44 protein-coding genes are annotated in these 57,671 nt (G+C 55.2%); 26 read left to right on the top strand and 18 right to left on the bottom strand.

Annotated elements, in window-relative coordinates:
* Positions 1-202 precede the first annotated feature (202 nt).
* From BI292_RS17215 to BI292_RS17165, 11 genes are all read left to right on the top strand, one after another.
* The gene (locus BI292_RS17215; RefSeq protein WP_101208584.1) at positions 203-1,618 is read left to right on the top strand and encodes a site-specific integrase; all 1,416 of its coding nucleotides are present in this window, start codon (positions 203-205) and stop codon (positions 1,616-1,618) included.
* Entirely contained in the window at positions 1,611-4,853 is a 3,243-nt protein-coding gene (locus BI292_RS17210) for a hypothetical protein (RefSeq protein ID WP_101208583.1), read from the top strand. The genes BI292_RS17215 and BI292_RS17210 overlap by 8 nt, the downstream gene beginning before the upstream one ends.
* Positions 4,850-5,518, top strand: a complete 669-nt coding sequence (locus BI292_RS17205; RefSeq protein WP_101208582.1) for a hypothetical protein — start codon at positions 4,850-4,852, stop codon at positions 5,516-5,518. Before BI292_RS17210 ends, BI292_RS17205 begins: the two co-directional genes overlap by 4 nt.
* Positions 5,505-5,978, top strand: a complete 474-nt coding sequence (locus BI292_RS17200) for a hypothetical protein (protein WP_101208581.1) — start codon at positions 5,505-5,507, stop codon at positions 5,976-5,978. Before BI292_RS17205 ends, BI292_RS17200 begins: the two co-directional genes overlap by 14 nt.
* Complete coding sequence (locus BI292_RS17195) at positions 5,975-8,140, top strand: AAA family ATPase (protein ID WP_101208580.1); 2,166 nt, start codon at positions 5,975-5,977, stop codon at positions 8,138-8,140. The genes BI292_RS17200 and BI292_RS17195 overlap by 4 nt, the downstream gene beginning before the upstream one ends.
* 885 nt (positions 8,141-9,025) lie before the next feature.
* Positions 9,026-11,437, top strand: a complete 2,412-nt coding sequence (locus BI292_RS17190; protein ID WP_101208579.1) for a type I restriction-modification system subunit M — start codon at positions 9,026-9,028, stop codon at positions 11,435-11,437.
* Positions 11,434-12,696 carry a restriction endonuclease subunit S gene (locus BI292_RS17185; RefSeq protein ID WP_101208578.1) on the top strand — a complete coding sequence of 421 codons (1,263 nt, stop codon included), beginning with the start codon at positions 11,434-11,436 and terminating at the stop codon, positions 12,694-12,696. The genes BI292_RS17190 and BI292_RS17185 overlap by 4 nt, the downstream gene beginning before the upstream one ends.
* A gap of 39 nt (positions 12,697-12,735) precedes the next feature.
* Positions 12,736-13,335: a transcriptional regulator gene (locus BI292_RS17180; RefSeq protein ID WP_157831274.1), complete on the top strand. Its 600-nt coding sequence runs from the start codon at positions 12,736-12,738 to the stop codon at positions 13,333-13,335.
* Between the two features lie 6 nt (positions 13,336-13,341).
* Positions 13,342-14,364, top strand: a complete 1,023-nt coding sequence (locus BI292_RS17175) for a HAMP domain-containing sensor histidine kinase (protein WP_101208576.1) — start codon at positions 13,342-13,344, stop codon at positions 14,362-14,364.
* A 133-nt stretch (positions 14,365-14,497) separates the two neighbouring features.
* Positions 14,498-17,608, top strand: coding sequence for a type I restriction endonuclease subunit R (locus tag BI292_RS17170; RefSeq protein ID WP_101208575.1), 3,111 nt, complete (start codon positions 14,498-14,500; stop codon positions 17,606-17,608).
* Positions 17,598-18,326, top strand: coding sequence for a M48 family metallopeptidase (locus BI292_RS17165; RefSeq protein WP_101208574.1), 729 nt, complete (start codon positions 17,598-17,600; stop codon positions 18,324-18,326). The genes BI292_RS17170 and BI292_RS17165 overlap by 11 nt, the downstream gene beginning before the upstream one ends.
* A gap of 107 nt (positions 18,327-18,433) precedes the next feature.
* Here BI292_RS17165 and BI292_RS17160 read toward each other — a convergent pair whose 3' ends face one another.
* The 8 genes from BI292_RS17160 to BI292_RS17120 form a co-directional block, all read right to left on the bottom strand.
* Complete coding sequence (locus BI292_RS17160) at positions 18,434-19,597, bottom strand: reverse transcriptase family protein (RefSeq protein ID WP_101208573.1); 1,164 nt, start codon at positions 19,595-19,597, stop codon at positions 18,434-18,436.
* Positions 19,598-19,760: 163 nt separating this feature from the next.
* Positions 19,761-21,020 (bottom strand): hypothetical protein, encoded by a 1,260-nt coding sequence (locus BI292_RS17155; RefSeq protein WP_101208572.1) that lies wholly within the window; start codon positions 21,018-21,020, stop codon positions 19,761-19,763.
* A gap of 249 nt (positions 21,021-21,269) precedes the next feature.
* The gene (locus BI292_RS17150) at positions 21,270-21,527 is read right to left on the bottom strand and encodes a hypothetical protein (RefSeq protein WP_157831273.1); all 258 of its coding nucleotides are present in this window, start codon (positions 21,525-21,527) and stop codon (positions 21,270-21,272) included.
* A gap of 1,023 nt (positions 21,528-22,550) precedes the next feature.
* A complete protein-coding gene (locus BI292_RS17145; RefSeq protein WP_101208570.1) occupies positions 22,551-22,739 on the bottom strand; it encodes a type II toxin-antitoxin system Phd/YefM family antitoxin in 189 nt (62 codons plus the stop codon).
* Between the two features lie 46 nt (positions 22,740-22,785).
* The gene (locus BI292_RS17140) at positions 22,786-23,154 is read right to left on the bottom strand and encodes a hypothetical protein (protein WP_101208569.1); all 369 of its coding nucleotides are present in this window, start codon (positions 23,152-23,154) and stop codon (positions 22,786-22,788) included.
* Between the two features lie 443 nt (positions 23,155-23,597).
* Entirely contained in the window at positions 23,598-24,002 is a 405-nt protein-coding gene (locus BI292_RS17130) for a hypothetical protein (protein WP_101208568.1), read from the bottom strand.
* A 67-nt stretch (positions 24,003-24,069) separates the two neighbouring features.
* Positions 24,070-24,798, bottom strand: coding sequence for a metallophosphoesterase family protein (locus tag BI292_RS17125; RefSeq protein WP_101208567.1), 729 nt, complete (start codon positions 24,796-24,798; stop codon positions 24,070-24,072).
* A 17-nt stretch (positions 24,799-24,815) separates the two neighbouring features.
* Positions 24,816-25,367, bottom strand: coding sequence for a hypothetical protein (locus BI292_RS17120; protein WP_157831272.1), 552 nt, complete (start codon positions 25,365-25,367; stop codon positions 24,816-24,818).
* A gap of 269 nt (positions 25,368-25,636) precedes the next feature.
* Here BI292_RS17120 and BI292_RS17115 point away from each other — a divergent pair, with 269 nt between their 5' ends.
* Positions 25,637-26,101, top strand: a complete 465-nt coding sequence (locus BI292_RS17115; protein ID WP_101208565.1) for a helix-turn-helix domain-containing protein — start codon at positions 25,637-25,639, stop codon at positions 26,099-26,101.
* Positions 26,102-26,503: 402 nt separating this feature from the next.
* Here the strand turns inward: BI292_RS17115 and BI292_RS17110 are convergent, their stop codons facing one another.
* Positions 26,504-28,933 carry an AAA family ATPase gene (locus BI292_RS17110; RefSeq protein ID WP_101208604.1) on the bottom strand — a complete coding sequence of 810 codons (2,430 nt, stop codon included), beginning with the start codon at positions 28,931-28,933 and terminating at the stop codon, positions 26,504-26,506.
* Between the two features lie 888 nt (positions 28,934-29,821).
* Here BI292_RS17110 and BI292_RS17105 point away from each other — a divergent pair.
* The 3 genes from BI292_RS17105 to BI292_RS17095 all read left to right on the top strand — a co-directional run bounded on the left by BI292_RS17105 (position 29,822) and on the right by BI292_RS17095 (position 32,426).
* Positions 29,822-30,565, top strand: a complete 744-nt coding sequence (locus BI292_RS17105; protein ID WP_101208564.1) for a HipA family kinase — start codon at positions 29,822-29,824, stop codon at positions 30,563-30,565.
* A complete protein-coding gene (locus tag BI292_RS17100) occupies positions 30,562-31,371 on the top strand; it encodes a DUF3037 domain-containing protein (protein ID WP_101208563.1) in 810 nt (269 codons plus the stop codon). Before BI292_RS17105 ends, BI292_RS17100 begins: the two co-directional genes overlap by 4 nt.
* Positions 31,372-31,757: 386 nt before the next feature.
* Entirely contained in the window at positions 31,758-32,426 is a 669-nt protein-coding gene (locus tag BI292_RS17095) for a hypothetical protein (protein WP_101208562.1), read from the top strand.
* Between the two features lie 68 nt (positions 32,427-32,494).
* On the opposite strand, the gene BI292_RS17090 is transcribed toward BI292_RS17095, so the two are convergent.
* The gene (locus BI292_RS17090; RefSeq protein ID WP_101208561.1) at positions 32,495-34,891 is read right to left on the bottom strand and encodes a glucose/quinate/shikimate family membrane-bound PQQ-dependent dehydrogenase; all 2,397 of its coding nucleotides are present in this window, start codon (positions 34,889-34,891) and stop codon (positions 32,495-32,497) included.
* 183 nt (positions 34,892-35,074) lie between these two features.
* Here BI292_RS17090 and BI292_RS17085 point away from each other — a divergent pair, with 183 nt between their 5' ends.
* The 10 genes from BI292_RS17085 to BI292_RS17040 all read left to right on the top strand — a co-directional run bounded on the left by BI292_RS17085 (position 35,075) and on the right by BI292_RS17040 (position 46,155).
* On the top strand, positions 35,075-35,536 hold the full coding sequence (locus BI292_RS17085) for an Lrp/AsnC family transcriptional regulator (protein WP_008067391.1): 462 nt from the start codon (positions 35,075-35,077) through the stop codon (positions 35,534-35,536).
* A gap of 352 nt (positions 35,537-35,888) precedes the next feature.
* A complete protein-coding gene (locus BI292_RS17080; protein WP_092277231.1) occupies positions 35,889-37,571 on the top strand; it encodes an NAD(P)/FAD-dependent oxidoreductase in 1,683 nt (560 codons plus the stop codon).
* Positions 37,572-37,583: 12 nt separating this feature from the next.
* The gene (locus BI292_RS17075) at positions 37,584-38,378 is read left to right on the top strand and encodes a carbon-nitrogen hydrolase family protein (RefSeq protein ID WP_101208560.1); all 795 of its coding nucleotides are present in this window, start codon (positions 37,584-37,586) and stop codon (positions 38,376-38,378) included.
* A 48-nt stretch (positions 38,379-38,426) separates the two neighbouring features.
* A complete protein-coding gene (gene pqqF, locus BI292_RS17070) occupies positions 38,427-40,847 on the top strand; it encodes a pyrroloquinoline quinone biosynthesis protein PqqF (protein WP_101208559.1) in 2,421 nt (806 codons plus the stop codon).
* A 157-nt stretch (positions 40,848-41,004) separates the two neighbouring features.
* Entirely contained in the window at positions 41,005-41,079 is a 75-nt protein-coding gene (gene pqqA, locus BI292_RS17065; protein WP_009045898.1) for a pyrroloquinoline quinone precursor peptide PqqA, read from the top strand.
* 72 nt (positions 41,080-41,151) lie between these two features.
* On the top strand, positions 41,152-42,063 hold the full coding sequence (gene pqqB, locus BI292_RS17060) for a pyrroloquinoline quinone biosynthesis protein PqqB (protein WP_101208558.1): 912 nt from the start codon (positions 41,152-41,154) through the stop codon (positions 42,061-42,063).
* 128 nt (positions 42,064-42,191) lie between these two features.
* Entirely contained in the window at positions 42,192-42,944 is a 753-nt protein-coding gene (pqqC, locus tag BI292_RS17055; protein ID WP_092277219.1) for a pyrroloquinoline-quinone synthase PqqC, read from the top strand.
* Positions 42,941-43,216: a pyrroloquinoline quinone biosynthesis peptide chaperone PqqD gene (pqqD, locus tag BI292_RS17050; protein ID WP_092277216.1), complete on the top strand. Its 276-nt coding sequence runs from the start codon at positions 42,941-42,943 to the stop codon at positions 43,214-43,216. The genes pqqC and pqqD overlap by 4 nt, the downstream gene beginning before the upstream one ends.
* A gap of 4 nt (positions 43,217-43,220) precedes the next feature.
* Complete coding sequence (gene pqqE, locus BI292_RS17045; RefSeq protein ID WP_178076594.1) at positions 43,221-44,363, top strand: pyrroloquinoline quinone biosynthesis protein PqqE; 1,143 nt, start codon at positions 43,221-43,223, stop codon at positions 44,361-44,363.
* A complete protein-coding gene (locus BI292_RS17040; protein WP_101208556.1) occupies positions 44,329-46,155 on the top strand; it encodes a S9 family peptidase in 1,827 nt (608 codons plus the stop codon). The genes pqqE and BI292_RS17040 overlap by 35 nt, the downstream gene beginning before the upstream one ends.
* Before the next feature lie 107 nt (positions 46,156-46,262).
* Here the strand turns inward: BI292_RS17040 and BI292_RS17035 are convergent, their stop codons facing one another.
* Both BI292_RS17035 and BI292_RS17030 read right to left on the bottom strand, forming a co-directional pair.
* Positions 46,263-46,421 carry a YqaE/Pmp3 family membrane protein gene (locus BI292_RS17035; RefSeq protein ID WP_007904205.1) on the bottom strand — a complete coding sequence of 53 codons (159 nt, stop codon included), beginning with the start codon at positions 46,419-46,421 and terminating at the stop codon, positions 46,263-46,265.
* A gap of 206 nt (positions 46,422-46,627) precedes the next feature.
* Positions 46,628-47,920 carry an aspartate aminotransferase family protein gene (locus tag BI292_RS17030; protein ID WP_101208555.1) on the bottom strand — a complete coding sequence of 431 codons (1,293 nt, stop codon included), beginning with the start codon at positions 47,918-47,920 and terminating at the stop codon, positions 46,628-46,630.
* Between the two features lie 181 nt (positions 47,921-48,101).
* Between BI292_RS17030 and BI292_RS17025 the strand changes: the two genes are divergently transcribed.
* A complete protein-coding gene (locus BI292_RS17025) occupies positions 48,102-49,022 on the top strand; it encodes a LysR family transcriptional regulator (RefSeq protein ID WP_101208554.1) in 921 nt (306 codons plus the stop codon).
* A gap of 239 nt (positions 49,023-49,261) precedes the next feature.
* On the opposite strand, the gene BI292_RS17020 is transcribed toward BI292_RS17025, so the two are convergent.
* The 6 genes from BI292_RS17020 to bioD form a co-directional block, all read right to left on the bottom strand.
* Complete coding sequence (locus BI292_RS17020) at positions 49,262-51,040, bottom strand: acyl-CoA dehydrogenase C-terminal domain-containing protein (protein ID WP_101208553.1); 1,779 nt, start codon at positions 51,038-51,040, stop codon at positions 49,262-49,264.
* Between the two features lie 256 nt (positions 51,041-51,296).
* Complete coding sequence (locus BI292_RS17015) at positions 51,297-53,093, bottom strand: acyl-CoA dehydrogenase C-terminal domain-containing protein (RefSeq protein ID WP_101208552.1); 1,797 nt, start codon at positions 53,091-53,093, stop codon at positions 51,297-51,299.
* Positions 53,094-53,183: 90 nt separating this feature from the next.
* Positions 53,184-54,470, bottom strand: a complete 1,287-nt coding sequence (locus BI292_RS17010) for a GGDEF domain-containing protein (protein WP_092277191.1) — start codon at positions 54,468-54,470, stop codon at positions 53,184-53,186.
* 231 nt (positions 54,471-54,701) lie between these two features.
* A complete protein-coding gene (locus BI292_RS17005; protein ID WP_101208551.1) occupies positions 54,702-56,507 on the bottom strand; it encodes a phenylacyl-CoA dehydrogenase in 1,806 nt (601 codons plus the stop codon).
* 278 nt (positions 56,508-56,785) lie between these two features.
* Complete coding sequence (locus BI292_RS17000; protein WP_101208550.1) at positions 56,786-57,082, bottom strand: pyrroloquinoline quinone biosynthesis protein PqqE; 297 nt, start codon at positions 57,080-57,082, stop codon at positions 56,786-56,788.
* Between the two features lie 108 nt (positions 57,083-57,190).
* Positions 57,191-57,671, bottom strand: a 481-nt coding sequence (gene bioD / locus BI292_RS16995) for a dethiobiotin synthase (protein WP_101208549.1), incomplete at its 5' end; no start/stop codon positions are given.

Genomic DNA, 57,671 nt, shown 5'->3' with positions numbered 1-57,671 from the left:
TCTGGCCAGTGAACATCGCTTGCCAAAAGCACTGGCCTTACCCTCCAATCCCTTAACTCATATCGACGAATCGACTGGCTAGCCCCGCCTGATGGCAGGAAGGAGCAACCCCGAAAGAAATGGTGTATGAAATTTTTTGTTGACACTGCAGCCTCCCACACTCAATGCTGAAAAAAGGTGTGGTATTTGGAATACGGTGCGAATGAAAAATTTCATCCTGGTTGAAGCCCCTCTGACGAGCGAAGCGAGCTACCTCCTGCTCCACCTCAACCCGGACTTGCCCGACGAGGCACGTGAGTTCAAACCTTTCTCCCATTATACGATCTGGCTGACACGTCAGGGCTATGCCCCCAATACGGCAAAGGTCTACGCGGAACACGTTGGTCGATTCGTTGACTATGTGTACGAGGCGTCACAGACCCAATTCCCTGCGGATGCCGAGGTCACCATTGAGACGATCATTTACAGCTACCAGGCGTTCCTTCTATTCGGAAAGGGTGCTGCCAACCCGATAGCCAGCAGATTGGCCGACAGCCTTGCTAAGGAAAGACTCACTGGTCATAACTCACTCTCCCAGACCATCGAATCGTCAATACGCTGGTTCCTTCAGGTCGCAGAGTCTAAAAATCGAATCGCGCCCGACCAGTTGTTCAGCGCATTTTATACAAACCACACTGAGTATCGAAGCCAATACGAGATATCTGCACAGAAGGCCAATTCTTGGCTAGCCGGAGTTATCCGTGATTCACTCAACGCCATTTTGCCTAAGCGGAAGCGGGAGACTCTGTTTCCCCAAGCAAAGCGCAGGGACAGGAAAAACGATAAGCAGCCGTTCAAAATCATCGCCTTCCCTATCGAACGATCTGTCGATTTGGTTAGACAGCCCAAGCCGAAAAAGGCAAAGACCTTCTATCGAGACATGACACTCTACGCCCTGCTCGCGGCAACAGGTGCTCGATCAAGCGAGGCCTTGCAGATCCGGATGTGCGATATCGATGATGACGAATTCGCAGTGTTCCTCCGAGACCCTTTTGCTAGGAAGACGCCTGGAATCACCGAGGAAGAGCACAAACTTCTCTCATGGAAAGGTCGCGACACGGAGCTGACATACATGATCGAACCCTTCGCGGGAATATTCTGGGAGTACCTTGAGAAGTATCTGACCCTCGAATACAACTCCAGCGTTGACCATGACTTTGTCTTTCAAAACTCTGACGGCAGGCCCTTCTTCGCAAGTGACAGGAGCAGTCGTGACAAAACTTTCAAGAAATACGCCAAGAAAACAGGCTTACTGGACATCACTGGTATCAGCCCACACTCGCTAAGGCATATGTACGGTACCTACACTCTCAACTACATGCCAGTTCCAGGCCAAGCTACTCCCGGCTTTCCAATCACTTACGTGAAGATCCTCATGGGCCATTCCAGCGTCACATCGACGATGAAATACGCTAAGCATGACACGGATATTATCGGCGCTTACTTGCAACACGCAAACCAGTATGTATCGCAACGCGGCGAAGATTCTCTCAGGACAATCCGCGAAGAGTTTCACTCTCGACAGCTTGAGATACTGCGGGAAGAAGCCACCAGAATTGAAGGAACGAAGCATGATTAATCTCACTAAGGATATCATTATCATCCAGTCTGGAGAGGACTTGGAGAGATCGATCAAAGATGCGATTACACAGGCCAAGGAATGCGTATGCAAGGAACTGTTCAACACAAACTATATACCCCCAAGTAAAATCACAAGCGGGTCTCGCAACAAGTACTACAACGCCTCAGTAGTGAGAATGTTTGATGACCATCTCAATATTTCGAACGCTCCCATCTACGATGAGAGCTGGGTACGTAGACTACATACTTGTTCAAAAAAAACACCGAATATCGAAATCGCAAAGGCGGTCGTTCCTAAAACCACTCACGACTGGCTCAATAAATCCTCACTAGAGCGCCTCAACAGGGACAGCCTCTTGATTCTGCATTTTCTTTGGCAGGCGAAGGCAGTACTACTGCCAGCGGATTTAAAAAAGCCAATTGCGGGAAATACAGCAGCCAATACAAACAATTTCGAGTTGGCAGCAGCGATGTACACCGAAGTAATGGCCCTGGTAAGCCTTCCATTTGTACCCCATGTCTCTTACCAAGGCATCCCGGACATTACTACCGTGATGAAATTGAGCGCAGTCAAAAACTTTGAATGGTATGCCTGGCGGATGATCCGATGCACAGACTGGCATCGAATTGAAGACATAAATCCTGATGAAATAGCTTCCTTTGTGACGCATCTTACCTTAGCGCGAAGAGGCGAATTTGATTGGTTTGCCTATCCGATAGCTCCTGCAGCCTTTTGGACATATGTTCAGAAGCTGTACCCGGAACGCTACCAGCGCCGAGCAGTAACAGATCCAATAACAACTGGTACGTCCGGTAATAGAGCAAGCCTTGCGCTTGGTGGTGCAGGTCGTTCGGACGATCATACTCTGAGAGTCGAAACGTGGCATAAATATCAAACAAAATTCGTCGAACTTCAGAAATCACGAGGGATGAAGACCTACGACTCTTACACCAAAGGCTTCGCCGTTCTGAATACATATCTGTTTTATGAATTTCCTGCCTCGACAGGCAAACTCCCCCCCCACCCGAAGGAACTCACTCGCAACCACATCGAGGGCGATGGATACAAAGGATTTTTGGATTATTTGCGTAAAGGAAGGTCGAACTCCACTATCCAAGGCCTACTGTATAAAATTGATGCCTTGTTCAATTATCTAGTTACGCACTCAAACATTGACGCAGAGCTAAATGGCTTTGTGAACCCTATATCCGATATCGACTTTCCCGTGGTCAAGCGACGCTCTGGCTCCAATAAACCAGCGTTTAGATCAGAGCACTTCCCTCACCTACTGCAGTATACTTATGCAATTGAGTCGTTTTCCACCCACATTGCATCCAGAGTACATGAAGAGCAGATAAAATTATATTCTCCAGAATATCAAGCGGACATAGAAACCAAGGACTGGAACGAGGCGCACAAAGTAGTACAAACCGACAAATTTGGGTACGTGCCGATTGTCTTCTACCGCAACCCTCTATTCGACGCCTCTCAGCCAAAATCGGACAACAATCGCCCCATGAGGTACGAGGCTCTGCACCTCATCCCTAGATCTATAGTTCCTATAGTTGAACGCGCTGTAGAGAATAACGGCAAGTGGGTTTTCTACCCTCAACTAAATTATATTCGGCATAATATCATTGCTCTGGAAACAGGTGTTCGAAGTATCCATATTCGCTGGTTAGATAAGCGCACTTATGATCAGAATATTGACCGCTCCAGGCCACTACCTCCTCTTTGTAAGCTGCATATCAACACCGACAAGGTCAACGGCCCATGGGACGCTACGGTTTCCAAAACTGTGATTGAGGTTTTAGATCGCCAGAAATCGATGCTCAACTGGTTTGACGACCCTTCGCTGGACACGGACGTTTGGTACGACGGCCATGAAGATAGCCCATTCGGAAAAATTGTGTCGGTATTTTCGAAAGGCGAAACTCCAGGGGTATTGAACACTGCCTCTTATTCAAAGTACTTCAGGAAACTAATATATTCATTTGACCTATTTTGTCGATTCCAATTAGGAATAAACTCTACTAACCCAATGCCAGCAGAGTTATCAGATCTTCAATCAATTGAGGATCCAAACGACTTTTTGGCAGCGGTAAAGCTGGAGGCTGACGCCTGCAAGCTGATTGAGCACACTCCACATTCATGCCGCGTCTCAGTCGTATCTGAATATATAAGGGTTTTGCCACCCCACATTATCGGCGCACACATTACGGGACAAGCTACTGAGGCACACGTTATGTATTATGCCAAAGTCGACCCAGCTTACCTTAGGACGGTGGCTGAATATCAAAAGATGAGCGTGGAGCATGGCTGGAATTTTGACCGTCCGGCAATGTCCTGCATCAAGGCTGAAAGCATTACATCCAAACTTCAGCAGGCACTTCGCCAAAACAAAGAGAATGCCTTAGTTGATTTCGGTGCGATTTCCTTTGACCGAGAGACCAAGGATGAAGTGCTGTCGGGGATCAAAGCTACCAAACAACGTCCTATCGACTCACTCGCTTTTATGCCGACACATATTTGCCCATTCGGCAATCAGTGTCCGGCTGACGTGATCAGGGATTTAGGAGCCGTACCGGGGTCGAGGATGCCCTGTGGAGGCTGCTACTACTCGACAAAAACAGTCGATCACCTGCCTAGGATCCATGGCCACATCCGAGCGTTCACTGACGAGTGCAGCGAACTAGAGACCTACATCGCCGAAGCCAAAAGGAATGGGGCCTCGCCAGAAAGCCTCGTTCAGAAAGCTAATCATCGTAAGTTTTTGGCTTCAGAGATTATCTCGTGGAGTGTCACCGCTCACTGCCTTGAGCAAATGCACAGCGAGATTAAAACGCGTGAGAGCTTCTTGGTAGAGAAGCCTGAAATCGTCTCAGAACATCTGGAACGTCTGGAGCTGAAAGAGCACTCGCTTTCCAACCTGATTGCCCGAACTGCGGAAGCCAAGTCACATGCAGAATATTTCACGCCACAATTGAATCAGCAGATCAAGGTTGCGAGGAACAAGCTCCTGGCGTTCACCGGAGACTTCAACCGCATGCTGGAGGAAGCCCCGACTGGTTTCACGTTGATCGATGAATTCAGGGGCCTGATTCGATCTACCTGTGAAGTCCTTGGCCTCTCTCTGCATGACTTGAGCGATGCAATGAACAAGCCCATGGCCCTAGATCGCCCTAATTCGATCCTGAATCTAATTTCGACCCCTGGGAGCGTCCCGGCATGAGCAAAGGGGCCAGACCTGGCCAGAACCGCTTTGCAGGCTCTCAAAAGCGGAATCGCGACTATAGGATCACTCGAATCAAAGACGAGGTCATCCCAAAGTTGAAAGCCTTCGCTGGGAAAACATCGTTCGATGGAGTCACTCCTTATTCGAGATTTTGTGCCGAACTTTACAACGATGGCCTTCCTGTAAACGAAAAGAAGATTGGCTATAGAACCCTCGTACAGAGTACCGACTACTGGGCGCTGATCGGGCCAATCTACTACAAGCACTGGGACTCGGATGGCAACATGGAGTCCAAAAAAGACAAGCTTGTTGGGAAGCTGGCCGTTCAGAGAGCAGACCAACTGCAAGCTGAAACAGATAGGTTGAAGAAGGAGAATGAAGCACTTCGCTCAGCCCTCCGTAGTCATGGTGCCTCGCCAGTAACACTGCCGGACACAAAACATAGCGATCAAGGCTTCATGGCAAAGTTTGATAAAACCTGCCGCGCACTCAAACTGGTGCTTGATGCAAGCGATGGCATGTTCAGCGTTGACCTGCACGCTGTAAAAATCAGTTGTGCATTTCACGACCTCGAGCCGGAAGAGGGACTTGCCCCAAAAGAGCTTGTCGAACCCTTCATCGAGTGGATGAAAGCTAAGGAAGGCGCGCATGGGAACGGCTGACCACAAGCGCTCGCCATTCGAGCGTTACAGGAGCTATGTTGTAAAGCTGGAGCAAGCTGGCAAAAAATTTCCAGTCAATCAATTCGGCGATGTGAACCTCAGCAAAATCGCTGATGAATGTGGTAACCGCCGGCAGTGGTTTTCTGAGAGCGCCAAGAAGGTCTTTTGCCCTCAGGGCCAGACTCTGGAACAGGTCATCGCGAAGGACATTCGCCGCTTGGGCAGTGAGTTCGTTGCGGCCAAAGACCCTGAGTCTGAGCTCGTCGACATGGCGGATTCGAAAAGTCGCGAAGCGAACCGGTTGCGAGCAATGCTGGAGCAAAAGTCGAAGGAGAACGAGCTACTCCGTGAGCAAGTTGAACGCCTCTCTGCCGAGCTGCGTTTGCTTCGGGCATCTACTGAAGAAATCAGCAGCCAGCAAGAGCTGATGATCGACTCCGGGCGGTCTTTCATCCTATGAGCAATCTGTCGAGCGTGATCCAGGTGAGCTCGGTAAAGCCGGGCAGTTTTGGCGGAGCGGTCTTCTCCGGGCGCATCATTGGTCAGAACAAGATCTACACCTGCAAGGCCAGCTACAAAATAATCACCCGAGTCCCTCAGCCTGGCGAATGCTGGCAGCTCAAAGGCTCAATCACAGGCCATGATCAATTCAGAGATTTCGTGTTGATCGAAAGCTGCCACATCGTAAACCTCCCCATCGCTGCCTATGTGGAGCGGCTGCTGGTAAAGCATCCTGCATTCCGTGGACTGTCTTTTGGGAAAGCAAAGGTCTCGAAGCTGATCAGGGAATTTGGTGAAGAAAACCTTGCCCAGGCTCTCACTGCCGGCAGGGTCAGTCACTTGGCAGAGGTGATAAATCCTGATCTTGCTCAAAAGGTCGTAGATGCCTGGATGACACTGCAAAATGAGATCTCAACGATTGAATTTCTCATGGAGCACGATTTCGACCCTGGCCTCGCCAAAAGCATTCTCAAGGTGTGCCAGACGGATACGGTAGAACGCTTAAAGCGTAATCCGTACAGCCTGGTGGCATTTCAAGGCGTCCACCCGGACATGTGGAAAATCATAGAGGCTGCGGCATCTAAGCTCGGCATACCTCGCGATGATCCACGCACATTGGCCGGCATTGTCGAGAACCTCCTGTACGTGCGCTTGTATCAGGGCCATACCGCATGCCGGATTGAAGACCTGAAAGCAGCTCTGGCGCAGAAGCTTCCTTCTGCCAAGCTGGTCGATCTGGCCGTCAATTGCGCCCTTGAAAGGCGTGCGGTGTGCGTCAAGAAGCTTCAAGGGATGACGCTGATCCAGCCGCTAGGAGCGGCCCTTGTCGAAAGTAAACTTGAGCAGCGAGTAGCAAGTTTGCTGTCAGCTCAGGGCTCTCTGCTCCACGGCTCCTCGCAGGAATTGGAGCAAGCGATTGAGGACTACTGCTCTCACAGTGAACACTCGTCTGGATACTCACTTACCCGAGATCAAAAGGGCGCAGTGCTGATGGCTCTTACCAACCGAATCAGTACGCTCACGGGATTCGGTGGCACGGGCAAGACAACAGTACTGAAGGCCATTGTTGACGTTGCCTCTCAATACCGCCCTGTGCATGTCTTGGCACTGAGCGGGAAAGCCAAGGAGCGCGCAAAGGAGGCGATTGGTCGAGATACCTACACCATCCACAGTTTCTTGATCAAAACCAGCACTGAGAGCTCAGGGCTTAACATTGGTGGCGATCCCCTGGTGATCATCGATGAGTCCAGCATGGTCGACATCGCCTTGATGCTAAAACTGCTGAATGCCTTTGCAAAGAAAGAGCTATCCCTCCTGCTCGTTGGAGATACTGGACAGCTATCCCCGGTAGGTTACGGAATCTTCTTCCATGCGCTGGCCAAGTCAAAGGCGATACCGTCGACCCACCTGACCAAGGTTCACAGGACTATCGGCGACAGTGACCTTCAGAAAACCGCCATGCATATTAGATCTGGGCATTTGGGCACCCTGTCAGTCTGGAATGGCGAGCGTGACGGGGTTTATCTCATTCCCTGCACAAACACCCAGGACTTGCTGGCCCACCTGGTAAAGATCAAGCAGATCATCCCTGACGCTCAGATTCTGACACCGCACATGTCTGAGCGCATGGCGGATTCTGGGCACAAGATCAACAAGTACCTGCAGACCTCCCTTCAACAGACAGATGACCTGCAGGGCATATGGATGGGGAAATACTGGTTACGAGTCAACGACCCCGTTATCGTCACCCAGAACAGCTACGACCATAACTTGTTCAACGGGAACACCGGCATCATGTCCAACGTCGTCTCCATCGATGGCGAGATCGCCGGTGTTTTTACGTTCAACGGAGTCGAGGTAACGCTATCCAGGATGGATTTGTTCATGATTGGAATGAAGCTAGCCTACGCGATTTCAATCCATAAGGCGCAAGGCAGTGAGTACCAGACATCCATCATTTGCTCTCTGAGCCAAAGCGAGTTTGTGGAACGCAGCATGCTGTACACCGGCGTCTCACGATCAAAGCGACTGGCCTTGATCCTAAGTACCCAAGAAATTGTGCAGCAGGGTGTAGCCCGGCCAAACCGAAGCGACACCCTCTGTGTCGGCTTCTCGGTTTGATTACAAAGATCGCTCGTTAGCCCGACCATTTTTTGAATTGTCAAAAAAAATCACGGAGTGTCTGCCTGTGCGAAGCGCAGGTAGAAACCGTTATTTTTATTGAAAACACTTCATCGAGCGAAGCGATCAGCCTCGGCCACTGGAAGCGGTTAGGCTCTGCCTGACCGCTTCCAGAGCCCCTCGGGCGGTGTAGAGCGGGGTCTGGGGCAGCGCCCCAGGGTGTTGATTGATCTTCAAGTGATCATGGGCACGAACAAATACGAGTGTGTTGGCGCCGCTCGCGGTTAGCGGTCTTTGGCCACGGCCAGTTCATGCAGGTCGTACGCTGGCTCAACATCGAACCGCAGGATCGGATCGACTCAGCTGCAATGTGTTCATTTCGAGCCTTCGACATTGCGAACCCTATTGCAAACTGCGGTTTTCTTGATGTTCATCACAATGGGAAGCGATGGCTATCCAAATCAAGTACGCCATGCATTGCCGTTGAAAAAACCTAGCTAGCAATAGACGCTGAGGGGCCCCCAATAAAGAGTCCAAGCACAACCCAACGCGATCACTATGATTGTTGCGCCAGACCTCCGACATCACGACAATGCCTGCTATTAGCATGCTAGCAGGAGGCCGCATGGAGCAGCCGCATCAAATAGGACATTGGCTACCTGGATCACGGGTTTCCGGCGACGGCATGAAGCACGCAAAGCCTTGCTCTATACCGCACGCACCGATGAGCCAGAACTGTATTCAACCCGCAGGCTTTCCAAAATAGTGCATTCTCATCAATCGACAGGCCGCCTTTACAGGCCATTCGCTCAACCGATCCGGTGTAACACCTAATCGACAGAGCCACCTCATTCCACCCCATTAATTCAGGCAGTTACGCACCTCATGGCCATCAAGAAATCGGAGCTTTATTCTTCCCTATGGAAATCCTGCGACGAGTTGCGTGGTGGTATGGATGCTTCACAGTACAAGGATTATGTCCTGGTGCTGTTGTTCGTTAAGTACGTGTCCGACAAGTACGCCGGCAATTACAGCGCGATGCTAGAGGTGCCGGTCGGCGGTGGCTTTGCCGACATGGTCGCGCTCAAAGGCGACAAGGAGATCGGAGACAAACTCAACATCATCATTCGCACCCTTGCCGAGGCCAACGGCCTGACCGGCGTGATCGATGTGGCCGACTTCAACGATGCCGAGAAACTTGGCAAAGGCAAGGAGATGGTGGATCGACTCTCCAACCTGGTTAGCATTTTCGATTCGCCCGGACTCAATTTCAAAGGCAACCGCGCTCAGGGTGATGACATCCTCGGCGATGCATACGAATACCTGATGCGCCACTTCGCCACCGAGTCGGGCAAGAGCAAGGGGCAGTTCTACACCCCGGCAGAAGTCTCGCGGATTTTGGCCAAGGTCATCGGTATTAATGGCGCCTCCGACAGCACTCAGACCATTTATGATCCGGCCTGTGGTTCTGGCTCGCTGTTACTGAAAGCTCACGATGAAGCCAAGCACGCCACCAACCTCGACCTGAGCATCTACGGTCAGGAAATGGACAACGCCACCAGCGCCTTGGCCAAGATGAACATGATCTTGCACAGCTGCGAGACGGCCACGATCTGGAAGGACAACAGCCTCTCTGCGCCTTACTTCACCGAGGCTCACGGCCCGTTCAAAGGTAAGCTCAAGCGTTTTGACTTTGTCGTCGCCAACCCGCCGTTCTCGACCAAGGCCTGGAGCAACGGTTTCAATCCAGCTGAGGATGAGTTTGAGCGCTTCGGCTTTGGTATCCCGCCAGAGAAGAATGGTGACTACGCCTTCTTGCTGCACATCCTTACCTCGCTCAAGCACTCCGGCAAAGGCGCGGTGATTCTGCCTCACGGCGTGCTGTTCCGGGGCGGTGCCGAGGGCGCTATTCGCCAGCGCATCCTCCAACAAGGCTTTATCAAGGGAATCATCGGTCTACCGGCCAACCTTTTTTACGGCACCGGCATCCCGGCATGCATCATCGTGCTGGATAAAGAACACGCCCACAGCCGCAAAGGCATCTTTATGCTCGATGCCAGTAAAGGATTTCTTAAAGACGGCAACAAAAACCGCCTGCGCGAGCAAGACATTCATAAGATCGTCGACACCTTTACCCAGCAGCACGAAGTGGCCAAATACGCCCGTCTGGTGCCGCTGGCCGAGATCGCGGCCAACGACTACAACCTCAACATCCCGCGCTATATCGACGCCAGCGCCGCCGAAGACCTGCAAGACATTGCCGCCCATCTGCAAGGTGGCATTCCCAACCGAGACATTGATGCGTTGGCCGCCTATTGGCAAGTTATCCCGGCGGTACGCGCTAGCTTGTTTGCCTCTGAACGGCCCGGCTACAGTCAGCTGCAAGTGGCTATTGGCGAGATCAAGCCGGCCATCTTTGCTCACCCAGAATTCACCGCCTTCAATCAAACCATTACAGAATTGTTCGAAGGCTGGAAAACCCGCAATCGTCCGCATCTGCACGCCATCTCAATTGGCGACAAACCCAAGGCTTTGATCGACAGCCTAGCCGAAGATTTGCTCGCCAGCTTCGCCCAAGCCCCGTTGCTGGATGCCTACGACGTATACCAGCACCTACTCGATTACTGGGCCACAGCCATGCAGGACGATCTCTATCAGCTAGTCAGTGATGGTTGGCAGGCGCTGATTGTTGATGGTGCCAACCAAGGCCAGCCGAACATCGATTTGCTGCCGCCAGAGCTGCTGATCAAGCGCTATTTCGCAACTGACGCCGCAGTAATCGAACAGCTGGAAGCCGCCCGAGACGCCTTTAGCCGCCAGTTAGAAGAGCTAGACGAAGAGCAAGGAGGCGAGGACGGCCTGTTAGCCGAGGGTAAAACCGACAGAGGCAAACTCAGCGCCAAAAGCGTGAAAGACCGCATCAAGGCGATCAAAAACGACCTAGATGCTGCCGATGAACGCGCAGCCCTGGAATATTACCTCGCCGTACTTGAGCAAGAGGTCGCCGCAGGTAAAAAGGTCAAAGATGCGCAAAAGGCTCTCGATGTAAAAGTTGCCAAGCAATATACCCAAATCAGCGAAGCAGATATCAAAGCATTGGTGATTGAAGACAAGTGGCTGGCGACCTTGGCTTTGGACGTACAGACGGAACTGGATCGTGTCTCCCAAGCCTTAACCTCGCGCATTCGCCAACTGGCCGAGCGCTATGCCACGCCTTTACCGAAATTGACCATCGAAGTCGAGGTGCTGGCAGCCAAGGTGACCGCGCATCTGGCCAAAATGGGGTTTGCGCTATGAGTGCGCAGCTAAGGCCAGGATACAAACTGACGGACATTGGTGTTTTTCCGATCAAGTGGAGTGTTAAAAAGCTTGGCGAAATAACAACACTTATGACTAATGGATTTGTAGGTACAGCAACCAGCGCTTACGTTAAGGGTGATGATGGAATCCTTTACGTGCAAGGGTTCAATGTTGAACCGAACTCATTTAATTTTCGGGGAATCAAACGGGTCTCAGCTACGTTTCATGCTCAGAATCAAAAGTCATGCTTGCGTACTGGCGATTTACTGACAATCCAAACAGGCGACATTGGAACAACAACACTTGTACCTCCCTCTTTAGCTGGTGCGAATTGCCATGCCCTAGTCATATCTAGACTTGACTTAAGGCGTTCATCACCAGAGTTTTATTGTCAGTATTTTAACTCTGACGAGGGTCGTGCTGCTTTCAAAGTGATCGAAACCGGCACAACAATGAAACACCTGAATGTCGGTGACATGGTGCGTCTTTTGGTGCCGTCCCCCCCGTTAGATGAGCAACAAGCAATAGCTGCTGCCTTATTTGACATGGACGCTCTGATCAGTGGTCTAGATCAACTGATCGCCAAAAAGTGCGACATCAAAAAAGCCGCCATGCAACAACTCCTCACCGGCCAACAACGCCTGCCGGGGTTTAGTGGGGAGTGGGAGGTGAAGCGGCTAGGGGAGATTGGCGTATTTCTCAAAGGTTCTGGAGTGAGGCGAGACCAATCTCTGAGCGGTGATCTTCCATGTATTCGCTATGGTGAAATTTACACGGAACATAACGACTACATTCGCGAGTTTAAGTCTTTTATTTCCGTCCAGGTTTCGCGAGACGCCACGCGTATTGAATGTGGAGATATTATGTTCGCGGGCTCAGGGGAAACCAAAAAGGATATAGGAAAGTGCGTCTCATTTATTGACAATATAGAAGCTTATGCCGGTGGTGATATTGTAATTTTGAGGCCGAAAAATGTGAGCTCGTTGTTTCTTGGCTACGTCCTGAATGCCCCTAGAGTAAGCCATCAAAAGGCGAGCCGTGGACAAGGTGACGCAGTGGTACACATCAGTGCAAATGCGCTTGCGACCATTGAAGTTCTGATGCCAAATAAAGCAGAGCAATCAGCTATTGCAAATATCCTCGCCGACATGGACAACGAACTTGCTAGTCTCGAAACGCACAGGAACAAAATTAGCAAACTCAAACTGGGCGCAATGCAGCAGCTGCTATCGGGAAAAATACGGCTGTTATATTGAAGACAACAAAATCTAAGCAAACCAACAATGGAGATGATGATGGATTGGCTAACAAAAAATGTGGAGTGGTTATTTAGCGGTGTTGGCCTTGCAATTTGTCTTGCTGCGTGGAGATTTTTTTCTGGGCGTGAGCCAGTAAATCAAGTTATACCCAACATAAGCATTACGAATCAAAACAACTCAAACGAGTCAAGTAGCAAGCCTTTGTCCGCGCCCACACAGGACTCAAGAGCAATGAAAAAAACCATTGATGAATACAAGAACGAAACAAGAATTTTATTTATTGATGACGATATAAAATTCAAGGTTGCAAAAATTCTCGCAAATAGTGGCTGGGTGCATACTAAGCTAATTAAAGACGCCAGGTCTTTGGATGACAAAGACTTGGTCGATGCTGCAATTCTATTTATTGACGTTCAGGGCGTTGGACTCGCGCTTGGTTTTAATGACGAAGGCCTTGGGCTAGCCGAAGCGATAAAAGACAAATACCCAAACAAAAAAGTTATAATTTATTCGACTGAAACCCAGGGTGATCGTTTCCATAAAGCCCTCAGGAAAGCTGATTCGTTTCTGTCGAAAAATGCTGACCCGTATGAGTTCCAAAAAATAGTAGAAGAATTCACAGTAGGCGAAGAATAGTCCGCCATGAAAATAAGATATAGAATCTTAAATGCATCTGGAAATATTATTTTCTGCAATTTGAGCGCTAATGAAATAGCTAGTATCGACTCCATCGAAACCACCTCTATGCGTATAGCCACCGCTAGAGCCGGGGTGATTTCAAATACGCACGGAAAGGTATATGGCTTTTCTGAAGACAAAGACTATGTTGCCAGCTCTCAAAAATTCAAATCTGCTTTAAATGCAATTAATGACTGCGCACCAAGTGTGGCGAGTATTTTTGAAGAAGCACGAGAAGCCGCAAATAAAAATACTCGCCGCCTACTGCATAACTTAACAAATCTTAACGCCCACAACATACAGGAAATATATTCGCTCCTTCCTCAGGAGATGCTAGCTAATCGCACCAGTGGCCAGGTTAGTCTCGTGGAAGAATTAATCAAAAAAGATATGCGCGACTCGGCTCTAGCCTTTCTTAGAATAGCGAAAAACAACGCAGCAATGAAAACTGAATTTTCAGTTTTTAATAAATTATATGATAAAAATCCAAAGCTGCAAAAGAAGTCACACAATGTCCATAAAGTATTGATGAATGTATTTTATATATTTTTTTCTGACTTTACAGACAAGGATGTCAAAGTCACAGTTGAATGTGAAGGCATAAAAACAGCCTACTTTGACTACGAATCCATACACGTTGCTCTTTTTCAAGTTATAGAAAACTCAGTAAAATACATAAAGCCAAGAAGCGATCTTCTTGTAAAAATAATTGAAGCAGATCAGTTTATCTGTATAAGATTTCAAATGAACAGTCTGCAAATACAAGACAGTGAATTAGGACGCATATTTGAAGAGGGATTTTCAGGGGGGTTGTCGGAGAAAACAGGCAAGTCGGGTAGCGGAATCGGACTTAGCATAGCCAAAGATATTCTTGTACTGAATGCTGCAAGCATTGAAGTTGAAGTCAAGCATGATAGCCTGAGCGAACTTTTTGGAATACCATACCAGCTCAATATATTTACAATAAAGCTTCCTCGTAAAAGTTGAGGCGATTCAAAAGAGAGATAGATCTTTAGCGAAAATATTGTCGAGCAATCCTTGGTAAGCCGCAGGATGTAACATACAACTCTAACGATTAGAGCATTGAGCACTTTGATTATTGAGACAGGGAGTAGTTGGTATGAATACAGTCGGCCAGATCGAACGTAAGACCCAAGACCGAGTGGTGGGACTGTTCCAGCACGCCCTCGGCTACGAGTATCTGGGCGACTGGGCGGATCGCGCTGGCAACTCCAACATAGAGCAAGAACTGCTGCGTACCTGGCTGACTAAACAGGGCGTAGAGGCGATCCTGATTACCCGCGCCCTGTTCGAGCTGACCAAGGTGGCCGCCGATACCAGCAAAAGCCTATATGACCGCAACAAGGCGGTGTATGAGCTGTTGCGCTATGGGGTGCGGGTCAAGCCGGAGGTTGGCGAGAACACCCAAACGGTGTGGTTAGTCGACTGGAAAAACGCCGAAAACAACCACTTCGCGCTGGCCGAGGAAGTAACTGTCAGGGGCGCAGATGCCAAGGCCAGCTCCAAACGCCCGGATATCGTGTTGTACATCAACGGTATCGCCTTAGCCGTGCTGGAGTTGAAACGTTCCCGCACGGCAGTCAATCAGGGTATTCGCCAGAACCTTGATAACCAGAAGCCTGAATTCATCCAGCCATTCTTTTCTACCATGCAGTTGGTGATGGCGGGGAACGACACGCAGGGCATGCGCTACGGCACCATCCAGACAGGTGAGAAATATTTCCTGACTTGGAAGGAAGACAGTCCGGTCGAGAATCTTCTGGATCGTCACCTGCAACAAGTGTGCAGCAAACGCCGTTTGCTGGAGTTGGTGCACGACTATGTGGTGTATGACAGCGGGGTGAAAAAGCTCTGCCGGCAAAATCAGTATTTCGGTGTGCGTGCAGCGCAGGATCACCTGCGCCGCCGTGAGGGCGGGATCATCTGGCACACGCAAGGCAGTGGTAAGTCACTGACCATGGTCTGGCTGGCCAAGTGGATTCGTGAAAACGTCCAGGACTCTCGGGTACTGATCATCACCGACCGCACCGAGCTAGATGAACAGATCGAGAAGGTCTTTACCGGCGTCAATGAGCAGATTTATCGTAGCCAGAGCGGCGCTGACCTGATCGCCAAACTGAACCAGCCGGCGCCCTGGCTGTTGTGTTCGTTGGTGCATAAATTTGGCAGCCGCGAAGAAGACGAATCAGAGAGCCCGGATATCAAAGGTTTCCTTGAGGAGTTGCGTAAGAACCTGCCTGCTGATTTTCGAGCCAAGGGCGATATTTATGTGTTCGTCGATGAGTGCCACCGTACTCAGTCTGGCGAGCTACACAAGGCGATGAAAGCGATCCTGCCCAATGCACTGTTTGTCGGCTTCACAGGCACGCCACTGCTCAAGGCGGATAAGCAAAAGAGCATCGAGGTGTTTGGTGGCTACATCCACACCTACAAGTTTGATGAGGCAGTTAAGGATGGCGTAGTGCTGGACTTGCGCTACGAAGCCCGCGACATCGACCAGAACATCACCTCGCAGAAAAAGATCGATCAGTGGTTTGAGGCCAAAACCAAGGGTCTGAATGACTTGGCCAAAGCACAACTGAAGCAGCGCTGGGGAACCCTGCAAAAGGTGCTGTCGAGCCAGTCGCGGCTAGAGAAAATCGTCGCAGACATCATGCTCGACCTAGCCACCCGTGACCGCTTGGCCAATGGTCGGGGCAATGCCATGCTGGTCACCAGCAGCATCTTCGAGGCCTGCAAATGCTACGAGCTATTCGCCAAGGCCGGCATGGCCGATACTTGCGCCATAGTCACCAGCTACAAGCCATCGCCAGCTGATATCAAGGGCGAGGCTACCGGTGAGGGGCTGACCGAGAAGCTGCGTAAATACAATATCTACAACCAAATGTTGAACGGCAAAGATCCAGAGGTGTTTGAGAAAGAGGTTAAGCAGAAATTCATCAAAGAGCCGGGGCAGATGAAGCTGCTGATTGTGGTCGATAAGCTGCTGACTGGCTTTGATGCGCCTTCAGCCACCTACCTGTACATCGACAAGCAGATGCGCGACCACGGCCTGTTTCAAGCCATCTGCCGGGTCAACCGCCTCGATGGTGAAGACAAGCAATACGGCTACATCGTCGACTACAAAGATCTGTTCAAACAGCTAGAAGACTCCATCGGCGACTACACCAGCGGTGCGCTGGATGGCTTCGATAAAGCCGATGTGGCCGGCCTGCTAGAAGACCGTCTCAGTAATGCCCACGACGACCTTGAGGATGCGCGTGAGACGATCAAGGCACTGTGCGAGCTGGTGGATCGGCCAAGAGATACACCGGCTTATCTACGCTATTTTTGCGGGACTGAATCGGGCAATGCCGAACAACTCAAGGCCAACGAGCCGCGCCGGTTAAACCTGTACAAGATGACCGCTGCCTTGATTCGCTGCTTCGCCGCTGTGGCCAACGAGCTGGAAGAGGCAGGCTACAACGCCAAGCAGATTGCCGAGATCAAAGACGAAGTTGATCACTACAACAAAGTCCGTGACGAGGTGAAGGTTGCCAGTGGCGATTACATCGACCTCAAGGCCTATGAGCCTGACATGCGCTTTTTGATCGACACCTACATCCGTGCTGAAGAAAGCGAGAAAATCTCGGCATTCGATGATATGTCGCTGATCCAGCTGATCGTCGAGCGTGGCGTTGATGCGGTAGACGCGCTGCCCAAGGGGATTCGCGGCAGCCAGGAGGCTGTGGCAGAGACCATCGAGAACAACGTGCGCAAGCTGATCATCGATGAGTCGCCGATCAACCCGAAGTATTACGAGACCATGTCATCCCTGCTGGATGCCTTGATCGCCAAGCGCAAAGAAGACGCCATCAGCTACCAGGAGTATTTGCAGGAGGTTGTTGAGCTGGCCAAGCAGGCTAAGAACCCCAGCAGCACCAATAGCTATCCATCGACCATGAACACCGGGGCGCGTCAGGCGCTGTACGACAACCTCGATAAAAACGCAGGGTTGGCGTTAGCAGTCGATAACGCGGTGCTGGCTAGCCGTCAGGATGATTGGCGCAACAACGCCTTCAAGGTGCGCAAGGTGCGCCTAGCGCTTAAAGAGGTTCTTGATGCAGCTGGCCACGATGCGGCAGAACTTGCCGGTGAGTACCACTCAGGCTCTGCCCAAAAGATGTTGGATAAATTGCTAGAACTGGTAACGAGCCAACGTGACTACTGACAGCCACAACATCACGGTCAGCGGCCTGAACGTTGAGGTGGTGCGCAAGAACATCAAAAACCTGCATCTGGGCGTTTATCCGCCTGTGGGTCGAGTGCGCGTGGCGGCCCCATTAGCCGTCAGCGACGATGCCGTACGCTTAGCGGTGGTTGGCAAACTTGGCTGGATCAAACGCCAGCGCGCCAAGTTTCAAGCTCAGCCTCGACAGTCCCAGCGGCGCATGGTCAGTGGTGAAAGCCACTACTTTATGGGGCGGCGTTATCGCCTGCGCATAGTCGAAGGCAGCACACCAATGCGAGTCGCGTTACGGGGGAATGCCGCGATGGATTTGTTCGTGCGCCCAGAGACCAGTACTGATCGGCGTGAAGAACTGCTGCAAGCCTTCTACCGCGCCGAGCTGAAAAAACTAATTCCCGCGCTGCTAGATAAATGGCAGCCGATCTTGGGGGTTGAGGCGAACGCTTGGGGCATCAAGAAGATGAAAACTAAGTGGGGCACCTGCAACATCGCCGCCCGCCGCGTCTGGCTCAATCTGGAATTGGCCAAAAAGCCGATCCAGTGCCTCGAATACATTCTCGTCCACGAACTACTACACCTAATCGAACGCCACCACAACGACCGCTTTCGCGGCCTGATGGATAGGTACTTACCGCAATGGCAGGCGCATCGCGATGAGTTGAATAGCTCGTTGTTAGCTGAAGAGCGCTGGGATTACTAAAGTCTACCTGTCTTTCCGGCAGCCGGAACCTAACATAATTCCTCAGTTACCGCCCTCTTCAGCGATGTGGAAGTGGTTGTCGCTGTGTGAGGGCGTGCCAGAGAAAGTCAGGGAAAGAGTATGTGGTCGAGTGATAAACGGTCGCAGATCTGCCTGAGCTTTGTGCCTCGCTCTGCCCCCCATTTAGGCTCGATGCTGATGCCATAGGCGATCTTACCGCTGAGGTGGTTGAGCAGGCCCTGGACGGAGTCGAATCTCTTTCGCTTGGCGTGAGCCTCCGCATCGATATCAAGGCGGGAGAGGAAGTAAAGGTGGTCGCTGACGTACTTCTTGTAGTCCTTGGTCAGCCTCGGTTCGGCCCCATCGACCAGCAGGCCCAACACAACCTTTCGAGCTCCGGGGGTGACCACCTTGGTTTTCGCTCGATTTATCCAGAAACCTTCGTCGCGTAGCAGCTTGTTGATCGTCTCGATGTGTTTCGATGCCAAGGCCCGATCAAAACTCTTCGTTGAGGAGAAAATCAGGTCGTCTGCGTAACGGGTATAAGTGAGCTCATTAAGAGAAGCGAACTCGTAGAGTTTTTCGTCGAGTGACTTCATGACGAGGTTTGCAATCTTCGGTGAGGTGGCTGCGCCTTGAGGAAGGTGGCCTACTGCTGAGCCTATATAGGGAAGGTTTTCGGTGAGTTCGCCTCGCCAAAGTCGGTTTTCCGGATTTCCTCTTGGACGGATACGGGTGCACAGCCTGGTGAGTTCAAAGGCCACCAAGGGTTGATAGCCCAGCGATCTGAATAGCTTGTAAACCCGAGGTTCAAGAATCGTCTCGAAGAAATTGGTGAGATCAAGCTTGATCAGCCAAATGCATTGGCAATGCAGACTCGCCGCCTCAAATACGCCGTTGCGTTTTTCGTACGCATAGCTTGAGTGATGGGGCTTGAGAGACGCGAGAATGTGCTTGTGAATCCATCGCTGTGTGCGGAGCATTTCAGGGCTTGGGGCACAGACGTACCTATAGCGATCAGGACTATGTCCGATATTGGCTTTCTGGAGCCTGAACACTGTGTAGGCTTCTGTCTGATATGTCCTGCTGATTGTCCTGTGCAGGAATGGGTAGGGGACGCTCGTCAGGTTGGCTAGGTGCTTGAGGGAAAAGATAGGCGGACATCCCTCATGCATCTGGGCGGCGATACTCACCGCGTTCTGAAGAACGTCCTCAGGAATGCCGGCGGCACGTCCTGCTTTTAGATAGTGCTGAGGGCTCCAGCGATTCATCTACCTTTAGATTCCGCTCTGGCGGATGAGAGCCTCGAAATAGCAAGACCTCGTTTGCGTGATTTTGAGGCTCTTAACCAACGGAAAGCGTGAGCTCGTTCCTACGGAAAGCAAAATATGCTCCCTTTAACGTCCTGCACAGCGTGCAGGGTACTAGATTCCGCTACTGCGGGGCCCTCAGCTGCTCCGGATGATACGGAGCGAAGGGGTTGGGGGCTACAAAAAATTTGGCTCCCTCGCGGCGCAGCATTCGCAAGTATCTTCGGCCTGACAATGTCAGTGCGCCTTGCGCCGTGATCCAGCCTCGTTTGACGGCTCTCTCGCTCGCAAGGACAAGTGTATCCAAGGATAAGGGGAGCAGACGACGTAGATCCGCTGCTTGTCTTTTCTTCTGGGAGAAGGCGAGAAGCACAATCACCGCAAGTTTGTGAGGATTGCCTGCGCGTCGAAAACTGGGGGCACCCTGGATCTCCGGAACACCCAAGGCGTCGAGAGCTTTGAGAATGAGCGGAGCCTGGTCGATCTCGGTGGAGCGCCAGTAAAGTTCGGTTACCCGTTTGGGGAACAGCGGTGCCCAGCGTTTGGCGCCTCGGTTCTTCTCAGACACGAATATCGCTGGCATGTTGTTCGGTGCGCCATGCTCGAATGCCAGGAGTGCTGCGGTGTTCTCGTGGCCGAGCGGTTTTTCACTGTGCGCGCCATAGACTTGGCAAAGAGCGAGCATCTCGTTCTTGTCGTGACCGAAGCTATTGTAGATGGTCGGACAGTCCGTCACCACATGAACCTCTGGTGCGAATCGGTGCTTGCGAACGTTCGCGATGCCTTGCTCTGTGCCACTGTAAGCTAAAACCCAGAATTTGATGAACTTGCCCGAGTACCAACTCCGGATAGAGCTCACCACCCACATGGCATCCAAGATCTTTCTCGCTCGATCACCGCTGCCAATGAAGTCAGTGAGCACTACGAAATTTCTTACCTTCGAGGTTCTGACATTGTCTGCTGTGGGTTGCAGGAGAAAGCGAGTGGAGTTTTGTCGACAAAGAGTATTGGCTATCCATGCAGTCAATGCCTCGCTGCCGATGTCTTGCGTCTTGTACTTGATGGACTTGATTGCCTGGATTGCTGCCCCGTAAGCCCTCAGGTGCTTTTTATTTGAGCGCTTGCTGTAGATTTTTTTCTGGTAGTACAGCGGTGGGGGAAGCTTGGCTTTCGTGGGTTGTAGCTCACGCTCAATGAATAGCGCGGACGGTTGCTTAAACGGCAGGACGCGACGGGTGAGTTTAACCAGGCTGTCCTTGAACTCATGCAGAGGACAGTAGCTCACCGACCTCAACAGCTTCTCAGCGAGCACTCGGTCGTTCGGTTCTTGATCGAACTGTGAGAGCCACAGCTTGGCCTTTTCTGTCTGGTCAACCTGTTGCATGGTTCTCCTCGAACATCCTCCGTATCTGCGCCGGGATTGATTGGGTTTGCCAACCATAGCTCTTTTTCCGTTCCCAGTCCTTCTTACATGTGTAGGCATGCGCTTTTATCGCCCCGGGCTATCAGGACGAAATGCTCAAGAAGCTTGATGGTCAGACGCCGGATAATGGGGTCGCCGCGATATGCCAGCAACAGTTGGGCAATCGCCCTTCGCGTAAGAGCTTATGGGATTTACGGCCTCAAACGGTTGCTAAAGGCCCCGCAGGATTTCCTCGGCGAACCATCGCGGCAACCTTGGTTCGACCCTGTCGGCAAAATCTTGTGAATTCGCCACAACACCAAGATGTCTCAATCTGTCCAGCTCATCACTGGCGACTTGGGGAGGAAGCCCGATAAAAGACTTGAATTCATCTTCCGGAAGCCAGCCTTGTACCAGTAAGGCTAGCACTGCCTGTGGCGTCTTAGCCCTTACCCCCGCATTCAAAAGTTGCGGGTTGGTTTTGAACATTTCCAGTACTCGTTCCCGGAGGTTTTGGCGGAAGAATGCTGTGCCGATGTAATCGACCTCTTCGTGGCATACACCAAGCATGAAGTCGACGAAGCCGAGCGTGCCTTCGCGTGTGAACTAGCGAGCACCAAGAAACGCACCCTCCCTATGTGATCATCCATATCGATGAAACGTTGATACTCCTCGTATTTCCGAGCCAGGCCTCTCGAAAGCGACCAAAGGTGCGGATGCAGCCTGAGCTGAGCGAATTGTTGCTGGGTGACCATCCTTGCGATGGCAGTACTCCCTTTACCGTGCGGGCGTCTATGGAGAATATGGTAGTGGTGTTCTAAGACTGCCAAGATGCGACGACCGAGCTCTGCACCTTCCCCGAGAGTGCACTGCTGAATCTCTCGCAAAACCGCACGCGCAAAGAATTCTTGGTCGACTTGGTATCCATCAACCACTCGTGACTAATGGGCGCTGGTGATCTGAAGTAGCTCACTGAGGCACGCGGCGGTCTGTGGCGCGATCAAGCCGGAGAGGTCTGCTGCCTTCAACACAAGCCAGCGGGCGCTATCCAGAGTCGAAGTCGGAGTACGCCAGCCTAAAGCCGACCTACACCAGAGATCATAATTCATCAAAACGATCGGTACCCGCTGATGCCCGAACTCTTGAAAATTATGGCTCAGCCATAATTATTGCTGAGCCATAATTTCAAATAATTTAGTCACGGCTCTCGAACTGCGCACAAAAACTGAGCGACTACCTGGGGTGTCGTCACCATCCCGAACCGCTTCCAATCCTCCGCATCGCGTGTTCTGGGCTGTAGCCAGGTGCAAGACCTTGGAGCAAAGGATCACTGTTCTTAAACGCGGCTGCAGTCGCCTTTTCGCGTAAGCGCCTACCTGATTCTGTGCATCGCAGGAAGGCGGCGTGAGTTTCTGCAAAAACTGCTGAACGAATACGGTTACTGACCCAAAAAGCACGTGTGTCTTAAGCTCGTTTCTAAGCTTGTTGGAAGGCGCTCACAGCGTTTGACGCTTAAGGTTCAGACGGGGCGCGAGAACTGATTTTGTCCTGAATGGATTTCCACTCCTCCAGGGTTATCAGCACCGCGCCGTGTCGCTCACCGTGGATAAAAACTGGCTGGCGAGTCGTGATCACCTGCTCAAGCAGGTCATCGAAATTTGTCATCGCATGACTAACAGTCCAGCATTCCTTATCTGCCATGTGGCTGCCCTCTCCATGTCAATCAAATGCACCGTCACGGTATCGTCTACCTGACGCAAGCCTTCAGACATCCAAAAGCATCCAATTTCTTGAACGTCGATCTGCCCAACCGACGCTTGAAACTCGTCACGACATACAAGCTGTTCAGTGTCGTCAGAACCCAGAACCGCCCCTCTTTATGCACAGATAGAATGTGGGACGTTCGAATCATGTGCCCGTCCTGGAACTGCTCGTATGGCCCTTTCCTGGAGTGATCAAAGATGATGCCGATGCAGGTATTGCCTACGAACACAGCGTCGCTGAGATATCCGGTGATCGGCGAGTCGTAGAGGTACTGTTGGGCGCAAATGATTCTTTTCAGTTGGAGCTCATTCAGGCGGCGGCCTTGCTTTTCTGTGTCAGTCGTATCGAGCATGATTGAGCTCCATCGAATTCAGAGGTCAGTACAGCTGGGGGGATTAGAGGCGTTCGCCGGAGCGGAGCAGCGCAAGGAAACTTTGCCGGCCAACATCTCGCATGAAGCTGCAGACGACGTAATTGCCCTCTCGCGTTTCAAGCAACCAAAATCTCCCCTCCTTCCAAGACCTCTGGATTTTCCCTGTTCGAACTATCGCGCCATCGGCAGGCCGATACGCGTCGTCTCGCTCAATGTGGTCGAACGAGACACCAATGCATGTGTCCTCTGCTATCACTGCATCACTGATGAACGCAGTTATTGGCACCGTGTATTTTCGAAGACTCGCCCTCACTAAGCGCTTCATTTGGAAGTCGCTCAGTTCTTTGCTGTGAAACTCCAGTTCAATTACTTCAGACATCGACATCAGCCCTTATCGACCATTTCTCAGCGGTGATCACTTCTCAGCCTACTTTCATCGAAAACGCGGCAGCCAGGCTTGCTGGTTTTCTTTGACCAGCGCCCTGGAGGAGGTAAACGGTACTGTTGGTTTCAAACATGCAGTCTTCAGTGAAAGACACACCGAAATTGCTGCGCACCCACATTTGTGGCTGGAATCGGCCTTTGCTGTCCAGGACTATGTCGTGAGCGAATAGCGTCATGGGAAGTAGCCCGAGCCCAGTGAGCTTTTCTTTCTCATCTGGGTTAACCGTAAGGTCGATCAAATTCCATTGCCGTACTACGCAAAATGCTTTTCCAGGGAAGGCTTTTGCGGCCAATGCAATCAGCTCATCTTGGGTACCCTCCCAGCCAGGCATCTCTTCCCCCGCCCCGTAAAGCAGGCGCGTGACTTCTTCTAACGTGACCATATAAATCTCTCGAATTCGCTCGCAGCGAAACTCCGCTTGCTGAGGCTCACTGCTGAATGGTTGCTCATCAAATCTCGATCAGTAAATCTGGATCGAAACCCGTCTGTTGGTTCGGATAGCCGCGTGGGTTGGAAACTACTCGGCACCCTTCCTTGAAGAAATCCGCTGCAACGTGGGTATGCCCATAAACCCAAAGATCGGCCTTACCCAACAGCTCTGACCAATCGTTCGCATAGGCTGCAATCAGGTGTCCGGAATGATCGTCACCCACATGATCCATGGCTGGCGCGTGGTGCGTGACTACAACAGTTTTGCCGTCAAAGGGCTTATCCAGCTCTTGAGTTAGCCATGCGTAGGCTGACTTTGATTTAGCGATGAGGTCATCTGGGCGGATGCGCCGGTAACTTGCATCTTTTCTGATGACGGTGAAGTCATTCATCCATTCCCAAGCGACGCGTTTCGCCGCAGCGACATCTCCGGTCGACGAGTAATCAGTCCACCCTGTAGTGACCAGGAAACGTGTTTGATTCAGGATCAGCACTTCGTTCTCGAGGACGTGGACATGCGGTGATGCTGCTTCCTTCATCTTGCGCAACGTGTTCTCCAGGTGACCACCGTAAAACTCGTGATTTCCGCACACGTAGATCACAGGACGCTGGAATGTTTCATTCGCCCATTTCACTCCGCGCGATTTGAGATCGATGTCGCCGGCGAGGATGATCACGTCAGCATCGCTAGGAGCGGGATCGAATTGAGCAAATTCACGGTGCAGGTCTGAGTAGATTCTGAGTTTCATCGTGGTCACCGTACTGTTCAGTGCTCTGCGCATTCCTGAACTGGTGAATGAGCGCTCGTCGTTTCTTCGTAGATCGTTCGAGTGTCCCTGAGCAACCTGGCATCAGTCACACCATTGGGAGAGCTGCTGTAAATTGCTCCGCTCGCAACCGTATGAAGCAAAACGCACTCACCGCTTTGGTCGTATCCGATGACCAAGCTAACAAGCTTTTCCATCCGCTCTGAAGTACTGCCGTTGACCGATGGTGCAGTCACGACCTGAACATCCTCAACCAAGAATGTCGGGCTATGCAGCGCCAGTAATTCAGACAGTAAGGTGGCGTCTGTTGGCATCAACTTTTTGGTGCGATGCTTGGCACCTTCGATTATCTGAATGGTGACGTAATACCAAGGGTGCATTGATTCAACCTCCATCATTCGCCATGCGGTTCGCCCTGGCCCAGGGAAACCGGGTCGTCCTTCCCTATAAGATTCGTGTGAAATAAACATGCCGCGAATTTCCTTCCCGTATGGGTCAGTGATTGACCTCCAGTCGAACCGCTGACGATTTTTCTCATCCTGGTCTTCCATCGATCCATCGAGGCGTCGAGGCGTCGAGGCGTCGAGGCGTCTCCGATGCTTGGATCCACCTTGTTGGTTGCCGGCATCTCTTGAGATCCGATCAAAAAGCGTCTGACAATACATGTGATATGTTCAGTGCCGATGCAGCCCACGCTTGACGTAAGTGATTGCCGCCGCCAACGATATCCGGCTTCGGAAGAAATCGCCCGGACGAACACTATATAGCGTCGATTCGGGCAAGGCAACGTGGCTACATCCTCGTCTTTCGAGGAACTCCTATGTCACTGAGCCAAGGCTTAGCAGCCGCTCTACGAGCTATCAGAGCCACCAAAGACCTCGCTCAGAGCGATCTAGCATCTGCAGCAGGCCGTACATTTTTGTCTAGGATCGAGCGGGCCAAGTCGGATGTGACACTTAGTAAGCTTGATGAGATCGCCTTAGCGGCTGGGCTTGACACTGTGACTTTGATGGTACTTCGCGCAGTGGCTAATAACGGCAAAACGCCAGAGCAAATATTGGAATGTGTGGAGGAAGAGCTGGCGGAATTTAAAAGCCAGGGCGGCTTGGAAAAGCTAACTAGCCAGGTAGAGGACGGTGCACTAGCGTCTCGAGCAAACAGCCGATTGGAAAAGCAGCTGGCAGTTCAAGAGTGCAGGAGGATCGGGATGACCCAGCGTGAGACGGCGGAAAAGCTACAGCTTCCCAAATCCACAGTGGCTGATTTGTGGAATGTTAAAAACTAAAAGTAGGTAGCTTAGGTAACCAGCGGATAACCATGGGCATAACCTGCGCCTCTGCTCCCTCTGATGCTGCGTCTGGCCTTCCCCTGTTTCGCTATGCACAGCAGCTATCCATTTCTACATCAAAACTTCAAGACAGCTATATCCTGGCCTCTTGCCCGAAATTGAGCAGAAGCAGTTGAACACTTGGGTCAGTTTTCAGTCGGCAGAACAGCCTGATAGAAGAACTTCGCGACTTGATCAGCCAGCTCGAACGGATACAGGGGCAAGAACCGCAGACTGGTAGTTAAACTACCGAAATCAACCCTGAAATTCACACATCAATGTTGTGGTAGATAAATAGTACCTACCGCAACAGAAAATCTTGTTTGCGTGCGCCATATCTCCTCTGAGCAATGAGGCATCCTAGAAGGGAATATCGGGATCTAATTCAGAAAGATCACCCCCAGCCAAGGGGACTGACGAAGCCGGTACCGACGCCTCAGCCAAAGTGTTCACCTCAACAGGATCTAGGCCAGGAACGAGTATGGGGTGCTCTGGAGTTCCAACCAAGCTGCCTATGAGGTCTTCGTCCTCACCACCAACAGCCTGCAGTTCGTCCTCGGGCATATCTGGATCAAGATCAACATAATCCTCGCCCATCATCATCTTGTAGTGGGCCTCATGCTCAGCGGCTTTGAAAATTTTGAAAAAAATTCTCATGTAGCTTGCTGCCATGCCGTCACCGATGGCCACGAAAAGCTCATCAGGTGCGTAGTGCGAACCATCATTGACCCAGCTGATTAGAGACTGGCACTGCACCTTTTCGAGCCCTTCAAATTTCCCGACCAAGTGGTATGTGTCTACACCTCCAAGAATTTTGAAATAGTTCTCCAAAATCCTTCGCATGGTGTTTTGCACCGTAAGCGCCGGAATCGGAGTTTTCTTCAGCTCAGCCCAAAGCAACTGATAAGAAGTCCGAATGGGATTTGATTCATGAAACTCAACGGTAGAGTAATCGCCAGGCTTCCGGACGATCCAAAAGGTCTCATCCCCAAGGGACGAGTCAGCCTTTCTCCGTTGGTCGTAAGTAATTTCCTTATGGAAATGAACGTTATGAGTCAGGACAAAAATCTGTTTGAGATGAGTATCCTTTTTCCTTATTTCCGCAAATAGCTCTTTGATCAAGCTACTCACGATGAATAGCACGTCACTATCGAGACTCGAAACAGGATCATCGATAACAACTATGCGATCACTGGTGATCCCAGAGGTCGTGATGCTGCCCCTGAGCAGGTGGTAGAAATACAAGAAAGTGACAAAAGTCTTCTCACCCTCACTCAGGGTCAGCTTGGCATCCTTACCATCGCTGCGGATTAGCCTGTAAGAATTACCAACACAGGCCGGATCAAGCGAGAAGCTTCGAAACCCAAAATTCTTCAGTATCTTATTTATAGCAATGACAGTCGGCTTAACGCTCGTCAATTCTGTTTCAATCTGATCGATTTCGACCTGAGCAACCGCAATGCTTTGATCCGCTTTGCCTCGGCTTGTAGCGATGCCATCGATGGCTTTCACCAACTTAGACTTATCAGCCGAGTAGTCGGCCAGCGCAGCCTTCAACTCGGCATCAATAATATACTTCCAAACTTCACCCGTGAGCTTGTTCTGCTCAGCAGTGAAGCCCGTTACGAGACGATTGTGCTCGGTAACTTTCAAATTAGCGGCGTCGATGATACCCGCAATGCCCTGCTGAACATTTCCCAACCCCTCGAACTCAACCTCTGCACTCGGGCTAGAAACCTTTTTATCAACTCGATCCTTATTCACGAGAACTACTGCCTCAAGCGCTTGCAACTCAAGAGCAATCTTGTCTTTCTCCAGATGAACACACTCAAAAGCCAGTAGGTCACGCGCTTGAACCAACAATTCATCTGCAATTTGGAAGTAAGTGGCGCGCAGAGTAGAGACAGCTCTAGAATCCGCTTCGAACGTTTCATCGAAGTAGTCAGCGAGACTTTTCTCAAAATCATGAGGAATGCTTTGTTGACAAAAAGGGCACTGATCGTTTGTATGATTAAGAAACTTTATACCTTGCCGCACCCAATCACTGTTTCCAAGTCGCTGGATGATCTCGGAGATGCTGACATCATCTTTGCCAATAACCTTCTTGGCCAAGATTGGGCTTGATTCGAAAGCTATTAGGCGCGACAAATCTAGACTCGGAACCGATGACATTCTAGAGGGTTGGTCACCATACAATACCAGAGCCCGCTCCTGAAGATCAGCGAGGTCTACCAAGGATGAAGTATTGGTAGAATGTTCCTGTAGAGTTCTGGCTTTGAAAGCCTCCTTATTATTCCTCAAGCCAGTGAACGCACCCTTGAAGCTCTCATCGTGCTTAGTTTTTTGCTCCCAGCAACGGGCGACCAACTTTGCTTCTAAAGAAACGAGCTCTGCATTTTTTCCAGACTTACCATCCTCACCGTCGAGCATGACGGTTGAATTCGCCTTTAACTTCTCGTGGCGCTTCTTTTCAGCTTGGAGATCCTGGAGTCGATCTAACTGGGCTTTCTCGGCTTTGCCCAGCGTGAATACGCCCTGAAGTTCCTTGGAGTCTGCGAAGTTGGAGGTAATGAAGTCGTTGTTGTACACCATCGCTGGTATTGGGTTATTTCTAAGCCAGGCGATGCTGGAAGTTGCTGAGATACTAGGCTTTTCAATGAGACGACTGATTGTAGTTTTACCCGCACCATTGGCCCCGTAAAAGAAATTTATTGGCTTTAGATTGACGATATTTTCGGGCTTGGCCGGGCTGTATGTTGCGATGTCTGAGAGGCTAATCGTCTCGATCATGACGGGGCATCCGTGCAGGCAGAGGCGCCTGACTGGCCGCTGCTCAATGAGTTTTTGGAGGGACAAGGCGATGGTGGTGTCGACCTGACCTACGATCAATCGCGTGATGGCGATTGGCCTCATCAGCATAGACGGTTTGGCAATTTACGCAAAAAAGGGTGGTGTGAATCCTTCAAACATGCAGTGCTCTCAGGCAGATTGTTCAAACGCTAAGGTCAGCGCGAGCAAGCGGTTCAGTGCAGAGTGGACATCATAGGCTTACTGGGACGGTCGGAAGGTAATCGAAAATGCTGATGCTGACAGACGCGTCAATGAACGACCTTGATGCTTGCATGAATGGTCGAGGAAATCCTGAACGCACCAAGTGCCTTTGATTGCGCCCGGAAAAATGGGGGTGACAGTTGGAAATTGCAGCGAACTACAACTGCGCAGCGAGAGATGCTGGTCAGACTTGTCGTCCAGCCTCTGTAGCCCAGCAGCGCAGCAGCCCAGCAGCCCAGCATCAGCGTTGCCAGCCCATAGGCTAACCCTAGGCAATTTTTGAGGCTATCAACTGCCATACAAATACAACACCAGAGTGGCATTTGAAAAAACAACAAACCCTCTGTAAAATCCTAATTAAGTCCCCGCTTTTATAGGATTGAACGGGCTTTCCATACCGGACGGACAGTACCACCACAGTTCATTTGGATACCACATAAGGGTTCAAGTCCGTGTGGGCCCACCAAACAAAAAAGCCGCGTGATTACGCGGCTTTTTCGTATTCGATGTCTTGGTTTCTTTGATCGCGTGTCTCAGTATCAAAAGACTTGCAAAAGCTCCTCAGGCCATGGCGCGATACGACGCTGACAAGTATCGTTCGGACAGCTGATTTATAAGGAAACCGGCATGGCCGCGAGGCAATACATAGAAGCTGTGGAAATTATCCGGCGATTGGAAGGTGGGATGACCCGTCCTTTCCTGTGCCGAGCCAGTAATGACAAGCACTATGTGGCGAAGGGATTGGAACTGCCCCCTAAGGAGCGCATTGCCGAGCTACTGTGTGCTCGCCTCGCAGCACAATTTGGACTGCCTATTCCAGAGCATGGTTACATCCACGTTGACCCGGCGCTATTGCTCTATAACGCGGAGGCACGGATCGACCTCGGACCTGGGGACAGTTACGCGCTCGCCTACGTCGCAGACGCTGCGGACCTTTTGTACTCACAAATGTGGCTAGTCCCGAGCGACCTGCAGAAAGCGCTTTTTATCTTCGATTACTGGGTAGGTAACGGTGATCGGCAATTAGGTCCCCTAGGTGGCCGCCCGAACCTGCTGATGTGTGGAATAGACAATCAGCTGCAGCTGATTGACCATAATCAGGCGTTTCAATGGCCGTTGGATGGTCAAGACTTCGTTGCGAGCCATGTCTTCGGTCCCAGCAATCGGGAATGGAGACTTGATTTGGTCGACCAAGTTGAATACAGCAAACGGATGCACGACACTACTTCGCGATTCCGTGATCTATGCTTGGACATACCTGATGATTGGCATGAAAGCATAGGCAAAACGGGCCTCGACATTCTGCTCGATGAAATCGAAAGCAACTTGATGCTTTGCCACTCGGACGACTTCTGGAGCGTCCTGCAATGAAATACACCTGCCTTTACAGCATCGTGCGCTTCGCGCCGTTTGCCGAAACCGAAGAATTCGCCAATGTTGGCATTGTTCTTTCGGCCCCGGCTATCGGGCGCATGGAGTACAGACTTGCCCGTAAAAATCTGAAGCGGGTCAATCATTTCTTCGAGTGCAATACCCTTTTCGCCAAGGCGATGGAGATAGCTCAGAACGAATTAGATAGCGTCCGCCTCATGACCGCAGAAGCTCAAGAGCTGCAGATCGTTAATCATTTTCGCTTCTTGACGGAACCGAAGGAGTCAATGATTCGCTTCAGCCCCATGCGCTCGATCCTGGTGGATAATTTCGACAAAACTCTTGCCACACTCTTTAGTCGCTACATTGAGCGCCAAAGCATAGAGCGTGATCGCTGCGAAGAAGTAATGGTTCGGGATATTCGCACCATGTTTTTGGAAGCATCCATTCGCAGCTTTCGCGACGAAACACTCATTGGTGACCTGACAAAACTGCATCTGCCTCTGGTTCACCGGGCTGACACAGTGGCCGCCATCAAACCCTTGGCGTTTGATCAGTCAGAGCCGAGTGCGATACTCGACCACTGCGACCAGTGGCTAATGAAATTCGTACGCGCTGAACAGGAAGGTATCATTCGGTTAACGAACGTACTTATACCTGTGTCTGCCCCAGCGGAAAACGAATCTGCACGACATCGCAAAGCAGTGCAAATTGCCAAGGCTAGCATTCAAGAGCGTGGTCTTCAGTTAGTGGATTACCAGGCTACCGAAGCAATTTCCTCCTTCGCGCAGAGGTACGCTCAGTAATTCTGCTCTAGTCCGGCAATCGGATCTTATGGTTTTCGATCCATAAAAAGCCGCGTAATCACGCGGCTTTTTTGTGTCTGATCCTCGCCCTCCACGCACTTAAACCAACCATTAACCGTTTCGTTACATCAACGTCTCGGCAAGCAAAAGCCGATGCACATCCGATGAGCCGAAAAAGGGATTTTGAAGGGTTGATGTCACTCGCCGCTCGATCATGGGGTTTGCGAAGGTGATCAGCGGCTGAACAGCGCAATCCAAATCTTAAATGGCGCACGTGTCGATTGAACAGTCACTGAGGGCTGGCCATTTACCATCAATTTTGGTTATGGTCGCGCTTCGTCGTCGAAGGAACTGTTCGACTCAATCGTGACAAAAGGGATTTGCAGATGAAAACCGCCATCCTCACAGGCCTGCTCACCGCGCTGGTTACTGCAGGAATCCCTGCAATGGCTCAGGCCAAGGCGAGCGTCGCCGAGGTGTTCGACGGAAAAATGCTCGGCACCAACTTGCGCTATTTCGAATCGATCGCCGGCATCGCGCGCGAAAGCACAGGTGATCAACATTCCTATCAGGTCGATGGCTGCGAAATCACTGCGACCGCAGGTGGCGGCACGATCAGCGCCCTGCGCATGGAGCTTTCACCCAAGTGCCAGGCTGACTTAAAGTCGTTCGTGGGTGACTCGTTTGCGCCTGCCGCCAACAAGCCGCTGACTTTCGGCAGCTTTCAACAAGCGGCGGGCGATATCAGTTTCTACGCTGACTGTTTGGCCATGTGCGGTAACGCCGCGGATCCGTCTGTTTACGCCTTGTGGGACGGACCGCGCGCGGTGAACTCCCGTCAGGTGTTGTTGGAAGTTGTGTTAGTCAGTGATCCGGCACTGGAGGCTTCCAGCGAATGGCGGGCGAGCATCGCCAAAGCCAAGGGTGAAGACTTTGTGACGGATAACCGCTTCAACTGCGAACGAACTTTTGATGCGCCTGCGCAGAAAAGCTTCCAAGCGGTGCAGGTGACAGCCGTCACTATCGGCTCGGAATTACCCGTGCCTGGCTGCTGATTCAGCGTTCGATCACACATAAAAAAGCCGCGCAATTGCGCGGCTTTTTCACCCCTGCGGATCAGCCCTTACTCAGGCAACGCATACGCAATCACGTAGTCCCCGCGGTCCGGCGACTGGCGTGCGCCGCCCACGGTCAGCAGGATGTATTGCTTGCCGGTTTTCGGCGAAACGTAGGTCATCGGCCCGGACTGACTGCCCACTGGCAAACGCGATTTCCAGATTTCGTTGCCGTTGCCGGTATCGAACGCACGCAGGTAGAAATCCTGCGTCCCGGCGAAGAACAGCAACCCGGACTGCGTCGCGAGCGAAGCACCGAGCGTCGGCATGCCAATCGGGATCTGCAAATGCATGCGAATACCCAGCGGGCCGGTGTCTTGCACGGTGCCGACCGGAACTTGCCACATCAGTTTGTGGGTCTTCAGGTCGATGGCCGACATGGTCCCGAACGGTGGTTTCTGGCAAGGAATACCGGCCGCCGAAAGGAAGCGTTCGCGCATCGCACCGAACGGCGTGCCTTCCTGCGGCACGACGCCCATTTCGATGCCGCTGGCGCCGGCGGCAATTTTGTCGCGCGGGATCATGTAGTTGGCCAGGCCCAGGCGCATGTCGTTGACGAACATATAGTTAGTGTTCGGATCGACCGAAACACTGCCCCAGTTCATCCCGCCCAGCGAGCCCGGGAATTGCAGCGCGCGGTCCAGGCCCGGCGGCGTGTAGACGCCTTCGTGGCGCATGCCTTTGAACTGGATGCGGCACATCAATTGGTCAAACGGCGTGGCGCCCCACATGTCGGATTCGGTCAGGGTTTTGTTGCCGATCGACGGCATGTCGACCGAGAACGGCTGGGTTGGCGAGTAGCGTTCGCCGGGCACGTTGCCCTGTGGCACCGGGCGTTCTTCAACCTTGGCGATCGGCACACCGGTTTCTCGATTCAGCAGGAAGATTTCGCCCTGCTTGGTCACTTGCGCCAAGGCTGGCTGGGTGCCGCCCTTGTCGTCCGGCACGTCGTAAAGCAGCGGTTGCGCCGGCAGATCGAAGTCCCAGAGGTCGTGGTGAGTGGTCTGGAAGTGCCAGCGCACCTGACCGGTTTTCACGTCGATGGCGACGATGGACGAGTTCCACTTGTCGTCGAATTCGGTACGTTGGCCGCCGAAAAAGTCCGGCGTCGCGTTGCCGGTTGGCAAGTAAACGAGGCCGAGTTTGGCGTCGTAGGACATCGCCGACCAAACGTTCGGCGTGCCTCGGGTATACGTCTCACCGGGTGGCGGGCGTTTGGTGATGTTCGGATTGCCCGGATCCCAGGCCCACACCAGTTCACCGCTGCGCACGTCATACGCGCGGACGACCCCTGGCGGTTCGCCGGTCGAGTAGTTGTCCGCGACGCGCCCACCCACGATCACTACGTCGCCCGCCACCAGCGGCGCCGAGGTTTGCTGGAAGTAACCGGGTTTGACTTCACCCATGTCGGTTTTCAGATCGACCGTGCCTTTGTCGCCAAAGTCTTCGCACGGCTTGCCGGTGTCGGCATTGATCGCGATCAGACGCGCATCGCCGGTCGGCAGAAACAGACGTTTCGCACAGGCTGTGGGTTGAGCTTCCGACGACGTCGACGTCGACGTCGGCGTCGGCGTCGGCGTCGGCGTCGGCGTCGGCGTCTCGGAATAACCCAGACCACGGCAGCGTTGCCAGTTTGGCGCGGTGCTTTGCGGGTCGAATTTCCAGCGCTGGGCGCCGGTATCGGCGTCGAGCGCGAAGACTTTGCCGTACGCGGTGCAGGTGTAGACCGTGTCGCCGATTTGCAGCGGCGTGTTCTGATCTTCAGCGCCAGCGCCGGTGCTTTGCGGAATGTCGCCGGTCTGGAAAGTCCACGCGACCTGCAATTTGTTGATATTGCCTTTGTTGATCTGGTCCAGCGCTGCAAAGCGGTTGCCGGCCGTGGTGTTGCCCCAATGCGCCCAATCCTTTTGCTCGGTGCCCGGTTTTACCGGAGTCACCGCAGGTTCGCTGCTGGCCTTGACGACGTGGGTCGGCACGAACATGTAGGCCAGCGTCGCGACCACGCCGATGCCCAGAATGCCCGCCAAACCGTACGCACCGCGCCCTGCGGTGGCGCCGGAAGCGCGAGCCAGCGTCGGATAAATCAGCGCAACGACCAAGCCGATCACAGCAAAAGTCAGCACCCGCGACACCAGAGGCCAATAATCCAAACCGCTGTCCCACACCGCCCAGATCGCCGTCAGGATCAGCGCCACGCCGTACAGCCAGGCGCCTTGCGGCTGGCGCCGGGCGATCAGCACCCCGGAAACGAGCATCGCCAGGCCCATCAGCAGGAAGTACCAACTGCCGCCCAACGTTGCCAGGTAAGCACCGCCACCGGCCAGGCCCAGCCCGATCAACGCGATCAGGACACCGAGCCCCAACAGCAACCATTTGCTGCTGGCGGCAGCCCCAGAATTACTCATCTCGAAAGTTTTCCAATGTGTGACAAGCGCGAAATTATGTACTACCTAGTTACTTATGACAATTTGTCGCAGGCAAAATGTTCTGAATGGTACAAAAGATGATCAATCAACCGCCGCGAGCGCACTGCAGGATGTGGCTGTAACATGCTGACCACTGATTTTCATGCTGCTGGAGCCGCCCCTTTGCCCGACACTCGCCCGCCCGTGCTAGACGAAATTGACCGCCAGTTGATCGCCGCCCTGCAAATCAACGCCCGCGAAAGTGTCGCCATGCTGGCGCGGCAACTGGGCATCGCGCGCACCACTGTCACCTCGCGATTGGCGCGGTTGGAAAAGGCGCGGGTGATCACCGGTTACGGCGTGCGCCTGGGGCAACGCGTGGTTGATGGCGGGTTGCAGGCGTATGTCGGGATTACTGTGCAACCGCGGTCCGGCAAAGAAGTGTTGCGGCGTTTGAGCGCGATGGCGCAGGTGCAGCAACTGTGTGCGGTGAGTGGCGAATTTGATTATGTGGCGTGGTTGCGCACTGATTCGCCGGAGCAGCTGGATCAGTTGCTGGATCAGATCGGCAGCGTGGATGGGGTCGAGAAGACCACGACGTCGATCATCTTGAGCAGCAAGATTGATCGGGGGCAGCCGGTTTAGGTTGGGCTCTGAGGTTTTGCAGGGTCTGGGCGGGCCTCATCGCGAGCAAGCTCGGCTCCCACAGGGTTATATGATCAGCCCTTGTAGGAGTGAGCCTGCTCTGCTGCCACAGGGATATGTGGATCAGCCCTTGTAGGAGTGAGCCTGCTCGCGATAGCGGATTGTCAGCAAACGATGATGTTGAAGACTGCTTACTTACAGATCGCATGAATCGCTCGTCACAAAGCACAGCTGATTAGCAAAACGACGACACATTGCGTCTTATTAACGTGTTCTGCGCTGTCTAGAATGGCTGGCATCTTTTCCTATACTCAGACGCGCATTCCGCGTCGGGTCGCCAGCAAGGTCAGCCATGAACAAGAACAATCGCCATCCTGCAGACGGTAAGAAACCGATCACCATTTTCGGCCCGGACTTTCCGTTCGCGTTCGACGACTGGATCGAGCACCCGGCCGGCCTCGGCAGCATTCCCGAGCATAACCACGGCGCCGAAGTGGCGATCGTTGGTGGCGGGATCGCCGGTCTGGTCGCGGCTTACGAGCTGATGAAACTGGGGCTGAAACCGGTCGTCTACGAAGCCTCGAAAATGGGCGGGCGCCTGCGCTCGCAAGCATTCAATGGCGCGGAAGGCATCGTTGCCGAGCTCGGCGGCATGCGTTTTCCGGTGTCCTCCACGGCGTTTTATCACTACGTCGACAAACTCGGCCTCGAAACCAAACCGTTCCCCAACCCACTGACCCCGGCGTCGGGCAGCACGGTGATCGACCTCGAAGGCAAGACTCATTACGCCCAAAGCCTGGCGGATCTTCCTGCACTGTTTCAGGAAGTGGCTGACGCCTGGGCGGACGCGCTGGAGGACGGCTCGCGCTACAAAGAGATCCAGCAAGCGATCCGCGACCGTGACGTGCCACGCCTCAAAGAACTGTGGAACACCTTGGTGCCGTTGTGGGATGACCGCACGTTCTACGACTTTGTCGCGACCTCGAAAGCCTTCGCCAAGTTGTCGTTCCATCACCGCGAAGTGTTTGGCCAGGTCGGTTTCGGCACCGGCGGCTGGGATTCGGACTTCCCCAATTCGATGCTGGAAATCTTCCGCGTGGTGATGACCAACTGCGACGACCATCAGCATCTGGTCGTCGGTGGCGTCGAGCAAGTGCCGCTGGGCATCTGGCGCCATGTGCCGGAACGCTGCGTGCATTGGCCGCAAGGCACCAGCCTCAGCTCGCTGCACCGAGGCGCGCCGCGCTCGGGCGTGAAGAAAATCGCCCACGCCGAGAACGGCCGTTTCACCGTCACCGACAACTATGGCGACAGCCGCGAATACGCTGCGGTACTGACCACTTGCCAGAGCTGGTTGCTGACCACGCAGATCGAATGCGATGAAACCCTGTTCTCGCAAAAGATGTGGATGGCCCTCGACCGCACCCGTTACATGCAGTCGTCAAAAACCTTCGTGATGGTCGACCGCCCGTTCTGGAAAGACAAAGATCCGGAAACCGGCCGCGACCTGATGAGCATGACCCTCACCGATCGCCTGACCCGTGGCACTTATCTGTTCGACAACGGCGACGACAAGCCCGGCGTGATTTGCCTGTCGTATTCGTGGATGAGTGACGCGCTGAAAATGCTCCCGCACCCGGTGGAAAAACGCGTGAGATTGGCACTGGACTCGTTGAAGAAGATCTACCCGAAAGTCGATATCGCCGCGCGGATCATTGGCGACCCGATCACCGTTTCCTGGGAATCCGATCCGCACTTCCTCGGCGCGTTCAAAGGCGCCCTGCCCGGCCATTACCGCTACAACCAGCGCATGTACGCGCACTTCATGCAGGACGACATGCCAGCCGAGCAGCGCGGGATTTTCATCGCCGGCGACGACGTTTCGTGGACCCCGGCGTGGGTCGAAGGCGCGGTGCAGACCTCGCTCAACGCGGTGTGGGGCATCATGAAACACTTCGGCGGTGAAACTCACGCCGAGAACCCGGGTCCAGGAGATGTGTTCAACGAAATTGGGCCAATCGCCCTGCCCGAGTAAGAGGAATCCGACATGCGCGTAGCCCTTTACCAATGTCCACCGTTGCCGCTGGACGTCGCCGGCAATCTGCATCGCCTGCATCAACTGGCGCTGGAGGCCCGAGGCGCGGACTTGCTGGTGTTGCCGGAGATGTTCCTGACCGGCTACAACATCGGCGTGGATGCCGTCAGCGTTCTCGCCGAGGTGCACAACGGTGAGTCGGCACAGCAAATTGCGCGCATTGCGAAAACCACCGGCATTGCCATCCTTTATGGCTATCCCGAGCGCACCGAGGACGGCCAGATCTACAACTCGGTGCAATTGATCGACGCCCACGGCGAACGCGTGTGCAACTACCGCAAAACGCATTTGTTCGGCGACCTCGATCACTCAATGTTCAGCGCTGGCGGCGATGATTTCCCGGTGGTCGAGCTCAATGGCTGGAAAATCGGCTTCCTGATCTGCTACGACATGGAGTTCCCGGAAAACGCCCGACGCCTGGCGTTGGCCGGTGCCGAGCTGATTCTGGTGCCAACCGCGAACATGATTCCTTACGACTTCGTCGCTGACGTCACCGTCCGCTCGCGCGCCTTCGAAAACCAGTGTTACGTGGCTTACGCCAACTATTGTGGCAACGAGGGCGACATCCATTACTGCGGGCAAAGCAGCATCGCCGCGCCGGATGGCAGCCGTATCGCCCAGGCCGGGTTGGACGAAGCGTTGATCGTCGGCGAGCTGGATCGGCAATTGATGCTCGATTCGCGCGCGGCCAATCGCTATTTGATCGATCGCCGTCCTGAACTCTACGGCGAGCTGAACAAGCGCTGAGCCCCGGTTATCCGCTAGCATTAGCGCTTCTCTGTACTGGAAGTGCTCATGCCTGCGCTGAATCATCCCCGCCCTCACACTGAAACCCTGGCCAATGGCCTACGGGTGACGCTGCGTCACGCGCCCGATTTGAAGCGCGCCGCAGCCGCTTTGCGGGTCGCCGCTGGCAGCCATGACGTGCCGCTGGCATGGCCCGGGTTGGCGCATTTTCTTGAGCATTTGCTGTTTCTGGGCACTGAGCGTTTTCCTACGGACGAGGCGCTGATGGCCTACGTCCAGCGGCATGGCGGCCAAGTGAATGCGCGGACCAATGAACGCACCACCGAGTTCTTTTTCGAGTTGTCGCCGCAGGCGTTTGCCGGCGGATTGCAGCGTCTGTCGGACATGCTCGCCCACCCGCGTATGAATCTGGACGATCAGGCGCGGGAACGGGAGGTTTTGCACGCGGAATTCGTCGCTTGGTCCCAGGACGCCACCGCGCAACAGCAACTTTCGCTGTTCGACGGGCTGTCGCCGAGTCATCCATTGCGCGGTTTTCATGCCGGCAACCGCGACAGCCTGCCGGTGCCGCAGCCTGAGTTTCAGCAGGCTTTAAAGGATTTCTATCAGCAGTTTTACCGCACCGGTCAGATGACCCTGAGTCTGGTAGGTCCGCAGAGTCTTGAACAGTTACGAGCGATGGCGCAGGCGTTCGACGCGGCTATCGCACCGGGCGATAAAGCCCCGCAACAGGCGCCAACACCGCTGATGGCGGCCGCGGATAAAAGTTATCAACAGCTCGGCGAGCGTCGCGTGGATCTGCTGTTCGCCCTCGACGGGTTGCCGGAATCGTCTACCGAGGCATTGGCGTTTTTGTGTCATTGGCTGAATAACGCGAAACCCGGCGGATTGCTCGCCGAACTGCAAAAACAAGGTTTGGCTGACCGCCTGAAAGCCGCGCCGCTGTATCAATTCGCCGGACAGGCTTTGTTGCACATCGAGTTCATCAGCACTGGGGCGCCAAGTGCGCTACGCGAGCAACTGATGGATTGGCTAGGGTTTTTCGCGTCTCAGCAAAATAGCAGCGAACTGCGCGAGGAGTACGCGGCCGTGCTGCAGCGCCAACAGCAAGTCAGCGGCGCTTTGCAGCAAGCGCAGCGGGACAGTCAGCAGCTTGAAAGCGCTTTATCCGAACAAGGTGTTGCAGCGCTCCAGAGCATCCTCCAACAAATCGGCGCTGTGGATAACTTCACCGGCCAGTGGCATTTGCCCGCTGCGAACCCGTTCCTGCGCTCGGACGCAGCACCGGCCAACGCCGGACTGATTCGCGGCCAGACCAGCGCCCACCGTGGTTTGCGCACGTTCGCCCAGGATCGCTCGCGCGGTCGCCGTGAACGCTCGCCGATGCAATTCAGCCAGGCATTGCCCGGCTACACCGATGCAGGCGCGATTTATCTGCGTTGGCGGTTGGCGGCGGACAGCGGCCTGCAATCGAGTCTCGAAAATAGCCTGCAACCACTGCGTGAAGACGCGCATCAGGCGGGTGTCGAGGTTTCTTTCGACGCGTCGGGCAACCAATGGTTGCTGAAGATGACCGGTTTGCAGGAGCCGATGCCGAAAATCCTTGAGTACGCGCTGACGCTACTGACGAAACCTGACGCCGATTTCCCTCGCCTCGTAACGACCCGTCCTGCGTTGATGCCGATTCGGCAACTGCTCAAAGCGCTGCCGGCGTGCGGACTGGAACCGGCGGATGTCTCAGATAATCTGCAACAAATCTGGTCGAGCGCACGCTGGGATGGCTTGGCGGTCGGTTTGTCGGCTCAGACGCAAGCGGCGATGGGCGTTGCGCTGAGCCGAATTCCGGGGATCGCCGACGCTCAACAGACGGCGCCGCCATCGCTCCATTCGCAGCATGTGTGGCATTGCATCGAAACCCAATCCAGCGAAGCGGCGCTGCTGCTGTTTTGCCCTACAGCTACCCAGGAAATTACTGACGAAGCCGCTTGGCGTTTGCTCGCGCATTTGAGCCAAACCGCGTTTTACCAGCGCCTGCGCGTCGAGCTGCAACTGGGTTACGCGGTGTTCAGCGGATTGCGCCAGATGAATGGCCAGACCGGTTTGCTGTTTGGCGTGCAGTCGCCGACGGTCGCGGTGGGCGAATTGCTCGGGCACATCGAACATTTCCTCAGCGGACTGACAGAACTGATCAGCGGCCTCGACGATCACTCCTGGCTCGCGCAACGCCAAGCCCTCGCGGATCAATTCGACATCGATGCGCTGCCGAGCGCGGAGGCGGCCGAACTGCTTTGGCAGGCAAAACTGGCCGGCCACTCGTCGGATTACCTCTCGCAACTTGGTGAAACCATTTTGTCCATCGACCGAGGCGAATTGTTCGCCGCCGCCCAGCGTCTGAATAACGCGGCAGGCGGTTGGCGCTGTATCGCCAACACGCCGTGTCCCGGCGGTCTTTGGCAAGTGGCGAAATGATCATTACGGGCGCTGCAATTAGCTTTCTCAAACTTTCACGGGCAAGCGCTCGGTAATTTTGAGTAACATAGCCGCCTAACTATCTGAACATCTCCGGCTGGAGGTGGACTATATGTATAGGTCTCAGCTGTCCCATCCACCTGAAAGGAGCACTTTTATGTCCTGGTCCAAACCTGCTTACACCGACCTGCGTATCGGCTTTGAAGTCACCATGTACTTCGCAAGCCGCTAAGTTTGTCTTGTGTCACAGCGCCTCGGTTTGCCGAGGCGTTTTTATTTTCGGTTTTCAAATGATGGAGCGGCCATGTTTGTCCAGATTCTAGGTTCCGCCGCCGGCGGTGGTTTCCCGCAGTGGAATTGCAACTGCGTGAACTGCGCCGGTTTTCGCGACGGCAGCCTGAACGCCAAGGCGCGTACCCAATCGTCCATCGCGATTTCCGATGACGGCGTGAATTGGGTGCTGTGCAATGCGTCGCCGGACATCCGCGCCCAGCTCCAGAGCTTCGCCCCGATGCAACCGGGCCGTGCGCTGCGCGATACCGGGATCAGCGCGATCATCCTGATGGACAGCCAGATCGACCACACGACCGGTCTGCTCAGCCTGCGCGAAGGTTGCCCGCATCAGGTCTGGTGCACCGACATGGTCCACGAAGACCTGAGCAGCGGTTTCCCGCTGTTCACCATGCTGACCCACTGGAACGGCGGGCTGAACTGGAACCGCATCGAGCTCGACCAGAGCTTCAGCGTCCCGGCCTGCCCGAACCTGCGCTTCACCCCGCTGCCCTTGCGCAGTGCCGCCCCGCCTTATTCGCCGCACCGTTTCGACCCGCACCCGGGCGACAACATCGGCCTGATCGTTGAAGACCTGAGCACCGGCGGCAAACTGTTTTACGCGCCGGGGCTGGGCAAAGTCGACGCGTCGCTGCTGGACATCATGGCCAGCAGCGATTGCCTGCTGGTGGACGGCACGATGTGGGATGACGACGAAATGCAGCGTCGCGGCGTCGGCACCCGTACCGGTCGGGAAATGGGCCATTTGGCGCAGAACGGCCCCGGCGGCATGCTGGAAGTGCTCGAACAACTGCCCAAGCAGCGCAAAGTGCTTATCCACATCAACAACACCAACCCGATCCTCGACGAAGATTCACCGGAGCGCGCGGAACTGGCTCGGCGTGAGGTTGAAGTGGCGTATGACGGGATGAGTATTGTGTTGTAGCTGAGGGCCCTTCGCGGGCAAGCCTCGCTCCTACAGGGCATAGCGAAGAACCTGTAGGAGCGAGGCTCGCCCCCGAAAGCGTCCGACCCGACACCAAAGAATCCACCGGTCCTACCCGGAGAACCGAAATGACTGACACCGCAATGTCCCCCACCGAGTTCGAAGCCGCCCTGCGCGCCAAGGGCGCCTATTACCACATCTATCACCCGTATCACGTGGCGATGTATGAAGGTCGGGCGACGCGTGAACAAATTCAGGGCTGGGTGGCGAACCGTTTCTACTATCAGGTGAACATCCCCCTGAAGGACGCGGCGATCCTCGCCAATTGCCCGGACCGCGAGATCCGCCGCGAGTGGATTCAGCGCCTGCTCGACCATGACGGCGCGCCCGGTGAAGACGGCGGCATCGAAGCGTGGCTGCGCCTCGGCCAGGCGGTTGGCCTCGATCCGGACCAGTTGCGCTCGCAGGAACTGGTGCTGCCCGGCGTGCGTTTCGCTGTCGATGCCTACGTCAATTTCGCCCGTCGGGCCAGTTGGCAGGAAGCCGCCAGCAGCTCGTTGACCGAACTGTTCGCGCCGCAAATCCACCAATCGCGCCTCGACAGCTGGCCGCAGCATTACCCGTGGATCGACCCGACCGGCTACGAATATTTCCGCACTCGCCTGGGTCAGGCGCGGCGCGATGTCGAGCACGGCCTGGCGATCACTTTGCAGCACTACACCACCCGGGCCGGCCAGGAGCGCATGCTGGAAATTCTCCAGTTCAAACTGGACATTCTTTGGAGCATGCTCGATGCCATGACCATGGCGTATGAGCTCAATCGCCCGCCGTACCACAGCGTGACCGAGCAACGGGTCTGGCATAAAGGAATCATCTTATGAGTTTCGATCGCAGCAGAGTCCCGACCTGGCGTCAGGGTTACCGCTACCAATACGAACCGGCGCAGAAGGGCCACGTGCTGCTGTACCCGGAAGGCATGATCAAACTCAATGAAAGCGCGGCGCTGATCGGCGGTTTGATCGACGGCGAACGTGATGTCGCGGCGATCATCGTCGAACTGGAGGCTAAATTCCCCGGTGTGCCCGAGCTCGGTGAAGACATCGAGCAATTCATGGAGGTCGCCCGTGCTGAGCACTGGATCGAACTTGCCTGACACCGTGTCGGACAAGTTACCGCCCAAACCGGAAATCGGCCTGCCACTGTGGCTGCTGGCCGAGCTGACGTATCGCTGCCCGCTGCAATGCCCGTACTGCTCCAATCCGCTGGATTTCGCCGAGCAGGGCAAAGAGCTGAGCACCGAACAGTGGATCAAGGTGTTTCGCGAAGCGCGGGAAATGGGCGCGGCGCAGCTGGGTTTCTCCGGCGGCGAACCGCTGGTGCGCCAGGACCTGGCAGAACTGATCGCCGAGGCGCGCAAGTTGGGTTTCTACACCAACCTGATCACCTCAGGCATCGGCCTCACCGAGCAGAAAATCAGCGACTTCAAGAAGGCCGGCCTGGACCATATACAGATCAGTTTTCAGGCCAGCGACGAGCAGGTGAACAACCTCCTGGCCGGCTCGAAAAAAGCCTTCGCGCAGAAACTCGAAATGGCCCGCGCGGTGAAGGCGCACGGTTATCCGATGGTGCTGAACTTCGTCACTCATCGACACAATATCGACAAGATCGACCGGATCATCGAGCTGTGCATTGCGCTGGAAGCCGACTTCGTCGAGCTCGCGACTTGCCAGTTCTACGGTTGGGCGCAGCTCAATCGTGTCGGTTTGTTGCCGACCCAGGAACAACTGGTCCGCGCCGAACGCATCACCAACGAATACCGCGCCAAACTGGAAGCCGAAGGGCATCCGTGCAAACTGATTTTTGTCACGCCGGATTACTACGAAGAACGCCCGAAAGCCTGCATGAATGGCTGGGGCAGTATTTTTCTCACCGTCACGCCGGACGGCACCGCGCTGCCCTGTCACGGCGCCCGACAGATGCCGGTGCAATTTCCCAACGTGCGCGATCACACCATGCAACACATCTGGTACGACTCGTTCGGCTTCAACCGCTTTCGCGGTTACGACTGGATGCCCGAGCCGTGCCGCTCCTGCGACGAGAAAGAAAAGGACTTCGGCGGCTGTCGCTGCCAGGCGTTCATGCTCACGGGCGACGCAAGCAATGCCGACCCGGTGTGCAGCAAATCGGAACATCACGGCGTGATTCTAAAGGCCCGCGAAGAAGCCGAACACGCGACTCAAACCATTGAACAACTGGCCTTTCGCAATGAACGAAACTCACGACTCATCGCTAAAGGCTGAGCCTTTCAGCGCGCTCAAGGCTGTCGCTGCCGGCATCGATTTTGCTGAATTGCAGCTCGGTCGCCATGGCTTGTTCTGGAACGAATACCGTCCCGAGGACGGCGCTTGCCGGATCTGGCACTGGCGCGACGGGCAAGCCCACTGCATGACGCCGCCAGGTTTCAGCGTGCGCAGCCGCGTGTACGAATATGGCGGCGGCGCGTTTTGTCTGACCGATGACGGGGTAGTTTTCGTCAACGAGGCCGACCAGCAGCTGTATCGCCAGTCGCTGAACAGCGAGACCCCGCAGGCGCTGACCTCGAATGAGTGCCGATATGGCGATCTGCATTTTGCTGATGGCCAAGTGTTGGCGGTTGAAGAAAACCACGATCAGCATCGGTTGGTCGCCATCGACCTCGCGGATGGCACGCGTCATCTGCTGGCCGAAGGCGCGGATTTCTATGCGGCACCGACGCTGAGCCCGGACGCCCGGCGCCTGGCGTGGATCGAGTGGAGCCGGCCCGACCAACCGTGGACCGCAACGCGCCTGATGGTTGCCGAGCGTGAGGATCAGGCCAGTTTCGGCGCGCCGCGCTGTGTGGCGGGCGATGCTGGCGAAGAGTCGTTGCAGCAGCCGCGTTTTGATCAGGGCGGTCGTTTGTATTGCCTGACCGATCGCAACGGGTTTTGGCAGCCATGGGCGGAGTCGGCTGATGGCTTGAGCGCGTTGGCGAGCGCCGCTGCCGATCACGGACCGGCGCCGTGGCAATTGGGCGGCAGCACTTGGTTGCCGCTCGGTGGCGAGAATTATCTGGCGAGCTGGACCGAGGGCGGCTTTGGCCGATTGGAGATTCGCGGTGATGTCACTGAAGATTTCACCGGGGATTACACGCGGTTTCGCAGTCTCGCGATGGATGAAAAGTGCATTTACTGCATCGCCGCCTCGCCGATCAGTTCTGCCGCAGTGATCGCGATTGACCGCAGCACCGGCGCGGTCAAAACCCTGGCCGGCGGTATCGCCCCGCTGCCTGCCGAACAGGTCAGCCGTCCACAAACCCTGCGTTACCCAAGCGGTTCGGGCGAGGCGCATGGCTTCTTCTATCCGGCCATGACTGGCGAAGCGAAACCGCCGCTGGTGGTGTTCATCCACGGCGGCCCGACGTCAGCCTGCTACCCGATGCTCGACCCGCGCATTCAATATTGGGCACAACGCGGCTTTGCCGTGGCCGACCTCAACTATCGCGGCAGCAGCGGTTATGGCCGCGAATACCGCCAGGCACTGCACTTGAGTTGGGGCGATGTCGATGTCGAGGATGCTTGCGCGGTGGTGACCTATCTCGCCGAACGCGGAATGATCGACGGCGAAAAAGCCTTCATCCGCGGCGGCAGTGCCGGCGGTTACACCACGCTGTGCGCGCTGGCGTTCCACCAGGTTTTCCGCGCTGGCGCCAGCCTTTATGGCGTCAGCGATCCGGTTGCGTTGGCGAGAGCGACGCACAAATTCGAAGGCGATTATCTCGACTGGCTGATCGGCGATCCGCAGCAAGACGCCGAACGCTACGCCGCGCGCACACCGTTATTGCACGCGAAAAACATCAGTGTGCCGGTAATTTTCTTTCAGGGAGAACTGGACGCGGTGGTGGTTCCGCAGCAGACCCGCGATATGGTCACGGCGCTGGAGGACAACGGCATTCTGGTGGCGGCGCATTATTACCCGGACGAGCGACATGGCTTCCGCAAGGCCGGGAACCAGGCACATGCGCTGGAACAGGAGTGGTTGTTTTATCGGCGGGTGATTGAATCAACCGATTGAGAGCGAGTCGCGCCATTCGCGGGCAAGCCTCGCTCCTACAGGGATGGCGCAAAGCCTTGTAGGAGCGAGGCTTGCCCGCGAAATCAATCTACTTCATGCCACAGGACTCAGCGCTTGGCGATGATGTAAACCGCGTGCACGATCCCAGGAATATAACCGCACAACGTCAGCAGGATATTCAGCCAGAACGCACCCGCGAAACCGACTTGCAGAAACACACCCAGGGGCGGCAACAGAATGGCGATGATGATTCGAATAAAGTCCATGGGGCAGCTCCTGAATTAAGTTGGCTCGTGTGAGCCACACACCCAATCGACCTGCGCCGTTCGTCAGGGTTCACTCCGAATCGTGTCCTGATGCCAGTATCTCGATGAATCAGCGGAAAAAAAACGCCCCACGCCAAAAGAATCAGGCATGGGGCGATGCGTTATTACCGCGAGACGGTTCGGAAATTCGTGTAGGGCGGTTCTGATCAGACGGCAATCCCTTTGCGGCATTGCAGTTGCGCGGTGCGCACGCGGGAGAAGGCGCGGGCCAGGCGCAGGAGCATTTCGTCGATGTTGGCTTTGCTGACGGTGAGCGCCGGGGTGAAGCGCAGGCAGTCGGGTTGCGCGGCGTTAAGCAGCAAACCTTCGTAGAGCGCCGCTTTGACTACGGCGTCCGCTGAATCTTCTGACAAGGTCAGTCCCCAGAGCAGGCCTTGTCCGCGCAGTTCGCCGTGAGCATAGCGATGGGATAAACGCCGCAGACCTTCACTCAGATGCTGGCCGGTTTCCTCGACGTGCTGGAGGAAGCCTTTGTCGTCCACGGTTTCGAGCACTGCCAGGCCGGCAGCGGTCATCAGCGCATTGCCGTGGTGGGTGCCGGTCATTTCGCCGAGGTCGAAACAGCACGCTTTGCCGCGCGCCAGGAGTGCCGCCAGCGGTACGCCGCCGCCCAGCCCTTTGCCGAGCACAACGATGTCGGCGCGTACGTCGCAGGAGTGTTCCGCGAGCAAGCTGCCGCAGCGGCCGATACCGGTTTGCACTTCATCAAGGATCAGCAGAATTCCGAGCTCGCGACAGAGGCGCTCGACGCCTTTGAGGTAATGCGGGTCGGCGGGAATCACGCCGGCATCACTCTGGATCGGCTCGAGCATGATCGCCACGGTTTGCGCGTCTACCGCCGCGTGCATCGCCGGCAGGTCGTTGAACGGCACGTGGCTGAACCCCGGCAGTCGCGGTTCGAAGAGGTTGGTCAGGCTGGAACTGTCCGACGCCGAGATCGTCGCGAGACTACGCCCGTGGCAGCCATTTCTGGCAACGATGATCCGCGAAGCACCGCCGCGATAGCGCTGGCCCCACTTGCGCGCCAGTTTGATCGCCGTTTCACAGGCCTCGCTGCCGCTGTTCAGCAGGTACGCCTGATCGCTGCCGGTACTGCGGCAAAGACGCTCGGCGAGGTTGAGCATGCCGCGGTTATGCAGGCCGAAACCTGGATTGATCAGCGCCTGAGCCTGATCGGCAATGGCCCTGACCAACACCGAAGCGCTATGGCCCAAGCTGTTGGCGCCGCCGCCCTGGGTGAAATCCAGATACGCGCGGTCGTCGCTGTCCCACAGCCACGAACCCTGCCCACGCACGAATATCTGCTTCGGCCGCTCGACGCTGGGCATCAGGCACTCGCTGGAGAGGTTGTCGTTGCAAGTCGGTTTGGACGCGTCCATCGCCAAGTCGTCGAGGCTGCGCGGGCTGGCTGTACTGCGGCGCAAATTGAACAGATTCATTGCAAAAAACCTCCGTTGAGGTGTTTTGCCGTGTCTGTGTAAAAACCTATGTAAACACCATCGCTGCAAACGCTATTCATCGCGCTTTCCGGCCCTGTAAGCCTTGTGAATGCGGTTAGACTAGGCGCCGGCACGGCCGTGAGCCATTTCGATTTCACAGCATTTTCGATAAGTGTTACTTATGGATTTCAAGCAACTGCGTTATTTCGTCGCGGTCTACGAAGAGGGCCATGTGGGCCGGGCTGCCGAGCGACTGTCGATCTCGCAACCGGCGCTGTCGCAACAGATCCGCCATCTCGAACAAAACCTCGATGTCAGCCTGTTCGAGCGCAGCAGCAAACGGTTGTTGCCGACGTTGGCCGCGCACACGCTGTACAACCACGCGCTGCCGCTGCTGGATGGGATGCAGCGGGCGCGCGAAGCGCTGGGCAATTTCAAGGGCCAGGCGTTGCGCACACTGGCGATTGGCGTGCTGCAAACGGTGCACACCAGTCTGGTTCCGCAAATGCTCGAACGGGTGCGCAAGGCGCAGCCGCATCTTGTCGCGCAGATCTACGAATTGACCGGCCTGGAGATCGAGCGGCGCCTGCTCAACGGTTCGCTGGACATCGGCATCAGCTATCTGCCGCCGCGTCAGCCGGGGCTGCATGGCGTGCTGCTGTACGAAGATGAACTGACGCTTGTCATCCCGGCGGAGCATCCGTTGCGGGAATTCAAGAAAGTCTCGATGAGTCAGGCGGCCGAGCTGCCGATGTTGCTGCTGGGCGAGGAATTTCAGCTACGGCAGATCTGGCAAACGCAACTGGCCAATCTCGGCCGGCGGCCGCAGGTGCAAGCTGAATTGAACAACATGGCGGGCATTCTCGACAGCTTGCCGCATACCCGGCTGGCGACGGTGCTGCCGGGGCGCTCGCAAAAAGCTTTGGGCAAGCATGAACTGTTGTGGAAACCGATTACCGAACCGCGGGTGCCGCTGAACGTCGGATTGGTCTGTCGAGATGTGCAACGGCAGCAGGCCTCGTTGGCGCTGTTGCAGACGTTGCTGGAGGAAGTGCTGAACGGACCGGAAGATCGCTCGGTCGGCCCGGCGAAACCGGCCTGATAGCTGGGCCGGGCACTTTTCTGCAGGCAAAAGAAAACCCCGCCGAAGCGGGGCTTTGCAGACTGTTTCCCTGACATCCATTTCACTCCGCCGTCCTGGCAGAATCCTACGTGTCCCTGTTGTTGCTTTGCGCTTCCTGCGCGACGTCCATGTGAAGTAGATTAACTGTGGATCCAATCGGCGCCAATGGGAGAACAGCAGCACGTCATGTAAGAGATTGCTTACATGACTTTACATGGTCAGAACTGCGCAGCGTCGAGCAGGAACAGCGACTCGCTGCCAGCCTTCACCGAGGCGCTCAACGAGTGGATACGCGGCAGCAGACGGGCGAAGTAGAACCGCGCGGTGCCCAGCTTGCTGGCGTAGAAATCTTCCTGCGCTTCTTTGCCGAACGCCGCTTTGGCCATCAACGCCCACATGTAGGCGTAGGAAACGTATCCAAACGCTTGCAGATACTCGACCGACGCCGCGCCGATTTCATTCGGGTTGTTTTTCGCCCGGTCGAGCAGCCACGAAGTCAGCTCATCGAGAGTGGTTACCGCGTCGTTCAACGGCTTGGTGAACTCCGCCAGATCGGCGCTGGCCGTTGCGGTGAAGTGGCGGATTTCGTCGGCGAACAGGTTATAGAACGCCCCGCCGCTGCCAACAATCTTGCGCCCGACCAGGTCCAGCGCCTGGATGCCGTTGGTGCCTTCGTAAATCTGCGTGATGCGCACGTCGCGCACCAATTGCTCCTGGCCCCACTCGCGGATGTAGCCGTGGCCGCCGAAAATCTGCTGGCCATGCACGGTGGTTTCCAGGCCCAGATCGGTGAGGAACGCCTTGGCCACTGGCGTCAGCAACGCCACCAGATCTTCCGCACGTTTGCGTGTGGTCGGGTCTTCGCTGAACTTCGCGGTGTCCAGTTGCATCGCCACGTAGGTCGAGAACGCGCGACCGCCCTCGTTCGAGGCCTTCATGGTCAGCAACATTCGGCGCACGTCCGGGTGGACGATGATCGGGTCAGCGACTTTGTCTTTGTTTTGCGCGCCGGTTGGCGAACGGCTTTGCAGACGATCGCGCGCGTATTCGATGGCGTTCTGGTAAGAACGCTCGCCAGTCGCCAGGCCCTGAATGCCGACGCCCAGACGCTCGTAGTTCATCATGGTGAACATCGCCGCCAAGCCTTTATTCGGCTCGCCGACGATGTAACCGACGGCTTCGTCGAAGTTCATCACGCAGGTCGCGGAGGCCTGGATGCCCATTTTGTGTTCGATCGAACCGCAATTCGCCGGGTTGCGCGCGCCGAGGCTGCCGTCAGCGTTGACCATGAACTTCGGCACGAGGAACAGCGAAATGCCTTTCGGACCGGCCGGCGCGTCGGGCAATTTCGCCAGCACCAGGTGAATGATGTTTTCGGTCAGGTCGTGCTCGCCACCGGTGATGAAGATTTTGGTGCCGCTGACTTTGTAGGAACCGTCGGCCTGAGGCTCAGCCTTGGTGCGGATGATCCCGAGGTCGGTGCCGGCGTGCGGCTCGGTCAGGCACATGGAACCGGCCCAGACGCCGGAGTACATGTTCGGCAGGTACGCAGCTTTCAACTCTTCGCTGGCGTGGGCGTTGATCGACAGGCAGGCGCCGGCCGTGAGCATCGGGTACAAGCCGAACGACAGGCTTGCGGAGTTGACCATTTCTTCGACTTGCGCCGAAACCGCCTTGGGCATGCCCATGCCGCCGTAGGCCGGATCGCCACCGACGCCAACCCAGCCGCCCTCGGCATAGGTCTGATAAGCCTGTGGGAAACCTGCCGGTGTGGTGACGGCACCGTCCGCCCAATGGCAACCTTCTTCGTCGGCCGCACGGCTCAGTGGTGCGATGCTTTTGCTGGTGACCTTGCCCGCTTCTTCGAGAATCGCTTCGACGGTTTCGGCGTCGACGGTGTCGGCCAGTGCCGGCAGTTCGGCCCAGAGCTTGGCGACCTCGAACACTTCATTGAGGACGAAGCGCATATCGCGCAGGGGCGCTTTGTAGTCAGCCATGGCAAACCTCGCAGGATCTAAACAGGTGATTCACAGGAAATGTGTTTTCGTTGGGCCCGAGTGTAACCCAACAACTTTTACGACACATAGGGTCAGCTCATGACCGATTTGTAATTTTTAGTCACTGCGATTTGTCTGCTGAATCGCAATCGCGGGCAAGCCTTGCTCCCACAAGCGTTCAGCCAATGCAGACTTGCGAACGGCACTGAACCTGTGGGAGCAAGGCTTGCCCGCGATGCTTTTCATGGGCTCGCCATCAAAGCGCAAACATCTGCGCCGGCAATTTCATCAAGCAATCACTCCCGGCCTCGATCGCCGCCCGATGCGCGGCGGCGCGTGGCAGCAATCGCTTGAAGTAAAACTCGCACGTCGCCAGTTTCCCGCGCAGGTAATCGGCATCGCCGCTGCCCGCGTCCAACTGTTGCTGCGCCGTCAGCGCCATGCGCAGCCACAAGTAGCCGAGGATGATGTAACCGCTGTACATCAAATAATCCACCGACGCGGCGCCGACCTCGTCGGCATTCTTCATCGCCGCCATGCCGATCTGCGTAGTGACTTCGCCCCACTGCTGGTTCAAGCCATTGAGCTGCGCGACGAACGCGCCCAGTTGCGGATGCTCGGCATTCGCTGCGCAGAACTTATGGACGATTTTAGTGAACCCGCGCAGCAGTTTGCCCTGGCTGCCGAGCACTTTGCGCCCGAGCAAATCCAGCGCCTGAATGCCGTTGGTGCCTTCATAAATCGGCGCAATCCGGCAGTCGCGCACCAGCTGCTCCATGCCCCATTCGCGGATAAACCCGTGGCCGCCGAAGACCTGCATGCCGTGGTTGGTCACTTCCAGGCCGGTGTCGGTCATGAACGCTTTGCAGATCGGCGTGAGGAACGCCAACAAGTCCTCTGCGTCCTGCCGCGCGGTCGCGTCAGCGCTCAGATGCGCGGCATCGAGTAATTGCGCGGTGAAATAAGTCAGCGCGCGGTTGCCTTCGTTGAAGGCTTTCATGGTCAGCAACATACGCCGCACGTCGGGGTGGACGATGATCGGGTCAGCGGCTTTTTCCGGGGCTTTGGCGCCGGTCAGCGAGCGCATTTGCAGGCGATCGTTGGCGTATTTGATCGCGCCCTGGAAGCTCGCTTCACCCAGACACAAGCCTTGCATGCCGGTGCCCAGGCGCGCGTGGTTCATCATGGTGAACATGCAATTGAGGCCTTTATTGGCCTCGCCGATCAAAAAGCCTTTTGCCTGATCAAAGTTGAGCACGCAGGTGGCCGAGGCCTTGATGCCCATTTTGTGCTCGATGGAACCGCAGGAAACGCCGTTGCGCTCACCCGCAGCGCCCTCGGCGTCGGGTAGGAATTTAGGCACGATAAACAGCGAAATGCCCTTGGTGCCTGCCGGAGCATCCGGCAGTTTTGCCAGCACCAAGTGGATGATGTTGTCGCTCAAATCGTGCTCGCCGGCGGAAATGAAGATCTTGCTGCCGGTGATCGCGTAACTGCCGTCGGCGTCAGGCACCGCGCGGGTCTTGATGATGCCCAGGTCAGTGCCGCAATGGGCCTCGGTCAGGCACATGGTGCCGGTCCACTGGCCGGCCGTCAGTTTGCTCAGGTAGGTGTTTTTCTGCTCTTCGGTGCCGTGGGCGTGGATCGCCGACATTGCGCCGTGGGTCAGGCCGGGGTACATGCCCCAGGAGGTATTGCTGGAACCGACCATTTCGCTGATGACCAGCCCCAGCGAACTCGGCAAACCTTGGCCACCGTACAGCGGATCCGCCGCCAGACCATGCCAGCCACCTTCGACGTATTGTGCGAAAGCCTGCTTGAAGCCTGTAGGCGTTGTTACCACGCCATTGTCGAAATGGCAGCCCTCTTCGTCACCGCTGCGATTGAGCGGCGCGAGAACGTTTTCACAGAATTTCGCGCCTTCTTCGAGGATTGCGTTGACCATGTCCGGGCTGGCGTCAGTCGCCCCCAGCGCGGCGTAGTTGCGGTGAAAGTCGAAGACGTGGTCGATCAGAAAGCGCATGTCGCGCAGGGGGGCTTTGTACTCGGGCATGGTCGTTTCTCCGGCAGCAGATCAGCCAAACCTACTGCCGCGCACCACGCCTCACAATCACAGTCCAGACGCTGAATGCGCCATCATCACTCAACCCGCAGCGGCGTCCATGCGCACGGCGCCACGGCGGCTCTGGCCGAACGCGACGACGCAATTTCGCCCGGCACCCTTGGCGCTGTAGAGCGCTTCGTCAGCCGACTTGAGCACTTGTTCAGGGGTGCGCTGTTCCAGACGCTCGGCGACGCCGATGCTGACCGTCACTGAAACGCTGGACGCGCCGGAGCCGGCTCGACGCTGACGTCCCTGTTGATCGTCCTGCGGCCGGTCGGGGTTGCGCAGTTGAATGTTGTAGGTCGCAATCGACTCGCGGATGACTTCCAGGTGCGGCATGCACTCTTCGAGCGTCTTGCCTGCAAACACCAGGGCGAATTCCTCGCCGCCGTAGCGATATGCCCTACCGCCACCGCTGATTTTCGACAGTTTGCTGGCGACTAATCGCAGCACCTGATCGCCAACATCGTGGCCGTGGGTGTCGTTGAATTTCTTGAAATGATCGACGTCGCTCATCGCCAGCACGTAATTGCGCCCCAGCCGCTGCATGCGCTCGTTCAAGGCGCGGCGGCCTGGCAAACCGGTGAGTTCGTCGCGGAAGGCCATTTGGTAGGCTTCGTGAGCGACCGCCGAGGCAATCATCAACATTACTTGGCTGCACATGATGTTCAGGGTAAACGGCAGGATGAAGGTTTTCGGCAACATCCAGAACAACCCGAGCAAACCGACCAGTTGCGCAGCGTGCAGCGGTCGCGGATGGCGCCAGTACTGCCAAGCCAGCAGTACAAACGCGGCGATGAACACCGGATAGGACAACTGGATCAGGCTCATCCACGCGCCGTGCAACGCCGGCCAGCGAATCTCCGATAACCACATCAGCAACGCCTGCGGATAACTCTGCTCGATGCCCAGCGCCACGCTGCCGAACGCCAGCAACACGGCGAAACGCGCCACCATGTCCTGAAACAAATGCGTGCGTTCCTGCCACGCCGCGAACAGCCCGAACAATAGCGGCAGCAGCAGGCAACAGAGATGGAACACCACCGCGGCGTCTTCGCGAACCTTGCCGTTGTCGCGGTAATAGTCGGTCTGGGTGTCGAGCAAAAAGTAGGCGATGTACACCGTGACCATCAGAAACAGTTCGCGCTGACGTCGGTAAACCGCGCAATACGCGCCGCCGAGCAACAGCACCAAGGTCGGCAGCACGTTGAACAGCGAGGTGAAAAAGACGTTCAGATCCTTGATATACGCAGCCGAAAGCCCTGCGAGCAGCAGCAGGAGTGAAGGCAGGAAGTGGCTGAAACGTACAGCGGAAGAACGCGGCAAGGGGTAAAGCTCCGACCCGGCAAACAAAGATGGCATTGTGCCTGCAATTGGCGCAGTTAAGCACATGCAATGTGATGTCTGTCACACCGCCCACTCTATAACGGCAGGTTTCGGCGATTTCTTAGTGTTGCAGTCGGGAATTATTCAGCGCAGCAATCGACGTTTTGCGCAGGCACAAAAAAGCCGCTGCTCTCGAAAGAGCAGCGGCTGGTTGAAGCGACCGCGGCGGGCTTAGTAACCCAGGGCGAAGTCTTCTTCTTTCATGTCCATCAGGTTGCCGGCGCCCGACAGCATGGTTGCCACGTGGGTGCGGGTACGCGGCAGGATGCGCTGGAAGTAGAAGCGCGCAGTCTGCAGCTTGGCGGTGTAGAACGCTTCTTCGGAAGTGCCGGCCGCGAGTTTCTCGGCTGCCAGACGTGCCATGTCAGCCCAGAAGTAAGCGAGGCAGGCGTAACCGGAGTACATCAGGTAATCCACCGACGCCGCGCCGACTTCTTCGCGATCTTTCATGGCGGCCATACCGACCTTCATGGTCAGCTCGCCCCATTCCTTGTTCAGTGCAGCCAGCGGCGTAACGAATTCCTGAACGGCTTCGTTACCTTCGTTGGTCTGGCAGAACTTGTGGACGATCTTGGTGAAGCCTTTCAGGGCCTCGCCTTGGGTCATCAGCACTTTACGGCCCAGCAAGTCGAGTGCCTGGATGCCGGTGGTGCCTTCGTACAGCATCGAAATGCGGCTGTCGCGAACGTTCTGCTCCATGCCCCACTCGGCGATGAAACCGTGGCCACCGTAGATTTGCACACCGTGGTTGGCGGATTCAAAACCGACTTCAGTCATGAAGGCTTTGGCGATTGGAGTCATGAAGGCCAACAGTGCGTCGGCTTTCTTCTTCTCTTCTTCATCCACGCCGTATTTGACGATGTCGACCTGCTTGGCGGTGAAGTAAACCATCGCGCGGTTGCCTTCGGCGAACGCCTTCATGGTCAACAGCATGCGACGTACGTCAGGGTGCACGATGATCGGGTCAGCGGCTTTTTCTGGCGCTTTCGGGCCAGTCAGCGAACGCATTTGCAAACGATCGCGAGCGTATTTCAGGCCGCCCTGGAAGCCGATCTCGGCGTGCGCCAGACCTTGCAACGCAGTGCCCAGACGCGCGGTGTTCATGAAGGTGAACATGCAGTTCAGGCCTTTGTTCGCCGGGCCGATCAGGTAACCGGTGGCCGCGTCGAAGTTCATCACGCACGTGGCGTTACCGTGGATGCCCATTTTGTGTTCCAGGGAACCGCAGGTCACGGCGTTACGCTCGCCGATCGAACCGTCAGCGTTCGGCATGAACTTCGGCACGATGAACAGCGAGATGCCTTTGGTGCCGGCCGGTGCATCCGGCAGACGGGCGAGGACGATGTGGACGATGTTGTCGGCCATGTCGTGTTCACCGGCCGAGATGAAGATTTTCGTGCCGGAAACATTGTAGGAACCGTCGGCCTGAGGTTCAGCCTTGGTGCGCAGCATGCCCAGGTCGGTGCCGCAGTGCGGTTCGGTCAGGCACATGGTGCCGGTCCATTCGCCGGACACCAGTTTGGTCAGGTACGCGTCTTGTTGCTCAGGCGTGCCGTGCTCGGAAATGGTGTTCATCGCGCCGTGCGACAGGCCTGGGTACATGCCCCACGACCAGTTGGCTTCGCCAACCATTTCGCTCACGGCCAGACCCAGCGACTCCGGCAGGCCTTGGCCGCCGTGCTCGACGTCGTGCGCCAGGCTCGGCCAGCCGCCTTCGACAAATTGCTTGTAGGCTTCTTTGAAGCCAGTCGGGGTTTTAACCCCGGACTCGCTCCAGGTGCAGCCTTCGGTGTCACCCACGCGGTTCAGCGGAGCCAGCACCTGCTCACAAAACTTGGCGCCTTCTTCGAGAATGGCGTCAACCATGTCCGGAGTTGCGTCTGCGCAAGCCGGAAGGCTCGAATAATGCGCTTCGTAGCCGAGCAGCTCGTCACGAACGAAGCGAATATCACGCAAGGGGGCCTTGTAGTCAGGCATAGCGATAAACCTCTGCTGATGTAACCGGGAATGAACGACCGCATTGATTTGTTGTGACGGTCAAACAGTTGTTTGAAACATACGTTTACGCCCAAATCTTGTCAAGCGCCGATCTTTTGCCGTTCGTCATCACGCCCGCCTTCATAACGGCCACACAGCCGCGAACCGCCGCCGACATCGCGCCATGCCACAGACAAAAGATTAGTTGAGGAAGAAAGACTTACGCAGAAAAACGCCGCGAAGATTCGCGGCGTTGGGGAAGCGGATTGAGCAAATAATCAGGCGTAAGTATCAATCAGCGTGCCGAGCACTTCATCGGAAGCCTTGGCGACTTTCGCTCCAAGCTCGACCTGCAACTTGCCCTGAGACATTTCGACCATATCGCTGGCGAAGTCCGAGCGCTGACTGCGATCAACCGCACGCAGGCGATCGACCTGCACATCCGAAGACTGACCGACCGGCACCCGTTCAACAGCAGCGCCGGCGATCTGGCCGGCAGCCTGATCAATACGGTTCTGCCCGGTCTGGATAGTGTTCAGACCGGCATAAAAAGCGCTGTTACCTGAGATTTCCATGGGAGAACTCGTCCTGTGAAGGAACAACAGCGGCCATTGAACCAGACGCACCGGCAAAACACCCGACAAAAACACTAATGGCACAGTGCCTTGCCATAGGCAAAAACATTAATCGAGCAAGTCCAGTTGCAGATGCTCCGCCACCGCTTCCGCCGATAACGCCTTGAGTTTTGGCACTCGCCCCAGGCACGGCGCGGGGATGCGCTCGGCCAGTGTCGCGAGGTTCTCCTCCAGCCGCGAAGTCTTCGGCTCGATGATATTGGCCACCCATCCGGCCAACTGCAGCCCGTCATTGGCAATCGCTTCAGCCGTCAATAGCGCATGGTTGATGCAGCCCAGCCGCACGCCGACCACCAGAATCACCGGCAGATTCAGCGCCATCGCCAGGTCCGACAGATTGTCCTGATCGGCCAGCGGCACGCGCCAGCCGCCGGCGCCTTCGATCAACGTGAAATCGGCCTGCAGATCGAGAATTTCACGCATCGGCGTCAGCAACGATTGCACAGTCAACGCTACGCCCGCCTCGCGCGCCGCCAGATGCGGGGCGATTGCCGGCTCGAACGCCACCGGATTGACCTGTGCATACGTC

The sequence above is a fragment of the Pseudomonas sp. 43NM1 genome (assembly GCF_002836905.1).
Lineage (GTDB): Bacteria > Pseudomonadota > Gammaproteobacteria > Pseudomonadales > Pseudomonadaceae > Aquipseudomonas > Aquipseudomonas prosekii.
Note: the sequence above shows the minus strand (reverse complement) of the source record. Positions and strands in the feature narration are given on the sequence as shown.

What these genes read in the sequence shown, in the direction of transcription:
- BI292_RS17110 (WP_101208604.1), bottom strand. Translation starts at nt 28,933, where the DNA reads ATGATCGAGACGATTAGCCTCTCAGACATCGCAACATACAGCCCGGCC.
- BI292_RS17130 (WP_101208568.1), bottom strand. Translation starts at nt 24,002, where the DNA reads ATGGTCACGTTAGAAGAAGTCACGCGCCTGCTTTACGGGGCGGGGGAA.
- BI292_RS17155 (WP_101208572.1), bottom strand. Translation starts at nt 21,020, where the DNA reads ATGCAACAGGTTGACCAGACAGAAAAGGCCAAGCTGTGGCTCTCACAG.
- BI292_RS17005 (WP_101208551.1), bottom strand. Translation starts at nt 56,507, where the DNA reads ATGCCTGACTACAAGGCCCCCTTGCGTGATATTCGCTTCGTTCGTGAC.
- BI292_RS17000 (WP_101208550.1), bottom strand. Translation starts at nt 57,082, where the DNA reads ATGGAAATCTCAGGTAACAGCGCTTTTTATGCCGGTCTGAACACTATC.
- BI292_RS17040 (WP_101208556.1), top strand. Translation starts at nt 44,329, where the DNA reads ATGAACGAAACTCACGACTCATCGCTAAAGGCTGAGCCTTTCAGCGCG.
- BI292_RS17020 (WP_101208553.1), bottom strand. Translation starts at nt 51,040, where the DNA reads ATGGCTGACTACAAAGCGCCCCTGCGCGATATGCGCTTCGTCCTCAAT.
- BI292_RS17210 (WP_101208583.1), top strand. Translation starts at nt 1,611, where the DNA reads ATGATTAATCTCACTAAGGATATCATTATCATCCAGTCTGGAGAGGAC.
- BI292_RS17095 (WP_101208562.1), top strand. Translation starts at nt 31,758, where the DNA reads ATGAAAACCGCCATCCTCACAGGCCTGCTCACCGCGCTGGTTACTGCA.
- BI292_RS17200 (WP_101208581.1), top strand. Translation starts at nt 5,505, where the DNA reads ATGGGAACGGCTGACCACAAGCGCTCGCCATTCGAGCGTTACAGGAGC.
- BI292_RS17015 (WP_101208552.1), bottom strand. Translation starts at nt 53,093, where the DNA reads ATGCCCGAGTACAAAGCCCCCCTGCGCGACATGCGCTTTCTGATCGAC.
- BI292_RS17170 (WP_101208575.1), top strand. Translation starts at nt 14,498, where the DNA reads ATGAATACAGTCGGCCAGATCGAACGTAAGACCCAAGACCGAGTGGTG.
- BI292_RS17030 (WP_101208555.1), bottom strand. Translation starts at nt 47,920, where the DNA reads ATGAATCTGTTCAATTTGCGCCGCAGTACAGCCAGCCCGCGCAGCCTC.
- BI292_RS17205 (WP_101208582.1), top strand. Translation starts at nt 4,850, where the DNA reads ATGAGCAAAGGGGCCAGACCTGGCCAGAACCGCTTTGCAGGCTCTCAA.
- BI292_RS17120 (WP_157831272.1), bottom strand. Translation starts at nt 25,367, where the DNA reads ATGGAAGACCAGGATGAGAAAAATCGTCAGCGGTTCGACTGGAGGTCA.
- BI292_RS17105 (WP_101208564.1), top strand. Translation starts at nt 29,822, where the DNA reads ATGGCCGCGAGGCAATACATAGAAGCTGTGGAAATTATCCGGCGATTG.
- BI292_RS17080 (WP_092277231.1), top strand. Translation starts at nt 35,889, where the DNA reads ATGAACAAGAACAATCGCCATCCTGCAGACGGTAAGAAACCGATCACC.
- BI292_RS17175 (WP_101208576.1), top strand. Translation starts at nt 13,342, where the DNA reads ATGAAAATAAGATATAGAATCTTAAATGCATCTGGAAATATTATTTTC.
- pqqB (WP_101208558.1), top strand. Translation starts at nt 41,152, where the DNA reads ATGTTTGTCCAGATTCTAGGTTCCGCCGCCGGCGGTGGTTTCCCGCAG.
- BI292_RS17100 (WP_101208563.1), top strand. Translation starts at nt 30,562, where the DNA reads ATGAAATACACCTGCCTTTACAGCATCGTGCGCTTCGCGCCGTTTGCC.
- pqqF (WP_101208559.1), top strand. Translation starts at nt 38,427, where the DNA reads ATGCCTGCGCTGAATCATCCCCGCCCTCACACTGAAACCCTGGCCAAT.
- BI292_RS17150 (WP_157831273.1), bottom strand. Translation starts at nt 21,527, where the DNA reads ATGTTCAAAACCAACCCGCAACTTTTGAATGCGGGGGTAAGGGCTAAG.
- BI292_RS17025 (WP_101208554.1), top strand. Translation starts at nt 48,102, where the DNA reads ATGGATTTCAAGCAACTGCGTTATTTCGTCGCGGTCTACGAAGAGGGC.
- BI292_RS17115 (WP_101208565.1), top strand. Translation starts at nt 25,637, where the DNA reads ATGTCACTGAGCCAAGGCTTAGCAGCCGCTCTACGAGCTATCAGAGCC.
- BI292_RS17140 (WP_101208569.1), bottom strand. Translation starts at nt 23,154, where the DNA reads ATGCTCGATACGACTGACACAGAAAAGCAAGGCCGCCGCCTGAATGAG.
- BI292_RS17090 (WP_101208561.1), bottom strand. Translation starts at nt 34,891, where the DNA reads ATGAGTAATTCTGGGGCTGCCGCCAGCAGCAAATGGTTGCTGTTGGGG.
- pqqC (WP_092277219.1), top strand. Translation starts at nt 42,192, where the DNA reads ATGACTGACACCGCAATGTCCCCCACCGAGTTCGAAGCCGCCCTGCGC.
- BI292_RS17160 (WP_101208573.1), bottom strand. Translation starts at nt 19,597, where the DNA reads ATGAATCGCTGGAGCCCTCAGCACTATCTAAAAGCAGGACGTGCCGCC.
- BI292_RS17145 (WP_101208570.1), bottom strand. Translation starts at nt 22,739, where the DNA reads ATGGCAGATAAGGAATGCTGGACTGTTAGTCATGCGATGACAAATTTC.
- BI292_RS17075 (WP_101208560.1), top strand. Translation starts at nt 37,584, where the DNA reads ATGCGCGTAGCCCTTTACCAATGTCCACCGTTGCCGCTGGACGTCGCC.
- BI292_RS17185 (WP_101208578.1), top strand. Translation starts at nt 11,434, where the DNA reads ATGAGTGCGCAGCTAAGGCCAGGATACAAACTGACGGACATTGGTGTT.
- BI292_RS17125 (WP_101208567.1), bottom strand. Translation starts at nt 24,798, where the DNA reads ATGAAACTCAGAATCTACTCAGACCTGCACCGTGAATTTGCTCAATTC.
- BI292_RS17190 (WP_101208579.1), top strand. Translation starts at nt 9,026, where the DNA reads ATGGCCATCAAGAAATCGGAGCTTTATTCTTCCCTATGGAAATCCTGC.
- BI292_RS17035 (WP_007904205.1), bottom strand. Translation starts at nt 46,421, where the DNA reads ATGGACTTTATTCGAATCATCATCGCCATTCTGTTGCCGCCCCTGGGT.
- BI292_RS17195 (WP_101208580.1), top strand. Translation starts at nt 5,975, where the DNA reads ATGAGCAATCTGTCGAGCGTGATCCAGGTGAGCTCGGTAAAGCCGGGC.
- BI292_RS17215 (WP_101208584.1), top strand. Translation starts at nt 203, where the DNA reads ATGAAAAATTTCATCCTGGTTGAAGCCCCTCTGACGAGCGAAGCGAGC.
- pqqD (WP_092277216.1), top strand. Translation starts at nt 42,941, where the DNA reads ATGAGTTTCGATCGCAGCAGAGTCCCGACCTGGCGTCAGGGTTACCGC.
- BI292_RS17180 (WP_157831274.1), top strand. Translation starts at nt 12,736, where the DNA reads ATGGATTGGCTAACAAAAAATGTGGAGTGGTTATTTAGCGGTGTTGGC.